The sequence below is a fragment of the Pseudomonas sp. NPDC086251 genome, assembly GCF_044746405.1.
Taxonomy (GTDB): Bacteria; Pseudomonadota; Gammaproteobacteria; order Pseudomonadales; family Pseudomonadaceae; genus Aquipseudomonas.
The window spans coordinates 98,229-155,899 of the sequence record NZ_JBIVBY010000003.1; the positions used below are offsets into that span (position 1 = coordinate 98,229).

At 60.1% G+C, this 57,671-nt stretch carries 49 protein-coding genes and 1 pseudogene (1 of these 50 only partly in view); 25 read left to right on the plus strand and 25 right to left on the minus strand.

Annotation, left to right across the window (positions count from 1 at the left end):
* Positions 1–143: 143 nt before the first annotated feature.
* Entirely contained in the window at positions 144–1,244 is a 1,101-nt protein-coding gene (gbcB, locus tag ACIPL2_RS06210) for a glycine-betaine demethylase subunit GbcB (RefSeq protein ID WP_401353986.1), read from the minus strand.
* A 281-nt stretch (positions 1,245–1,525) separates the two neighbouring features.
* Here gbcB and gbcA point away from each other — a divergent pair, with 281 nt between their 5' ends.
* On the plus strand, positions 1,526–2,821 hold the full coding sequence (gene gbcA, locus ACIPL2_RS06215) for a glycine-betaine demethylase subunit GbcA (protein ID WP_059407455.1): 1,296 nt from the start codon (positions 1,526–1,528) through the stop codon (positions 2,819–2,821).
* Positions 2,822–3,608: 787 nt separating this feature from the next.
* Here the strand turns inward: gbcA and ACIPL2_RS06220 are convergent.
* From ACIPL2_RS06220 to ACIPL2_RS06260, 9 genes and pseudogenes are all read right to left on the minus strand, one after another.
* Positions 3,609–4,770, minus strand: a pseudogene (locus tag ACIPL2_RS06220) (retropepsin-like aspartic protease).
* 146 nt (positions 4,771–4,916) lie between these two features.
* On the minus strand, positions 4,917–5,714 hold the full coding sequence (locus tag ACIPL2_RS06225) for an RHS repeat-associated core domain-containing protein (RefSeq protein WP_401353988.1): 798 nt from the start codon (positions 5,712–5,714) through the stop codon (positions 4,917–4,919).
* Between the two features lie 172 nt (positions 5,715–5,886).
* A complete protein-coding gene (locus ACIPL2_RS06230) occupies positions 5,887–6,453 on the minus strand; it encodes a GNAT family N-acetyltransferase (protein WP_401353991.1) in 567 nt (188 codons plus the stop codon).
* A 122-nt stretch (positions 6,454–6,575) separates the two neighbouring features.
* The gene (locus tag ACIPL2_RS06235) at positions 6,576–7,346 is read right to left on the minus strand and encodes an electron transfer flavoprotein subunit beta (RefSeq protein ID WP_305503579.1); all 771 of its coding nucleotides are present in this window, start codon (positions 7,344–7,346) and stop codon (positions 6,576–6,578) included.
* A gap of 15 nt (positions 7,347–7,361) precedes the next feature.
* On the minus strand, positions 7,362–8,582 hold the full coding sequence (locus ACIPL2_RS06240; RefSeq protein WP_401353994.1) for an electron transfer flavoprotein subunit alpha/FixB family protein: 1,221 nt from the start codon (positions 8,580–8,582) through the stop codon (positions 7,362–7,364).
* Complete coding sequence (gene dgcB, locus ACIPL2_RS06245; protein ID WP_401353996.1) at positions 8,582–10,531, minus strand: dimethylglycine demethylation protein DgcB; 1,950 nt, start codon at positions 10,529–10,531, stop codon at positions 8,582–8,584. The genes ACIPL2_RS06240 and dgcB overlap by 1 nt, the downstream gene beginning before the upstream one ends.
* Before the next feature lie 172 nt (positions 10,532–10,703).
* The gene (gene dgcA / locus ACIPL2_RS06250) at positions 10,704–12,764 is read right to left on the minus strand and encodes a dimethylglycine demethylation protein DgcA (protein ID WP_401353998.1); all 2,061 of its coding nucleotides are present in this window, start codon (positions 12,762–12,764) and stop codon (positions 10,704–10,706) included.
* A gap of 15 nt (positions 12,765–12,779) precedes the next feature.
* Positions 12,780–13,310 carry a DUF5943 domain-containing protein gene (locus tag ACIPL2_RS06255; RefSeq protein WP_008033249.1) on the minus strand — a complete coding sequence of 177 codons (531 nt, stop codon included), beginning with the start codon at positions 13,308–13,310 and terminating at the stop codon, positions 12,780–12,782.
* 79 nt (positions 13,311–13,389) lie between these two features.
* Positions 13,390–14,367 (minus strand): dipeptidase, encoded by a 978-nt coding sequence (locus ACIPL2_RS06260; protein WP_008033250.1) that lies wholly within the window; start codon positions 14,365–14,367, stop codon positions 13,390–13,392.
* A gap of 235 nt (positions 14,368–14,602) precedes the next feature.
* Between ACIPL2_RS06260 and ACIPL2_RS06265 the strand changes: the two genes are divergently transcribed.
* The 4 genes from ACIPL2_RS06265 (at position 14,603) to ACIPL2_RS06280 (ending at position 16,228) form a co-directional block, all read left to right on the plus strand.
* On the plus strand, positions 14,603–15,004 hold the full coding sequence (locus ACIPL2_RS06265) for a lysozyme inhibitor LprI family protein (protein ID WP_401354001.1): 402 nt from the start codon (positions 14,603–14,605) through the stop codon (positions 15,002–15,004).
* 213 nt (positions 15,005–15,217) lie between these two features.
* Positions 15,218–15,472 carry a type II toxin-antitoxin system RelE/ParE family toxin gene (locus tag ACIPL2_RS06270; RefSeq protein ID WP_401354003.1) on the plus strand — a complete coding sequence of 85 codons (255 nt, stop codon included), beginning with the start codon at positions 15,218–15,220 and terminating at the stop codon, positions 15,470–15,472.
* Positions 15,456–15,779, plus strand: a complete 324-nt coding sequence (locus ACIPL2_RS06275; protein ID WP_401354005.1) for a helix-turn-helix domain-containing protein — start codon at positions 15,456–15,458, stop codon at positions 15,777–15,779. Before ACIPL2_RS06270 ends, ACIPL2_RS06275 begins: the two co-directional genes overlap by 17 nt.
* 32 nt (positions 15,780–15,811) lie before the next feature.
* Positions 15,812–16,228, plus strand: a complete 417-nt coding sequence (locus ACIPL2_RS06280; protein ID WP_401354008.1) for a DUF3010 family protein — start codon at positions 15,812–15,814, stop codon at positions 16,226–16,228.
* Between the two features lie 109 nt (positions 16,229–16,337).
* Here the strand turns inward: ACIPL2_RS06280 and ACIPL2_RS06285 are convergent, their stop codons facing one another.
* Positions 16,338–17,285 carry a GlxA family transcriptional regulator gene (locus ACIPL2_RS06285; RefSeq protein WP_401354010.1) on the minus strand — a complete coding sequence of 316 codons (948 nt, stop codon included), beginning with the start codon at positions 17,283–17,285 and terminating at the stop codon, positions 16,338–16,340.
* A 211-nt stretch (positions 17,286–17,496) separates the two neighbouring features.
* Between ACIPL2_RS06285 and ACIPL2_RS06290 the strand changes: the two genes are divergently transcribed.
* From ACIPL2_RS06290 to ACIPL2_RS06315, 6 genes are all read left to right on the plus strand, one after another.
* Positions 17,497–18,441, plus strand: coding sequence for a choline ABC transporter substrate-binding protein (locus tag ACIPL2_RS06290; protein WP_401354012.1), 945 nt, complete (start codon positions 17,497–17,499; stop codon positions 18,439–18,441).
* Positions 18,442–18,515: 74 nt separating this feature from the next.
* Entirely contained in the window at positions 18,516–19,403 is an 888-nt protein-coding gene (locus ACIPL2_RS06295) for a 3-keto-5-aminohexanoate cleavage protein (RefSeq protein WP_401354014.1), read from the plus strand.
* Between the two features lie 143 nt (positions 19,404–19,546).
* Positions 19,547–20,512, plus strand: coding sequence for an L-carnitine dehydrogenase (locus ACIPL2_RS06300; RefSeq protein WP_401354017.1), 966 nt, complete (start codon positions 19,547–19,549; stop codon positions 20,510–20,512).
* Positions 20,513–20,635: 123 nt separating this feature from the next.
* A complete protein-coding gene (locus tag ACIPL2_RS06305) occupies positions 20,636–21,112 on the plus strand; it encodes a thioesterase family protein (protein ID WP_401354019.1) in 477 nt (158 codons plus the stop codon).
* A 24-nt stretch (positions 21,113–21,136) separates the two neighbouring features.
* Positions 21,137–22,300 (plus strand): gamma-butyrobetaine dioxygenase, encoded by a 1,164-nt coding sequence (locus tag ACIPL2_RS06310; RefSeq protein WP_401354022.1) that lies wholly within the window; start codon positions 21,137–21,139, stop codon positions 22,298–22,300.
* 388 nt (positions 22,301–22,688) lie between these two features.
* Positions 22,689–22,952: a hypothetical protein gene (locus ACIPL2_RS06315; RefSeq protein WP_401354025.1), complete on the plus strand. Its 264-nt coding sequence runs from the start codon at positions 22,689–22,691 to the stop codon at positions 22,950–22,952.
* A 105-nt stretch (positions 22,953–23,057) separates the two neighbouring features.
* Here the strand turns inward: ACIPL2_RS06315 and ACIPL2_RS06320 are convergent, their stop codons facing one another.
* Together ACIPL2_RS06320 and ACIPL2_RS06325 are read right to left on the minus strand one after the other, a co-directional pair.
* Positions 23,058–24,161, minus strand: a complete 1,104-nt coding sequence (locus tag ACIPL2_RS06320; RefSeq protein ID WP_059407471.1) for a GlxA family transcriptional regulator — start codon at positions 24,159–24,161, stop codon at positions 23,058–23,060.
* A 547-nt stretch (positions 24,162–24,708) separates the two neighbouring features.
* Positions 24,709–26,085: an L-serine ammonia-lyase gene (locus ACIPL2_RS06325; protein ID WP_401354028.1), complete on the minus strand. Its 1,377-nt coding sequence runs from the start codon at positions 26,083–26,085 to the stop codon at positions 24,709–24,711.
* A 435-nt stretch (positions 26,086–26,520) separates the two neighbouring features.
* Here ACIPL2_RS06325 and ACIPL2_RS06330 point away from each other — a divergent pair, with 435 nt between their 5' ends.
* From ACIPL2_RS06330 to choV, 3 genes are all read left to right on the plus strand, one after another.
* Entirely contained in the window at positions 26,521–27,468 is a 948-nt protein-coding gene (locus ACIPL2_RS06330; RefSeq protein WP_059407473.1) for a choline ABC transporter substrate-binding protein, read from the plus strand.
* 66 nt (positions 27,469–27,534) lie between these two features.
* Entirely contained in the window at positions 27,535–28,380 is an 846-nt protein-coding gene (choW, locus tag ACIPL2_RS06335) for a choline ABC transporter permease subunit (RefSeq protein WP_401354031.1), read from the plus strand.
* Positions 28,377–29,555 (plus strand): choline ABC transporter ATP-binding protein, encoded by a 1,179-nt coding sequence (gene choV, locus ACIPL2_RS06340; RefSeq protein ID WP_401354033.1) that lies wholly within the window; start codon positions 28,377–28,379, stop codon positions 29,553–29,555. Before choW ends, choV begins: the two co-directional genes overlap by 4 nt.
* A gap of 198 nt (positions 29,556–29,753) precedes the next feature.
* Here the strand turns inward: choV and ACIPL2_RS06345 are convergent, their stop codons facing one another.
* Positions 29,754–31,703 (minus strand): BCCT family transporter, encoded by a 1,950-nt coding sequence (locus tag ACIPL2_RS06345; protein ID WP_401354292.1) that lies wholly within the window; start codon positions 31,701–31,703, stop codon positions 29,754–29,756.
* Between the two features lie 379 nt (positions 31,704–32,082).
* Here ACIPL2_RS06345 and betI point away from each other — a divergent pair, with 379 nt between their 5' ends.
* From betI to yccS, 9 genes are all read left to right on the plus strand, one after another.
* Complete coding sequence (betI, locus tag ACIPL2_RS06350) at positions 32,083–32,676, plus strand: transcriptional regulator BetI (protein WP_010466984.1); 594 nt, start codon at positions 32,083–32,085, stop codon at positions 32,674–32,676.
* Positions 32,677–32,785: 109 nt separating this feature from the next.
* Positions 32,786–34,258: a betaine-aldehyde dehydrogenase gene (gene betB, locus ACIPL2_RS06355; protein WP_401354035.1), complete on the plus strand. Its 1,473-nt coding sequence runs from the start codon at positions 32,786–32,788 to the stop codon at positions 34,256–34,258.
* Between the two features lie 152 nt (positions 34,259–34,410).
* Positions 34,411–36,114 carry a choline dehydrogenase gene (gene betA / locus ACIPL2_RS06360; RefSeq protein WP_401354037.1) on the plus strand — a complete coding sequence of 568 codons (1,704 nt, stop codon included), beginning with the start codon at positions 34,411–34,413 and terminating at the stop codon, positions 36,112–36,114.
* A gap of 255 nt (positions 36,115–36,369) precedes the next feature.
* Complete coding sequence (locus tag ACIPL2_RS06365) at positions 36,370–37,812, plus strand: TldD/PmbA family protein (RefSeq protein ID WP_401354039.1); 1,443 nt, start codon at positions 36,370–36,372, stop codon at positions 37,810–37,812.
* Positions 37,812–39,161, plus strand: coding sequence for a TldD/PmbA family protein (locus tag ACIPL2_RS06370; protein WP_401354042.1), 1,350 nt, complete (start codon positions 37,812–37,814; stop codon positions 39,159–39,161). The genes ACIPL2_RS06365 and ACIPL2_RS06370 overlap by 1 nt, the downstream gene beginning before the upstream one ends.
* A 112-nt stretch (positions 39,162–39,273) precedes the next feature.
* Positions 39,274–40,701 carry a multidrug transporter subunit MdtD gene (gene mdtD / locus ACIPL2_RS06375; protein WP_401354044.1) on the plus strand — a complete coding sequence of 476 codons (1,428 nt, stop codon included), beginning with the start codon at positions 39,274–39,276 and terminating at the stop codon, positions 40,699–40,701.
* 57 nt (positions 40,702–40,758) lie between these two features.
* On the plus strand, positions 40,759–42,144 hold the full coding sequence (gene dbpA, locus ACIPL2_RS06380; RefSeq protein WP_059407482.1) for an ATP-dependent RNA helicase DbpA: 1,386 nt from the start codon (positions 40,759–40,761) through the stop codon (positions 42,142–42,144).
* Positions 42,145–42,278: 134 nt separating this feature from the next.
* Positions 42,279–43,457 (plus strand): NAD(P)/FAD-dependent oxidoreductase, encoded by a 1,179-nt coding sequence (locus ACIPL2_RS06385; protein ID WP_401354047.1) that lies wholly within the window; start codon positions 42,279–42,281, stop codon positions 43,455–43,457.
* A gap of 231 nt (positions 43,458–43,688) precedes the next feature.
* The gene (gene yccS / locus ACIPL2_RS06390) at positions 43,689–45,872 is read left to right on the plus strand and encodes a YccS family putative transporter (RefSeq protein ID WP_401354049.1); all 2,184 of its coding nucleotides are present in this window, start codon (positions 43,689–43,691) and stop codon (positions 45,870–45,872) included.
* Between the two features lie 116 nt (positions 45,873–45,988).
* On the opposite strand, the gene ACIPL2_RS06395 is transcribed toward yccS, so the two are convergent.
* Complete coding sequence (locus tag ACIPL2_RS06395) at positions 45,989–46,726, minus strand: substrate-binding periplasmic protein (RefSeq protein WP_401354051.1); 738 nt, start codon at positions 46,724–46,726, stop codon at positions 45,989–45,991.
* A gap of 257 nt (positions 46,727–46,983) precedes the next feature.
* Between ACIPL2_RS06395 and ACIPL2_RS06400 the strand changes: the two genes are divergently transcribed.
* Complete coding sequence (locus tag ACIPL2_RS06400; protein ID WP_401354053.1) at positions 46,984–47,436, plus strand: GNAT family N-acetyltransferase; 453 nt, start codon at positions 46,984–46,986, stop codon at positions 47,434–47,436.
* Between the two features lie 95 nt (positions 47,437–47,531).
* Here the strand turns inward: ACIPL2_RS06400 and ACIPL2_RS06405 are convergent, their stop codons facing one another.
* From ACIPL2_RS06405 to ACIPL2_RS06415, 3 genes are all read right to left on the minus strand, one after another.
* On the minus strand, positions 47,532–47,828 hold the full coding sequence (locus ACIPL2_RS06405; protein ID WP_008033286.1) for a helix-turn-helix domain-containing protein: 297 nt from the start codon (positions 47,826–47,828) through the stop codon (positions 47,532–47,534).
* Positions 47,829–47,940: 112 nt separating this feature from the next.
* Positions 47,941–48,432 carry a M48 family metallopeptidase gene (locus ACIPL2_RS06410; protein WP_059407487.1) on the minus strand — a complete coding sequence of 164 codons (492 nt, stop codon included), beginning with the start codon at positions 48,430–48,432 and terminating at the stop codon, positions 47,941–47,943.
* Between the two features lie 46 nt (positions 48,433–48,478).
* A complete protein-coding gene (locus ACIPL2_RS06415) occupies positions 48,479–50,602 on the minus strand; it encodes a putative bifunctional diguanylate cyclase/phosphodiesterase (protein WP_401354055.1) in 2,124 nt (707 codons plus the stop codon).
* A 324-nt stretch (positions 50,603–50,926) separates the two neighbouring features.
* Between ACIPL2_RS06415 and ACIPL2_RS06420 the strand changes: the two genes are divergently transcribed.
* On the plus strand, positions 50,927–51,595 hold the full coding sequence (locus ACIPL2_RS06420) for a polysaccharide lyase family 7 protein (protein ID WP_401354057.1): 669 nt from the start codon (positions 50,927–50,929) through the stop codon (positions 51,593–51,595).
* A gap of 59 nt (positions 51,596–51,654) precedes the next feature.
* Here ACIPL2_RS06420 and ACIPL2_RS06425 read toward each other — a convergent pair whose 3' ends face one another.
* From ACIPL2_RS06425 to tkt, 7 genes are all read right to left on the minus strand, one after another.
* Complete coding sequence (locus ACIPL2_RS06425; protein ID WP_401354059.1) at positions 51,655–52,065, minus strand: hypothetical protein; 411 nt, start codon at positions 52,063–52,065, stop codon at positions 51,655–51,657.
* A gap of 390 nt (positions 52,066–52,455) precedes the next feature.
* Positions 52,456–53,520 carry a class II fructose-bisphosphate aldolase gene (fba, locus tag ACIPL2_RS06430; protein ID WP_054044249.1) on the minus strand — a complete coding sequence of 355 codons (1,065 nt, stop codon included), beginning with the start codon at positions 53,518–53,520 and terminating at the stop codon, positions 52,456–52,458.
* A gap of 270 nt (positions 53,521–53,790) precedes the next feature.
* Positions 53,791–54,123 (minus strand): MliC family protein, encoded by a 333-nt coding sequence (locus ACIPL2_RS06435; RefSeq protein ID WP_401354061.1) that lies wholly within the window; start codon positions 54,121–54,123, stop codon positions 53,791–53,793.
* 56 nt (positions 54,124–54,179) lie between these two features.
* Positions 54,180–54,404 carry a hypothetical protein gene (locus ACIPL2_RS06440; protein ID WP_401354063.1) on the minus strand — a complete coding sequence of 75 codons (225 nt, stop codon included), beginning with the start codon at positions 54,402–54,404 and terminating at the stop codon, positions 54,180–54,182.
* Positions 54,405–54,439: 35 nt separating this feature from the next.
* On the minus strand, positions 54,440–55,603 hold the full coding sequence (locus ACIPL2_RS06445) for a phosphoglycerate kinase (protein WP_201148391.1): 1,164 nt from the start codon (positions 55,601–55,603) through the stop codon (positions 54,440–54,442).
* A gap of 12 nt (positions 55,604–55,615) precedes the next feature.
* Positions 55,616–56,668: an erythrose-4-phosphate dehydrogenase gene (epd, locus tag ACIPL2_RS06450; RefSeq protein ID WP_401354064.1), complete on the minus strand. Its 1,053-nt coding sequence runs from the start codon at positions 56,666–56,668 to the stop codon at positions 55,616–55,618.
* 163 nt (positions 56,669–56,831) lie between these two features.
* On the minus strand, positions 56,832–57,671 hold the final stretch of the coding sequence (tkt, locus tag ACIPL2_RS06455) for a transketolase (protein ID WP_401354066.1). It continues 1,158 nt past the right edge of the window; only the last 840 of its 1,998 coding nucleotides appear in the window; its start codon lies beyond the right edge, outside the window — the gene reads right to left on this strand; the stop codon is at positions 56,832–56,834.

Sequence of the window (57,671 nt, forward strand, 5' to 3'; positions counted from 1 at the left end):
TTTCGACTAATAAACGGAGCTTTTTTGTAGCTTTCGATATAAACGAGGCTGCGATCTTTTGACTTTGTTTTTTTAAGATCAAGATCAAAAGATCGCAGCCTCGTTTCTCTCGACAGCTCCTACAGGGGGTTATTTGGCGCGTATCAGAATTCGATCCGCACGTCGCCCTTCGGCACGCTGCAGCACGACAGGATGAACCCTTCCGCTTCGTCTTCTTCGGTGATCCCGCCGTTGTGTTCCATCTCCACTTCGCCGCCCAGCTTCATCACCTTGCACGTCCCGCAAATCCCCATCCCGCAGGCCTTCGGAATCAACAGACCGAGCTTGGCCGCCGCCGCATGCACGGTCTCCCCCGGCGCCACCCGAATGCTCTTGCCGGACGCGGTGAATTCCACCTGATGCAGATCCGCCACGTCGATGTCCGGTGCGTCGGCGGCGATTTCCGCTTGCTCCACCGCATCGGCACGGGCTTCCGGTGGCGTGGCGCCGAAGGATTCCTCGTGATAACGGCTCATGTCGAAACCGGCCGTTTCGAGCATGCGCTTGACCGCGTTCATGTACGGCGTCGGCCCGCAGCAGAACACCTCGCGCTCCATGAAGTCCGGAGCCATCAGCTCCAGCATCTTGTGGTTCAGGTAACCGCGATAACCCGCCCACGGCTCGCCCAGACCATGCTTCTCGCAGATCAGGTGCAGGCTGAAGTTATCGATCCGCGACGCCATGTGTTCCAGCTCGCGGTGGTAAATGATGTCTTTGGGCGAACGGGCGCTGTGGATAAACACCATGTCGACATTGCCGTTGGTGTCGTAGAACCAGCGCGCCATCGACATGACCGGCGTGATCCCCACGCCGCCGCTGAGGTACAGCACTTTCGGCGCGGTGAAGTCCATGGCGTTGAACAGCCCGACCGGCCCGTGCACCGCCAGCTCCTGGCCTTCGTGCAGGGTGTCGTGCAACCAGTTCGAGACCTTGCCGCCCGGCACGCGCTTGATCGTCACCGAGAAGCTGTACGGCACCGACGGCGAGCTGGAAATGGTGTAGGAGCGCATGATCGGCACGCCTTCGATTTCCAGCTCTAGGGTGACAAACTGCCCCGGTTTAAAGAAGAACAGGATCGGCTGGTCCGCCATAAAGCAGAAGGTGCGCACATCCCAGGTTTCCTGGATCACTTTGACGCAACGGACGATGTGACGACCATTGGCCCAGGTCTGGGTCGTTACCGGATTCAGGAAGCTGTTGGACATGCTGTTCTCCACCGCCGATGCTCGGCCTTATGTTGGCGATTCTGCGTATAGCGCGGATCACCCATTTACCTATCTGCGACATTCACATACTTATCGCGACCAGCCCCCAACTACCGGGGGTTGCGCGTCGGGAACAGATTGGGCCATGTCGCCCATGGATAAGGTTCCGGGCAACGCCGGCCCCACACTCGCTCCATACCAAGACACAATCTTTACACCTTGCGTAGCAAACCTGATCAGCCACTTTCGCGGCCACGCAGATGGCCTTGAGGAAACACACGATGGACGTCACCGCAAAAATCAGCCTGGGCGATCCGCTGGAACCCGCACGCAAGGCCACCGCGCAGATGCTGCAAGAGCGCGAGCGCACTTTCTCGCTGCCGCAGCCGTTTTACTCTGACGAGCGGCTGTTTGATATCGACATGCAGGAAATCTTCCAGAAAGAGTGGTTGATCGCCGGCATGACCTGCGAGATCCCGGCCAAGGGCAACTACCTGACCCTGCAAATCGGCAAGAACCCGATCATCGTGATTCGCGGCGCCGAAGGCGTCGTGCATGCGTTCCACAACGTCTGCCGTCACCGTGGTTCGCGCTTGTGCACCAGTGAAAAAGGCAAGGTCGCCAAGCTGGTCTGCCATTACCACCAGTGGACTTACGAACTGGACGGTCGCCTGCTGTTCGCCGGCACCGAAATGGGCGCCGACTTCGACATGAAGCAGTACGGCCTGAAACCGGTAAACGTGAAGACCGCCGGCGGCTACATCTTTATCAGCCTGGCGGAGAACCCGCCGGCCATCGATGACTTCCTGTCGACGCTGAACCATTACATGGAACCGTACGACATGGAAAACACCAAGGTGGCGATCCAGACCACCTTGTTCGAAAAGGCCAACTGGAAACTGGTGCTGGAAAACAACCGCGAGTGCTACCACTGCAACGCGTCGCACCCGGAACTGCTGAAAACCCTGCTGGAATGGGACGACGTCACCGACCCGCGCGCCGACCAGGCCTTCAAGGACCACGTCGCCGCCTCCGCCGCTGCCTGGGAAGCCGAGAAAATCCCTTACGCCCACGCCAGCTTCGGCCTGCGTAACCGCATCGTGCGCATGCCGCTGCTCAAGGGCACCGTCTCGATGACCCTGGACGGCAAACAAGGCTGCGCCAAACTCATGGGCCGCATCAAGAACCCGGACCTGGGCTCGATGCGCATCCTGCACCTGCCGCATTCGTGGAACCACTGCATGGGCGACCACATCATCGTGTTCACCGTGTGGCCGATCAGCGCGCAGGAAACCATGGTCACCACCAAGTGGATCGTGCACAAGGACGCCGTCGAAGGCGTCGACTACGACGTGGAGCGCATGCGCAAGGTCTGGGACGCCACCAACGACCAGGACCGTCGCCTGGCCGAAGAGAATCAGCGCGGCATCAACTCCACCGCGTACCAGCCTGGGCCTTACTCCAAGACCTATGAGTTTGGCGTGGTGAACTTTGTGGATTGGTACAGCGAGCGTCTGCTGAGCAACCTCGGGGCCGAGCCTGCGCCTTACCTCAAAGGGGTTCCGGTTCAGGGCTAACGTCAAAAGCTTCGCGAGCAAGCCCGCTTCCACATTAGATCGCCGGCGTTCACAAACTTTGTGAACAACCCGGTCAAGTGTGGGAGCGGGCTTGCTCGCGAAGGCGCCCTCCCGACAACGCGTATCTCCCCGAAAACTCACTCTCCGTTATAACTGTACGAAATATGATCTATCTCGTTCTGGCCTATACCGGACGTGGCTCCCAGCCTTCCGCAAACAAGTTATCCACACCTCCACCCACAGCTAATGGGGACAAGTGTGGATTTACGCAAAAAATTCTCCACAGAAACCGAAGAAAATCCGTGACTTATCCAGAAGCAAGGTTTCAAACGCGCATTGATCATTTTTTGATCTAAAGCTTGAAAGCGACGGTTTATATGGCTTGCAGAGGATAGCGAACACCTTATCCACAGAAGCGCCAACAGACTTTGGGGGCAACTTCGACAAATCTGTGGAAAACCTCCGGCAGCCACTATAAATCGGGGTTCTCGAGGGTTTTATCGACGTCAAACCATGATTTGATCGTTTTTTAACCAGAAGCCTGAACAGCCCGGATTGTATAGCCTGTAGCGGTTAGCGAACATCTTATCCACAGAAGCGCCAACAGAGATTGGGGGCAAGTATTCCCCAGTGCCAAATTTTATCCACTGTAAAAAGCCAGTAAAAACCGCAGGTTAGGCTGGTTGTTTTTTGTACGAAGGCTTGCAGGGCCTGATTGGTATGGGGTGTAGCGAAGGGCGAACATGTTATCCACAGAAGCGCTAACAGGGATTGTGGGTAACCACGATCAGAGCCTGTTGAAACACGACCGGCCTGAGTCGATATCCAGATTCAGCTCGTAGTCTTTGAACGCACGCCACCCGAGCAAAAGAGACGGCACGTACTGCCCAAGCAGCATGGAGGGCGGGATCGTATAGTCCGGGTAGTATCGGTAGGTGATCAACCGGGTACGGCCGGACAAGCTCAATTCGCCCCTGTAGGTTCGGTAGCCCAGCTTTTTGGCGACGTGAATGGGTGAGTTGCCCGGCGAGGCCGATGTCAGGTAATCCACATTGCCGGTGTCGATAATCGCCAGCGTCGCCCTTCGATCCAGCCGTGCGGCGATGGTCAGTCGTTGATTGATGTCGATACGCGCATAGGTAATTGGCGAATCACATCGCGGGACGTTCGGCGTTTATCTCCAGGGTCTTTTTCGTGACCTTCAAAGGACCTAACTTACCGAGCAGATCAAGCCCGAGTAAGTTATCCCGGTCACTGACAAACACCAGGACGTTCCTGAACTCGCTTGAGCCTATCTTTAACGACTTGAAAATCCCGAGCTTGGCGGACAGGTCGCGCTCGCCATAAAACGTGCTGTAGCCATAGTGGGAGTCAGTTAACAGCCTGATCCCCATCAGCTTCGCGGTTTCGGTATTGACCCGGGTTTGCGGCGCGCCCGTATCCACAATAAACCGTGACGAGACACCATTGGCCGCTTTGACATCGATGTAGGGCAGCACCTCGTCAGTCACCTGGCTGTCACTGGCGTAGGGATGAATCGCCAGTACTTCACGCCGTTGCGTCCTTGTCACCGAAAAATCGGCGACCGCGCGCAAGGTCGCGATCGATTCGCTGCCGAACATGGAAAACATGGCTTTGAGTTCAGGATCACGCGCTATGGCCTGGGCATGACGACGCTTGATCGCCAGATAGTAGTCGGGAAGCTGATTGGCGGTTTTTGCCTCGAACATTCGGGCGAAAACGGTGACTGAACAATCGAGGTTTTTATCGGCCGCCAGCACTCTATCGCACTGCTGCTTCATCTGCGTCAGAGAGGCTTTTTGTCCCTGTTCGGAGCTCATCCATTGATAGAAGCCCGGATCGGGCTCATTCAGCCTGGTAGCGGCCAGCGATGCCGTCGATACCGCCGTAACCCACCCGAGAAGCAGAGCCAGCTTTAATGGCTGCATAGCCAACCCATTCATAAAAACCAGGTTTTATGATCGAGCGCTGAACCTCTGAAAAACTCCGTGACTGCGTGATTCACTCTTAACAGCGCACAGTGAAAATGTAGCTCAATGAAGCTCTCTCAGCGCGCTGGGCGTCAGGCTGCAATCTAGGAAGTTCTGATCGTTTCGGAAGCATTGGCTGTTTCTTTGACAGGAATTTCTGAAGACACTGCCTGTAATGACGATGAAGCCTTAGCGGGCGTTGCCGAATCACCCCATCCCACTATGTTTTTGACGTTCGCCTTGACTGTGCTCCACAGCACGTTGCTCTGGTAGGCCGTCCTGAGCGCAACAGCGCCACGCGTTGCAGCACCTGCCAACAACGCCGTTGTCCCTACGGCACTGACGATTTGTCCGCTAGGGAGTCCCGCCAACTGCATGGCCGCCCCCACAAGGCTGCCAACAGACCCGGCCAGGCTGAAACGCGTGGCCTGTAACGCAACCCCGGAAACCTTGGGTCCGAAGATCATGGCCACCGGAACCACAGAGTGCAGCGCTACGGTCAAACCTCGCTGAACGATCGGCAAAATAGCCGTCAGGTACTGCCCTGTCGGGTCCGTGAAGTTGAGAGGGTCGCCATTGCAGTAGGCATAGGCATTAATCCCGCCCTTGCCAAAAGGACTCAGCCGATCAGGGCTGTGAAAACGCATCAGCACAGGGTTGTAGACTCGATATCCATTGCCCAGGTGATACCGGCCGGTTGAACGCTCTTTGAGCTGCCCATTGAAACCCACGCAAGTCCGGGCATTCTGCAAACCGCTTTGCAAGCCATAGGAGGAATACGCGAGGAAGTTCGGGCCACTGCGGTCCAGCTCGGCGAGAACGCTTTGCTGCAGGTCCGTAGCCAGCAACAAGGTCCGGGGAAACAGCTGATCCGTATGTCGAGTCGGGTGGGCGATGGGCATCAGAAGCATCCTTGAAGAGACCTGAGCAACCCGCGGTCATACCTGCTTTGGAGCCTGAACCATTGAGCAGCTCTGAAAGCACAAGCGGTGCCTACGGTTCAGTACCCTAACAAACGATCAATAAAACCGACACTAGCAGTTCTGATAGGTTCTCCTGTGATCGGGCTCCGGACTAAGGCCGATACATCAGATAGGCCTCACCCGTGACCCGTATCATCGGGTGCGGCGTGATTTGGCAGGTGTCGACGATACGGAAGCCATGCCGCTCGTAAAACCGCCGGGCGCCGGTGTTGGCGGCGTAGTCGATCAGGCTCAGGCCATTGAGCCCCAACTGATTGGCACGGTCGTAGGCGTAGGCGAGGAATTGCTTGCCCAGGCCCCGGTTGCGCCAGCCCTCGTGCAGCGCCAGGCTGGAGATGTAGAGGGTGTCGGGGATTTCCATTGTGGCGTAGGGCGCCAGGACTGGATCGGTGACGGGCGCTGCCAGTGGATCGTGGCGCATCACGTAGCTGTGCATCATGCCAATGACGCGGCCCTCGGCCTCGGCGATGAGGCAGTTCTGATAAGAAAAATCTACGTCGTCACGGGCGTAACGACTGGCGCCCACGTCCAGTAAATCCTGACCGGGTTGCGCCAGTTGGCTCCAGATGTAATCTGCAGCGCCCTCTGATGAAATCTGGAACAAGCGAGCAATCTCCCGCGCATCCGCGCGCAGGGCCGAACGAAATTCAACGGTCATTAATTTTTCCTTGTGGGAGCGAGCCTGCTCGCGAAGGCGATCTGTCAGTCACATTGATGTTGGATATGACGACCTCTTCGCGAGCAAGCCCGCTCCCACATTAGATCTGTGTGGGGTGTTCGTTAGCGGACGACGCCTTCTTCGATCAATAACTTGAGGATCGCCTCGGCACCGGCTTGCGCGGTCACGCCCTTGAGCACTTGTCCGCCGCCGCCACTGGCTTTGGCCGTCGCGGCTTTCATGCGGTCGGCGCCGCTCTTGGCCTTGATTACTTTCAAGCGTTTAGGCCGTGGCTTGGCCGGTTGCAGGGTGGCGACCGCCAGCAGTTCATCGTCGACGACTTCAACTTCATCCGCCTGCAACACGCCGCGCCGGGCCGGGCCGTAGGCGCTCTGCCGCGGCTTTGGCGCGGCGTTATCCACCGTGGCGAGAAACGGCAGGCGCACTTTCAAGCGACGGCGCTGACCGCGCGGCAAGGCTTGCAGCACCAGCGCCGAGCCGCCGTCGATGGATTCGACCTGAGCCAATCCCACCACCAGCGGCCAGCCCAGGCTCTCCGCCAGCAGGAACGGCAACATGCCCGAACCTTCGCCGGTTTCTGCCTGGCTACCGGTCAGCACGACTTGTGCCCCGGCATCCCGCAAATAGGCGGTCAAGGCCGGTAGCGCGTCGGCGCCTTCCGGTTGTTCCAGCACGTGCAGTTGCTCAAGGCCCATGCCCAGGTAAGCGCGCAGCGCAGGCTCGGCGACGTCGCCGGCATGCAGCACTTGCAAGTTATCCCCAGCCAGTTGCAGACCCAGTTCCACGGCGCGCGCATCCTGCTCGGCGCGACGTGGCCGGCCAGAGGTCGGATGGGCGCCGATGGACACCAGGCTGATGATTTTCGTGCTCATAACCCTTTCCTTCCCTTAAGCCGCATCGCGCTTGGCTTCGTTGCGGTAAGCCTCTACCGCCGCGATCAAGGCTTGAAGAATCTCGGCGCTCTCGCCGATCACCGACAGGTCGGCCCGTTTGATCATGTCGCAGCCAGGGTCGAGGTTGATCGCCACCACCTTGTCGCAGGCACCAATGCCTTGCAGGTGCTGGATCGCCCCGGAAATCCCCACTGCCACGTAGACCCGCGCAGTGACCCAAGTGCCGGAGGCACCGACCTGACGGTCGCGAGCCATAAAGCCATCGTCCACCGCCACCCGCGATGCGCCTTCGGTGGCGCCAAGGGCAGCGGCAGTCTGGTGGAACAACGGCCAATCCTTGACCCCGTTGCCGCCGGAGAAGATGAATTCGGCTTCGGCCATCGGAATCGCTGCCGGGTCCACCGCTACAGCGCCCAAATCCTCGATGCGCGACAGACTGCGCGCCACGGTTGTGGATAACTCCACGGGCAAGGCTTCGTGACGGGTTTCGCTGACCGGTTCGGCGCACTCGACGGCGGCCAGAATCAACCGTGCAACCGGGCGCGCAAGGTCTTGCAGGCCAGCACCGGCGCGGCCGATGCATTCCTGATCCTTGACCTGCCAGACCCGCGTGGCCGGGCGTTCGCCCAGTGCCGCCGCAAAGCGTCGACCCAATTCACCACCGCCGCTGCGGCTGTCCGGCAGCAACCAGTGACGCGGGCTGAACTGATTATCCACAGCCCGCAGGCCCTGGACCCGTTGTTCCGGTGCATAACCGCTGAACTCATCGCCTTCCAGTACCAGCAGACGATCGACGCCAGCGGTCGCAAAGGCGTTTTCCTTGTGTTCACCGAAGACCACGGCCAACACCGCGCCGTCGTTGCCAGCCAATTGATGAGCCAGGCCCAGCAGGTCGCGGTCGTGGCTGCTCAAGCGGCCACCGACCATGTCCGGCACCACGCTGATGTAAAACGCCGGTGCGGGCACTTGATGCAGCGACAACTGCACTTCAACGGCGGCCGAGCGTTTGGTCGCCCCGCCCTGTTGCGCGCCGCTGCGGTCGATGCGCTTGATGCCGTTGGGCCCGATAAAACCGATGCCGTGAAGGTTCTTGCGGATGACGCCGTTAGGCCCCATCCAGCTGTGCTGCGCCGGTTGCATGGCCGCGTGCAGCGGGTGCAGGCGGTTGCGGGCAATCCATTCGGCGCGGGGGTCGCGGCGGATAATGTCGCTCATCAGTGGGCCTCCGCAGGTTCACGTTTGGCCGGTGTGGACGGTTTGCTCGGTGCTTCATCTTCGAGCAATGCGTCGGCCACCAGTTCGGCGATGTCCTTGATCAATGGCCGGGGTTCAACCACGCCTTCGAGCATCGCGGTGCATTGTGGACAACCCACGGCCACCAGTTCGGCGCCGGTTTCGCGGATGTCTTCCATGCGCATGTCGGGGATCCGCTGCTTGCCCGGAATGTCGGTGATCGGCGCGCCGCCACCACCGCCGCAGCAGCGTGAACGGAAACCGGAGCGTTGCATTTCCTTGATCTCGATCCCCAGGGCACGCAGCACCTCACGCGGTGCCTCGTATTCGCCGTTATAGCGACCCAGGTAGCACGGGTCGTGATAGGTCACGCTGGTGCCTTTGTGCTGGCCGAGGTTGAGGGCGCCAGCGCCGATGATTTCGGCCATGTAGGTACTGTGGTGCTGCACGAGGTAGTTGCCGTCGAAGGCGCCGTACTCGTTTTTCAACACATGGAAGCTGTGCGGGTCGCAGGTGACGATGCGGTTGAAGCTGTACTTGGCCAGGGTCTGGATGTTGCGTTTGGCCAACAGCTGGAAGGTCGCTTCGTCGCCCAGGCGTCGGGCGACGTCACCGCTGTCGCGTTCTTCAAGACCGAGCACCGCGAAGTCGACTTTGGCCGCTTTCAGCACTTTGACGAAGGCGCGCAGGGTGCGCTGGTTGCGCATGTCGAAGGCACCGTCGCCGACCCAGAACAGCACGTCGACCGACTTCTTCTCGCTCATCAGCGTGAGGTTCAAGTCCGCCGCCCAGTTCATCCGCCCGCCCGGGGCGAAGCCGCCCGGGTTGTCGGTGGCGATCAGGTTTTCCAGGACTTCGGCACCCTTGTTCGGGGTCGCGCCCTTTTCCAGCGTCAGATGGCGACGCATGTCGACGATGGCATCGACGTGCTCGATCATCATCGGGCATTCCTCGACGCAGGCGCGGCAGGTGGTGCACGACCATAGGGTTTCGGCGTCCACCAGACCGTTGACGATTGGTTGGTGCGGATTGCCTGCGTGCTCGCCGATGGCTTTGCCCGGATAAGGGCTGCCGGCGAACTTGGCATCGGTGCCACCGGCCAGGCCGACGACCATGTCCTGAATCAGTTTTTTCGGGTTCAGCGGCTGGCCAGCGGCAAACGCTGGGCACGCCGCTTCGCACTTACCGCACTGCACACAAGCGTCAAAGCCGAGCAGTTGGTTCCAGGTGAAATCCTTGGGTTTTTCCACGCCCAGCGGCGCGGTCGGGTCGTTCAGGTCCAACTGTTTCAAACCGGTGGAACGACCGCCGTTGAAGCGTTCGACGCGACGGTGCCAGGCCAGGTGCAAGGCGCCGGCAAAGGCGTGCTTCATCGGCCCACCCCAGGTCATGCCGAAGAACAATTCCGATACGCCCCACAACACACCGATCCCCAGGATCACCGCTAGCATCCAGCCGCCGAAGTTTTCCGGAAGGATGCCCGCCACCGGCAGGGTCACCAGGAAGAAGGATGCCGAGAACGCCAGCAAGCTTTTCGGCAAGCGCATCCATGGGCCCTTGGACAAACGGGCCGGTGGATTGCGCCGACGCAGGTAAACAAAAATCGCACCGACGAACATCACGGCCGTCATCAACAGCAGCGCATAACCGAGGAAGCGGTTATGCAGGCCGAAACCGTGCACCAGAATCGCCAGCACGATCGACGCTACCGCACCACCGGCTGTGGCGACGTGGGTGTTGGCGATGTATTTGTCCCGCGCGACGACGTGGTGCAAGTCGACCATGTAGCGCTTGGGCATGGCGAACAGGCCGCCGATCAGGTCGACTTTCGAAGCCCGGCCCCGGCGCCACATAGCCACCCGCCGCAACGCGCCCAGGACACCCAGGCCCAGGGCAGCGAACAACAGGATTGGAAGAAGGGTGTTCAACATGGTGAAGCTCCCAAAGACCGCAGGGTCTTGCAGGCCAAACTACCTGGATGCCTTGCTAGACCCTGTAGGAGCGAGGCTTGCCCGCGAAGGCGATGGATCAGCCGACATCAATGTTGAATGTCAGTACGTCTTCGCGGGCAAGCCTCGCTCCTACAGGGTTATCCACAAGCTCTTAGAAATCCTTGCACAACCGCAGCGCGTCATAGATCGCCGCGTGGGTGTTGCGTTGCGCCACGCAGTCGCCGATGCGGAACAGCAAGTAGCCGTCGCCCGCCTGGCTCAGCGAAGGTTGCGGCTTGATCGCGAACAGGGCCTCGATGTCCATCTGGCCTTTGTTGCGCGAGCCTTCCTTCAGGGCGTAGTAGATTTCTTCGTCCGGACGCACGCCGTTTTCAACGACGACCTGGTCCACCACCCGCTCCTCTTTGGCGCCGGTGTATTCGTTTTCCAGCACCGCCACCAGCTTGTCGCCTTCGCGGTAGACCTTCTCCAGCATCATGTCGCCGGTCATGATCACTTCTTTCGGGTACATGCTGCGGTAGTACGTCGGGAACGAGGTCCCGCCAATTGCCACGCCCGGCTTGATGTCGTCAGTGACGATCTCGACCTGGCTGCCCTTGTCGGCGAGGAAGTCGGCAGCCGACATCCCGGTGAACTCGCAAATGGTGTCGTAGACCAGCACGTTCTTGCCCGGCGCAACCTTGCCGTCGAGGATGTCCCAGCTACTGACCACCAGGCCTTCGGCCGCGCCCCAGTGTTCGTTCTGCTCCAGGAACGGATGGCCGCCGACGGCGAGCACCACCACGTCCGGACGCAGGTCGAGAATGGTCGCCGCATCCGCCGCCACGCCCAGGCGCAGGTCGACTTTCAGACGCGCCAGCTCCAGTTGGAACCAGCGAGTGATCCCGGCGATCTGGTCCCGTTGCGGCGCTTTCGAAGCCGTGGTGATCTGCCCACCGATGAATTCTTTTTTCTCGAACAGGGTCACGTCGTGGCCACGTTCGGCAGAGACGCGAGCCGCTTCCATCCCCGCAGGACCGGCACCGACGACGACAACCTTGCGCTTCACACCGGTCGATTTCTCGATGATGTGCGGCACACCCATGTATTCACGGGAGGTCGCGGCGTTCTGGATGCACAGCACGTCCAGGCCTTGGTACTGACGGTCGATGCAGTAGTTGGCGCCGACGCATTGTTTGATCTGGTCGACCTGGCCCATCTTGATCTTGGCGATCAGGTGCGGGTCGGCGATGTGGGCGCGAGTCATGCCGACCATGTCGACGTAGCCGCCTTCCAGAATACGGGTCGCCTGGTTCGGGTCCTTGATGTTCTGCGCGTGCAGAACCGGGGCCTTCACCACTTCCTTGATACCGGCAGCCAAATGCAGGAACGGCTCCGGTGGATAACTCATGTTGGGGATAACGTTGGCCAGGGTGTTGTGGGTGTCGCAACCCGAGCCGACCACGCCGATGAAGTCGATCATGCCGGTGTCGTCGTAGTACTTGGCGATCTGCTTCATGTCCTCGTGGGACAGGCCATCCGGGTGGAATTCATCACCGCACAGACGGATCCCGACGCAGAAATCCGGGCCGACTTCAGCCCGCACAGCCTTCAATACTTCGAGGCCGAAACGCATGCGGTTTTCGAAGCTGCCGCCCCATTCGTCGGTACGTTTGTTGACGCGCGGGCTCCAGAACTGGTCGATCATGTGCTGGTGCACGGCCGACAGTTCGATGCCGTCCAGGCCGCCGGCCTTGGCGCGGCCCGCCGCAGTGGCGTAGTTACCGATCACCCGCCAGATTTCTTCCGGCTCGATGGTTTTGCAGGTCGCACGGTGCACCGGCTCGCGGATGCCCGACGGTGACAGCAGGGTTGGCCAATGCTCGCCGTCCCAACGCGAGCGTCGGCCCATGTGGGTAATCTGGATCATGATCTTGGCGCCATGCTTGTGCATGGCATCGGCCAGGTTCTGGAAGTGCGGAATGATCCGGTCGTCGGCCAGGTTGACCGACTTCCACCAGCCTTGCGGGCTGTCGATGGCCACGCTGGAGGAACCGCCGCAAATCGCCAGGCCGATCCCGCCCTTGGCTTTCTCTTCGTAATACTTGACGTACCGGTCGGTGGTCATGCCGCCGTCGGTGGCATAGACCTCGGCGTGCGCGGTGCTGAGCACGCGGTTACGGATGGTCAGTTTGCCGATCTGGATCGGCTGGAACATTGCTTCGAAAGCCATGGCGGGTTCCTCGACTTACAACGGCTTGACGGTGAACAAACCGTCGTCGTGGCCTTCTTCGGAGCCACCGTAGACTTGTTCGGCAACGGTGCGAATCTTGCTGCCGCGGGCTTGCAGAATCTGGTCCATGGCACCGGCAAACCAGCCAGTGAACATGTAGTCGACCTTGCGCCCGACCTTGCCGTACACATAGACGAACGCCGAGTGTTCGAGCTTGACGCTGGCGGTGCCTTTGTCGAGGTCGATGTCCTGGATCTTGAACAGGCCCCAGCCGCGCTGCGACAGGCGCTTCATGTAGTGCTCGAACACCGCGACGCCTTCCAGGCCGTGGCATTCGGCTTCTTTCTCACACCAGTGCCAGGCGGATTTGTAGCCGGCCTTGTAGAGGATTTCGGCGTAGGCGTCGGCGCCCAGCACTTCCTCGATGCCCATGTGGTTGTTGACGAAGAAATGGCGCGGCACGTACAGCATCGGCAGGGCGTCGGAGGTCCAGACACCGGTTTCGCTGTCGACTTCGATAGGTAATTGCGGGGCGATCTTGGCCATGGAAACTTAACTCCAGAAAAATTTGGGTGTTGCCCCCGGCGCGGACGGCCGGGGGAAAGGATTCAGAAGTGCGGCGGGCTTATTCGCCCCAGACGTCTTTCAAGACGTTGACCCAGTTCTCGCCCATGATCTTGCGGACCACGCGCTCGGAATGGCCGCGCTTGAGCAGCGTCTCGGTCAGGTTCGGGAACTCGCCGACGGTGCGGATGCCCAGCGGGTTGATGATCTTGCCGAAGCTGGTCAGGCGGCGGGCGTAGCCCTTGTCATGGGTCAGGTATTCAAAGAAGTCCTGGCCATGGCCCTGGGTGAAGTCGGTGCCGATGCCGATGGCGTCTTCGCCGACGATGTTCATGGTGTATTCGATGGCTTCGGCGTAGTCGTCGATGGTCGAATCGATGCCCTTGGCCAGGAACGGCGCAAACATGGTCACGCCGACGAAACCGCCGTGGTCGGCAATGAACTTCAGTTCTTCATCGGATTTGTTGCGCGGGTGAATTTTCAGACCCGACGGCAGGCAATGGGAGTAGCAAACCGGCTTCTTCGATTCGAGGATGACTTCTTCGGATGTCTTGGAACCGACGTGGGACAGGTCGCACATGACGCCAACACGGTTCATCTCGGCAACGATTTCACGACCGAAGCCCGACAGGCCGCCATCGCGCTCGTAACAACCGGTACCGACCAGGTTCTGGGTGTTGTAGCACATCTGCACAATACCGACGCCCAGCTGCTTGAACACCTCGACATAGCCGATCTGGTCTTCGAAGGCATGGGCATTCTGGAAACCGAACAGGATGCCGGTCTTGCCCTGCTCCTTGGCTTTGCGGATGTCGGCGGTGGTGCGCACCGGAATCACCAGGTCGCTGTTCTCGCGGATCAGCTTCTGGCTGGCGGCGATGTTGTTGACGGTGGCCTGGAAGCCCTCCCACACCGACACGGTGCAGTTGGCCGCGGTCAGACCGCCCTTGCGCATGTCTTCAAACAGCTCGCGGTTCCACTTGGCAATAATCAGCCCGTCGATAACGATGCTGTCGGCGTGCAATTCGGCTGGGCTCATCAGGCTGTCCCCTATTAGCGATTCATGCGCCGAATCGTGTGCCGGCGCTTTGGGGCCAGCATATGCCTGAGGGGCGGGGCAGCCGGGTGCAAAAACGACAGGGGGTTTGCCGAAAGCGTCAATACGCGACAAAGGGTCTCGTCCGGGGCTGTTTGCCAACCTGTTCTTTCCCCGGAACTTGGGCCAGAATTCGCCGCATCACTGGATAGGCACTGAAAAAAGGGGCTGCGGCGCAATGAGAACGATCTTCCTGGCTTTGGCACTGATAGCGACCGGCGTACAGGCCGCTGAAGAGTCCGACACCAATCCGTGCGATGCCGTCGAAAACGACGTCCAGACCCTGGAATGCTCGGTCTACAGCAGAACCACCGCCGAAGACCTGCTGAAAGACAACTACCAGGGCCTGACCGAGCGCATGCAAACGGCCTACGGCAAGAACCCGGCGCAACTGACCGACATCACCGCCAAACTCAAGGCCGCCCAGCAGCAGTGGCTGAAGACCCGGGACGCGGATTGCGCGGTGGAAGCGTTTCCGGCGACGAGCGGTAGCAAGGCATTCACCATTGCGCAGAATGATTGCGTGGCGCGGATGAGTGATGAGCGGTCGGAGTTTTTGGAGTCGATTGGGCAGGAGTAGATCCGATCCTTATACCGGGAGCTGGTACTACCGCCAGCTTTCGATCCTCTAGAACCGCCCTTTCCCACACGCTTGGTTGATCAAGACTACAGCGCCCCCGAGTCTTCGAGCAGACCCTACTCATCGGGCAACATCCCGACATGCTTCGTTAATTGGCTGCCGCAAAAATATAAGCAAAGATTGGAAAATCTTATAAAAGACTTATATTCTCCCATGAACAGCATTCACTGGACTCGAAAGGCCGTTAAGCAGCTTCTGAAATTGCACTCCGCTCATCAGGTCCAGGTGCGTGACGCCGTCACAATACTGGCTGGCATGCCTGACGCGGGCAACGTCAAAGCACTCGTTGGCCATGACTACGCCTATCGACTGCGCGTCGGTAATTATCGAGTCATGTTCGATTGGGACGGTGCAATCAAAGTAATCAGTATTCAAGAGGTAAAAAAACGCGATGAACGCACCTACTGACGTTCAAATCATCAATGACGCAGACGGTAACCCCGCGTTCGTGGTCATTCCCTACGCACAATACGTCGCGCAGAAGATAGAGCCCGATCTGATCCCTCACGAGGTGGTCAGTCGCATCGTCGATGGCCAGACGCCTATTCGCGCCTGGCGTGAGCACTTGAACCTTACGCAGGATGAAGTGGCCAAACGCATGGGGATCTCGCAACCGGCCTTCGCCCAGCAAGAGACCGTCGCCAAGCCTCGCAAGGCCACCCGCGAAAGAATCGCTGCCGCTTTTGGCATCAACGCGAATCAGCTTGAGCTGTAAGCTGCACGCCACCCTCAGGGAAATGAATTCAAATGAAAATCTGCGGCATCGAAATCAAAGGCAGCGAAGCGATCATCGCTGTCGCCACCCTCGACGATCAGGCCTTGAGCCACGTCGCCCTCGCGACCAAGAAAATCGCCCTCGACGATGACGACGAAGCCGCCAACGTCAAAGTCTTTGCCGCGCAGGTCGCTTCGTTTGTGCGCGAGAATTCCATCGACCGGATTGCGATCAAGAAGCGCAGCAAGAAGGGTGAGTTTGCCGGTGGGCCGACCACGTTCAAGATCGAGGGCGTGTTCCAGCTGCTGGAGAATTGCGAGGTGACGCTGCTGTCGCCACAGACCATTAATGCGCAGAACAAGAAGTTCGACTTTGAACTGCCGGGTACGCTGAACAAGTATCAGCATGAAGCATTTAAAGCGGCCTGCTCTGCATTGATGAAGAAGTAAACACCCTGTAGGAGCGAGGCTTGCCCGCGAAGGCGGCCTTCCTGCCGCGAGAGCTCCGTCGGATGTACCGGCCTCTTCGCGGGCAAGCCTCGCTCCTACAAGGGTCGGCTCAGGCTTTTTGGCTTTGCCGGCGATCTTCCCGAGGACAGCGCTCAAAACGTGCCCGATAGCTGCGGGTGAAATACGACGGCGATTCAAACCCGCACGCGATGCTCACTTCCAGCACGCTCATGTCTGTCTGCCGCAACAGTTGTTGCGCCTTCTCCAGCCGCAAGCGCAGGTAGAAATTGCTCGGTGTGTCGTTCAGGTGCAAGCGGAACAATCGCTCGAGCTGGCGTCGTGTCACCTTGATCGATTCCGCCAGCGCCAGCGTGCTCAAGGGTGGTTCGCTGTGCTGCTCCATCTCGCCAATCACCTGCACCAGTTTTTTGTTGCTGATGCCGTAGCGACTGGCGACTTCCATGCGCTGGTGGTCTTTGCGCGGGCGGATGCGGCCGAGCACGAATTGTTCGCTGACCTGGATCGCCAGTGCCGGGCCGTGGGCCTGGCCGATGAGGTCGAGCATCAGGTCGATGGACGCCGTGCCGCCGGCGGAGGTGATGCGCCGACGGTCGATTTCGAACAGCTCCTGGGTGACGCTGAGCTGTGGATAAGACTCCTTGAACGCGTCGATGGCTTCCCAGTGCAAAGTCAGCCGATGACCCTCAAGCAGGCCGGCTTCGGCGAGGACAAAGCTGCCGGTGTCGATGGCGCCAAGGGTCACGCCCTCGTTGTCCAGCCGACGCAACCAGTGCTCCAGTGCCGGGGTGGCGAATTTCAGCGGTTCGAAACCCGCGACCACCAACAAGGTTGCACCTTTCTTCAGCGGCTCCAGCGCCGCATCGGCGTTGACCGACATGCCGTTACTGGCCAGGACCGCACCACCGTCAGCGCTCAGCACATGCCAGCGATACAACTCGCCGCGAAAGCGATTGGCGACCCGCAACGGCTCGATGGCCGAGATGAAACCGATGGCCGAGAAACCCGGCATCAACAAGAAGTAGAAATCCTGGGACATGGGGCGCACTCGATAGGCGGGTAACGTGAGGCCGGGTAGCGTGTGGACGTTGATACGCCACTTGCAACAGGCTTTCAAGAGCTCAGGTCGCTGCAGTGCAAGAGCTGGTCGCCGTAGTGCGCTTTCACCGGGGCCTAGCTGCGTAACTTGGGCATCACCGGCGCACGAAGACGACCGGACCCACAATAACGAACTGCCGAGGAAACCTGAGATGAAACGACTGATCAGCAGCTGTGTTCTTGCACTCAGCGGTACCGCTTTGCTGAGCGCCAGTGTCATGGCAGCCGAACCCGCCGCGTGCCAAAACGTGCGCATGGGTGTAGTGAACTGGACCGACGTAATCGCCACCAGTGCCATGACCCAGGTCCTGCTCGACGGCCTCGGCTACAACACCAAACAAACCAGCGCCTCCCAGCAAATCATCTTCGCCGGGATCCGCGACCAGCGCCTGGACCTGTTCCTGGGTTACTGGAACCCGTTGATGACCCAGACCATCACGCCGTTCGTCGATGGCAAGCAAGTCAAAGTGCTTGAGGCACCGAGCCTGAAAGACGCCCGCGCCACCCTCGCGGTACCGACATACCTCGCCGACAAGGGCCTGAAAACCTTCGCCGACATCGCCAAGTTCGAAAAAGAACTGGGTGGCAAGATCTACGGGATCGAGCCGGGTTCAGGCGCCAACACTCAGATCAAAGCAATGATCGCCAAGAATCAGTTCGGCCTCGGCAAGTTCCAACTGGTCGAATCCAGCGAGGCCGGCATGCTCGCGGCAGTGGATCGCGCCGTGCGACGCAATGAGGCCGTGGTGTTCTTCGGCTGGGCGCCGCACCCGATGAACGTCAACGTGAAGATGACGTACCTGACCGGCAGTGAAGACGCCCTCGGCCCGAACGAAGGCATGGCGACCGTGTGGACTGTCACCTCACCGAACTACGCGCAGCAGTGCCCGAACATCGGCCGTCTGCTGAGCAACCTGACCTTCACCGCCGAAGACGAGAGCCGGATGATGCAGCCGCTGCTCGATCACAAGGACGCCTTCGAATCGGCCAAGCAATGGCTGAACGATCACCCGCAAGACAAGCAACGCTGGCTTGAAGGCGTCACCACCTTCGATGGCAAACCAGCCGCTGAAAACCTGAAACTGACCAGTAAATAAACCCTGATCGAACCACCGATTCGCAGCCCGACCGGGCTGCGAACGGGACCATCACGCCTGCAAGGAACTATCAAATGAACCACGACGTCATCATCACCTGCGCACTCACCGGTGCTGGCGACACGACCAGCAAGAGCCCACACGTGCCGGTCACCCCGAAACAAATCGCCGCTGCCGCCGTGGAAGCCGCCAAGGCTGGCGCCACTGTCGTCCATTGCCACGTTCGCAACCCCGAAACCGGCAAATTCAGCCGTGACGTGGCGCTGTACCGTGAAGTCATGGAGCGCATCCGCGAGGCGGACGTCGACATCATCGTCAACCTCACTGCTGGCATGGGCGGCGACCTGGAAATCGGCGCGGGCGAGAACCCGATGGAGTTCGGCCCGAACACTGATCTGGTCGGCCCGCTGACCCGTCTGGCCCACGTCGAAGAACTGTTGCCGGAAATCTGCACGCTCGATTGCGGCACCCTGAACTTCGGCGACGGCGACACCATTTACGTGTCCACGCCGGCCCAGCTACGCGCTGGCGCCAAACGCATTCAAGAGCTGGGCGTGAAAGCCGAGCTGGAAATTTTCGACACCGGTCACCTGTGGTTCGCCAAACAGCTGATCAAGGAAGGCCTGCTCGACGACCCGCTGTTCCAACTGTGCCTGGGCATCCCGTGGGGCGCGCCGGCCGACACCACCACCATGAAAGCCATGGTCGATAACTTGCCGGCCAACGCCGTGTGGGCGGGCTTCGGTATCGGTCGCATGCAGATGCCAATGGCCGCACAAGCGGTGCTGCTCGGCGGCAACGTGAGGGTCGGGCTCGAAGACAACATCTGGCTGGACAAGGGCGTGCTGGCGACCAACGGCCAACTGGTGGAACGCGCCTCGGAAATCCTCAGCCGCCTCGGCTCCCGCGTTCTGACGCCGGCGGAAGGCCGGGCAAAAATGGGCCTGACCAAGCGCGGATAACACCACACCTATCACCCCTGTAGGAGCGAGGCTTGCCCGCGAAGGCGGCCTTCCTGCCGCGAGAGATCCGTCAGATGTACCGGCCTCTTCGCGGGCAAGCCTCGCTCCTACAAGGGATCACCGAATTCCTTTAGGAAGTTGCCATGACCTTCATTACCGAAATCAAAATCTTCGCAGCATTGGGCAGCGGTGTCATCGGCAGCGGCTGGGTGTCCCGCGCCCTCGCCCACGGCCTCGACGTGGTGGCCTGGGACCCGGCGCCGGGTGCCGAAGCGGCCCTGCGCAAACGCGTCGCCAATGCCTGGGGCGCACTGGAGAAACAAGGCCTGGCGCCCGGTGCATCGCAGGATCGGCTGCGCTTTGTCGCGACGATTGAAGAATGCGTTCGCGATGCGGATTTCATTCAGGAAAGTGCCCCTGAACGCTTGGACCTGAAACTGGAACTGCACAGCAAAATCAGCGCCGCGGCCAAACCCAATGCGCTGATCGGTTCCAGCACTTCGGGGCTGTTGCCGAGCGAGTTCTACGAGAGTTCGACCCACCCGGAACGCTGCGTGGTCGGGCACCCGTTCAACCCGGTTTACCTGCTGCCATTAGTCGAAGTGGTTGGTGGCAAGAACACCGCTCCCGAAGCCGTGCAAGCGGCGATGAAAGTCTACGAATCCTTGGGCATGCGTCCGCTGCATGTGCGCAAGGAAGTGCCTGGATTCATCGCCGACCGCTTGCTCGAAGCGCTGTGGCGTGAGGCGCTGCACCTGGTCAACGACGGTGTGGCAACCACCGGTGAGATCGACGATGCCATTCGCTTTGGCGCGGGTCTGCGCTGGTCGTTCATGGGGACTTTCCTGACGTACACCCTCGCGGGTGGCGATGCCGGCATGCGCCACTTCATGGCGCAGTTCGGACCAGCATTGCAGTTGCCGTGGACGTACCTGCCAGCGCCGGAACTGACCGACAAGTTGATCGATGATGTGGTCGATGGCACCAGTGATCAGCTGGGCAAACACAGCATCTCGGCGCTGGAGCGCTATCGTGATGATTGCTTGCTGGCGGTGCTGGAGGCGGTGAAGACCACCAAAGAGAAGCATGGGATGGCGTTCAGCGAGTAATCGACTAGCAGGACCGGCCCCATCGCCAGCAGGCTGGCTCCCACAGGGAATGCATTCCAATGTGGGAGCCAGCCTGCTGGCGAAAGCGGCATTCCAGACACCCTCAATGTTGGAAAAGACATCATGCCCAGCCTCACCACCTACCAGACCAAAATCATCCCCGACTGGGTCGACTACAACGGTCACCTGCGCGATGCGTTCTACCTGCTGATTTTCAGCTACGCCACCGACGCCCTGATGGACCGCCTCGGGATGGACAGCAACAACCGCGAAGCCAGCGGCAACTCGTTGTTCACCCTCGAACTGCACCTCAATTACCTGCACGAAGTGAAGCTCGACGCCGACGTCGAGGTGCGCACCCAGATCATCGGTCACGACAGCAAACGCCTGCACCTCTACCACAGCCTGCACTTGATCGGTGGCGACAAGGAACTGGCGGGCAACGAGCAAATGTTGCTGCACGTCGACCTCGCCGGGCCGCGATCCGCGCCGTTCAGCGATGACACTTTGAACAAACTGCAAGCCATCGTCGCCGAGCAAACCGACCTGCCCGCTCCCGCTTACATCGGCCGGGTGATTGCCCTGCCTCCGGCGAAATAGCCACTACCGCATAAGGAGATCGCCATGAACACCGCCGCCGCTTTTGCCGACTTCCGTACTTATCCGTTGATCAGCGCGCTGACAGGCGTGCAGACCCTGGCGGATCGTGTTCTGGTGAAGTGGGCCGACGACCGCGTCAGCCCCTTTCATCACAGCTGGTTGCGGGACAACTGCCCGTGCCCGCACTGCGTCTACACCGTGACCCGCGAACAAGTGCTGGAAATCGTCGACGTCCCGGAAAACCTGGTACCGGCCGAGACCCGCGTCGATGCTGACGGTTGCCTCTGCGTCCAGTGGCAGGACGGTCACCTCAGCCGCTTTGATCCAGGCTGGTTGCGCGCCCATGCCTACGACGACGAGTCCCGCGCGGAACGTCGTGCCGGCAAACCCAAAGCGCGGCTCTGGAACAGCGATTTGCAGCTGCCGGTGTTCGACTACCAGGCGCTGATGAACGACGCCGATGCCTTGTTGCAATGGCTGCTGGACGTGCGCGATATCGGCTTGACCCAGGTTCGCGGCGTGCCCACCGAACCTGGCTCGTTGAAGCTGATCGCCCAGCGGATTTCCTTCATCCGCGAAAGCAATTTCGGTGTGCTGTTCAACGTGCAATCCAAGGCCGATGCCGACAGCAACGCCTACACCGCTTTCAACCTGCCGCTACACAGCGACTTGCCGACCCGCGAGTTGCAACCGGGGCTGCAGTTTCTGCATTGCCTGGTCAATGATGCCGACGGTGGCGAGAGTATTTTCGTCGACGGTTTTGCCATCGCCGAGGCCTTGCGCCAGGAAGATCCCGAGGCGTTCCAGGCCTTGTGTGAAATCCCCGTGGAGTTCCGCAACAAGGACCGCCACAGCGACTACCGTTGCCTGGCACCGATCATTGCCCTGGATGCGTTTGGGCAGGTGTCGGAAATCCGCATGGCGAACTTCCTGCGCGGCCCGTTCGATGCCTCGGTGGAACAGATGCCCAGGCTGTATCGCGCTTATCGGCGCTTTATTGCCATGACCCGCGAGGCGCGGTTTCGCCTGATGACGCGGCTCAACCCCGGTGAGCTGTGGTGCTTCGACAACCGCCGAACCCTCCACGCCCGCAACGCGTTCGACCCCGCCTCCGGCGCCCGGCATTTCCAGGGTTGCTATGTCGACCGTGATGAATTGTTGTCGCGGATATTGGTGTTGCAACGCTAGACCGCGTCATCGTTCTTCGCGAGCAAGCCCGCTCCCACATTTAACCGAGTTCTCTTTGGGGGAACGCGGTCGAATGTGGGAGCGGGCTTGCTCGCGAAGGCGTCAGCCCAGACACCCCATTCCCCCGGATTCACAGGCAAAAAAAACCCCGATCAAGCCGTGACAGGATCGGAGCTGAGGAGGGTACTGTTGAGGAGCCGTTGCGCGAGGGTGACCAAACCTTCGTGAAGCCAGCTGACGCCAGTGTGCCCACTCGCATCGATCGCAAGTTAGCCGAAAACGACCTGTTCATAGGTATCGCGGCCATTGCGACAAATCGTCCTTGCCGCCACCCCGCACCCCTACGAGAATCGAGCCACGACACCGTTCCCTGAAGAAGGATTGCGTCATGATGTACGCCGATTTGATTGACCAGGAAGACCTGTTGGGCCAGCTTAAGGCGTTAGGATTTGCAGTGCCCCCGGGTGCAACTGCTGAGCAGGCCTGCGAATGCGCGGTACGGGGTTTGAACAACGAACGGGCAATGGAACTGCGGACCATGGTCAAGCAGATGTACACCAGCAGCGCGACCATCCTGCCCGCCGTGCGCCAGGCGATCGACAAGCAATTGCTGCCGGCGTTGGCGGAGTATCAGCAGAGCCGTAGCGCCTGATAGATCGCCTTCGCGAGCAAGCCCGCTCCCACATTTGACCGCATTCCCCAGAGAGAACCCGATTAAATGTGGGAGCGGGCTTGCTCGCGAAGCAGGCGCCTCGGTCTAGAGCCTTACGCTGGCAAACGTCGACTCATTGCGCGCCTGACTCAGCGCCGACAACGGCCCGGACAACGGCGACAGCACCAGCGCCTGTGGCAACGGCATCATGGCGACCTGCTGGGTCGTGTTGGAACCCACACGCTCGTCACGCGGCGGAATGCCGAAGTATTCGCGGTAGCACTTGGAGAAGTGCGGCGTGGACACGAAGCCGCACACCGACGCCACTTCGATGATCGACATCGGCGTTTGCTTGAGCAGCTGCCGGGCGCGAATCAAGCGCAGTTTCAGGTAGTAACGCGACGGCGAACAATGCAGGTATTTCTGGAACAGTCGCTCGAGCTGACGACGGGACACGGCGACGTACACCGCCAGTTCATCGAGGTCGATCGGCTCCTCCAGGTTGGCTTCCATCAGCGCGACGATTTCCTGCAACTTCGGCTGGTTGGTGCCGAGCATGTGCTTGAGCGGCACGCGCTGGTGATCCTGCTCGTTGCGGATGCGTTCGTAGACGAACATTTCCGAAATCGCGGCCGACAGTTCACGACCGTGATCGCGGCTGATCAGGTGCAACATCATGTCCAGCGGCGCGGTGCCGCCGGAGCTGGTGAAACGGTTACGGTCGAGGGTAAACAGGCGAGTACTCATGGCCACACGCGGGAAAGCTTCCTGCATCGCGGCCAGGCATTCCCAGTGCACGCTGCAATCGAAGCCGTCCAGCAGGCCGGCGCACGCCAGGGCCCAACTGCCGGTGCAGACTGCACCGAGACGGCGCGATTGACGGGCCTGGCTTTGCAGCCATGAGACATGTTCGCGGGTGACGGTGCGCTGGATACCGATACCGCCGCAGACAATCACGGTGTCCAGGGGCGGTGCTTTGTGCATGGAGCAGTCGGGCGTGATCTGCAAGCCGTCACTGGCCCAGACCTGACCGCCATCGACGGTCAGCGTGGACCAGCGATACAGCTCGCGACCGGACAATTGGTTGGCCATGCGCAGGGGTTCTACGGCGGAGGCCAGAGAAATAAGCGTGAAATTGTCCAGCAGCAGAAAGCCGATGGATTGAGGCGCACGGTTCTGGGGTTGGGCCCCGGAGTTGAACGTCGTCATCGCGGTATCTCCTCACACAAAGCGGGTGATGGCCTCAGGCGGAGGCTCTTGTTATTGCCATCGTTCTCGCGTGGGAGACGGGCTTTGTTATGACAGAGCAATTGCCATGCCTAAAATTGAATGGCCGTTCAATAACTCCTGAAAACGACGTCGCGATGTGTCTGGATATGACGCGCAGGGAGGGTGGAATATAAGTGCCATCAATGGCCGCAATCGCTCTGCCCCGTTGGGTGTGAGCAATTCGGTAGCACTTGTGGGAACAGGGCTGCGGCGACCTGCTGGAGAGTGTCACCGCAAGCACAGGTGATGGACGGTCAGGGTCGGTTTCGATCCCTGACCTTGAGGTCATGATTTACCTGTTTGCGACGCGCCAAAAGGTGGCGCGTGTTGTTTCGGGTGTTCACTTTGCGCGCAGTTTTGACTGGTCTGGCGCCTTCGCGGGCAAGCCTCGCTCCTACAGGAATGATGTCGATCACAAAACACCGGTTCGACTCAACCCTGTAGGAGCGAGGCTTGCCCGCGAAGCAGACGACTCGGTATTACTGAATCAACACTCCACAGCGCTAACCGCCAACCCGCCCCGCGATGTCTCTTTGTACTTGTCATGCATGTCGGCACCGGTGTCACGCATGGTGCGGATCACCCGATCCAGCGAGATAAAGTGCTGGCCATCACCGCGCAATGCCATCTGCGCCGCGTTGATCGCCTTTACCGCGGCAATCGCATTGCGTTCGATGCACGGCACTTGCACCAGCCCGCCCACCGGGTCGCAGGTCAAGCCGAGGTTGTGTTCCAGGCCGATTTCCGCGGCGTTGCACAGCTGCTCCGGCGTCGCGCCGAGAATCTCCGCCAGTCCGGCGGCAGCCATGGCGCAGGCCGAACCGACTTCACCCTGGCAACCGACTTCCGCGCCGGAGATCGAAGCGTTTTTCTTGCACAGAATCCCTACCGCCGCAGCACTCAGGAAATAGTCGACCACGTTGGCGTCAGTCACTGCCTCGCTGAATTTCATGAAGTAATGCAACACCGCCGGAATGATCCCCGCCGCACCGTTGGTGGGCGCCGTCACCATGCGCCCGCCCGCGGCGTTTTCTTCGTTGACCGCCAGGGCGAACAGGTTGACCCATTCCATCGCGCTCAGGGTCGAGCCGATCACGTTCGGTTTGCCCAATTCCTGCAGGCTGCGATGCAGCTTGGCCGCACGTCGGCGCACATTCAGCCCGCCGGGCAAAATACCTTCGTGCTTGAGGCCCTGATCGACGCAATCCTGCATCGCCCGCCAGAGTTTCATCAGGCCGGCGCGGATTTCCTCTTCGGTGCGCCAGACCTTCTCGTTGGCCATCATCAATTCGGCCACGCGCAGGTTGTGCGTCTGGCACAGGCTGAGCAGTTCGACGGCGCTGGAAAAGTCGTACGGCAAAACGGTGCGATCCAGGTCCACCACACCACTGGAGGCCTGCGCCTCATCCACGACAAACCCGCCGCCGATGGAATAGTAGGTGTCGCGATGCAGCTCGCCGTCATCGCCTTCGACAATCAGGGTCATGGCGTTGGGGTGGAACGGCAGGTTTTCGTCGATCAGGCGCATGTCCCGGGCCCAGATAAACGGCACCGACAGACGACCATCGAGCAACAACGTGTTGGTTTCGCGAAGGGTTTCGATGCGGATGCCGATTTGCGACGGGTCGATCGCGTCCGGCCACTCGCTCATCAGGCCCATGATCACGGCGTTGTCGCTTCCGTGACCAATGCCGGTGGCCGACAGCGAACCGTAAAGCTGCACTTCGACGCGCCGCACGTGTTCCAGAAGTCCCTGCTCACGCAAACCTTGCACGAACAGCGCCGCGGCCCGCATAGGCCCCACGGTGTGCGAACTGGAAGGGCCGATGCCGATTTTGAACAGGTCGAAAACGCTGATAGCCATTACTGCCGAACTCCTGGATGTGCCAACTCTGGACGCAAAAGCGCCCAGTGACGGAGCTGCTACGCTCAAGCTGCAATCCGCCGGTATGGCTGCATCATCAGGCTTTTGCCGTGTCGTTCGACGTCTCACACCGACGCACTCTTGTCCACGAACGCCGCGCGCGTTCCACGCTGCGTTTTCGCCGTTTTTTTGCGGTTCAGCGGGACAAAGGGGGCTGAAAAAAGCTGTAAACGACGTCACCGACACTGGATGCGACCATCCCTGTACTGGATACGACGCCCCCTGTAGGCGTCAGATTTTCACTGGTACATGATCGTATCGACTCGATTGCAAGGCGCCGTGGTAGAGCTGTCTAAAAAACGCCATCCAACCGCAACCTATAAGTGCGGTGGTCCAGTCGGAACACTGCCAAAAAAAACACCAAGGAGTCCATCCATGAAAGGTTCCCCGTCGTTGTTGTTGGCCGCCATGCTAAGTCTGCCGTTTCTGGCGCAAGCCGCAGAACCGGCACAATGCAGTACCGTAAACTTCTCCGATGTCGGCTGGACCGACATCACCGCAACAACCGCCACCACCAGCGTGGTCCTCCAGGCCCTGGGCTACAAGACCAAAACCACGATGATTTCCGTGCCGGTGACCTACAAATCCCTGGCCGACGGCAAGAACATGGACATCTTCCTGGGCAACTGGATGCCGACCATGGAAAACGACATCAAGGCGTATCGTGATGCCGGCACCGTGGACGTAGTGCGCACCAACCTCACCGGCGCCAAGTACACCCTCGCCGTACCGCAGGCGCTGTATGACAAAGGGCTGCATGACTTCGCCGATATTCCGAAATTCAAGAAAGAACTCGACGGCAAGATCTACGGCATCGAACCGGGTAACGATGGCAATCGTCTGATTCAGAGTATGATCGACAAGAACGCCTTCGGCTTGAAAGACGCCGGTTTCAAGATGGTCGAGTCCAGTGAAGCGGGCATGCTGTCGCAAGTCGACCGCGCCCAGAAACGCGACACCGCCGTGGTGTTCCTCGGCTGGGCACCGCATCCGATGAACAAGCGTTTCAAGATCCAATACCTCACCGGTGGTGACGACTTCTTCGGCCCCGACTTTGGTGCCGCCACCGTGGCGACCAACACTCGCAAAGGGTATGTCCAGGAATGCAGCAACGTGGGTCAGTTGCTGAAAAACCTGGAATTCACCGTCGACATGGAAAGCTCGCTGATGGGCAACATCCTGGACGACAAAATGAAGCCTGACGCGGCCGCCAAGGCCTGGCTGAAAAAGAACCCACAGGTCCTCGATACCTGGCTCGCTGGCGTGACCACCATTGACGGTAAACCAGGCCTGGAGGCCGTGAAAGCCAAGCTCGCGCAGTAATCGCTTACGCCGGGCGGGTTCGCTCGCCCGGGCTGTTTATTTCCTTGCATGCGGACGTTCACTACCATGCTGATTGATCAGAAAATACCTTTAGGCCAGTACATCGCGGGCTTCGTTGAATGGTTGACGCAACACGGCGCCAGCACCTTCGACGCAATCGCCGTGTCACTGGAAACGATGATCCACGGCGTGACTTTTGCGCTGACCTGGTTCAACCCGCTGGCATTGATCGGCCTCATCGCGCTACTGGCACACTTTATCCAACGCAAATGGGGCCTGACCGTTTTCGTCATTGCCTCCTTCCTGCTCATCCTCAATCTGGGGTACTGGCAGGAAACCATGGAAACCCTCGCCCAGGTGCTCTTCGCTACCCTGGTCTGCGTGGTCATCGGCGTGCCGTTGGGCATCGTCGCCGCGCACAAACCGATTTTCTACACACTGATGCGTCCGGTGCTCGATCTGATGCAGACCGTGCCGACCTTCGTGTACCTCATTCCTACCCTGACCCTCTTCGGTCTCGGTGTGGTCCCGGGCCTGATCTCAACGGTAGTGTTCGCGATTGCCGCGCCTATCCGCCTGACTTACCTGGGTATTCGCGATGTTCCCGCAGAACTGATGGACGCCGGCAAAGCCTTCGGCTGTTCGCGCCGTCAACTGCTTTCACGGATTGAACTGCCCCACGCCATGCCAAGCATCGCGGCCGGCATCACCCAGTGCATCATGCTGTCGCTGTCGATGGTGGTGATTGCGGCACTGGTGGGCGCCGATGGCCTGGGCAAACCCGTGGTCAACGCACTGAACACTGCTGATATCGCCCTGGGCTTCGAAGCCGGCCTGGCGATCGTACTGCTGGCGATCATGCTCGACCGTATCTGCAAACAACCCGACGCTAAAGTAGGGGGTGACGCATGAGCATTATCCGGTTCGAAGACGTCGACGTAATCTTCTCCAAAGACCCGCGCGAGGCGCTCAAACTCCTCGACCAGGGCATGACCCGCGACCAGATCCTGAAAAAGACCGGGCAGATTGTCGGCGTTGAAAAAGCCAGCCTGGACGTCGAGAAAGGCGAAATCTGCGTGCTGATGGGCCTGTCCGGCTCCGGCAAATCCAGCCTGCTGCGTTGCATCAACGGCCTCAACACCGTCAGCCGTGGCAAGTTGTTCGTCGAGCACGAAGGCAAGCAGATCGACATCGCGTCCTGCACCCCGGCCGAACTGAAAATGATGCGTACCAAGCGCATCGCGATGGTGTTCCAGAAGTTCGCCCTGATGCCTTGGCTGACGGTGCGCGAGAACATCAGTTTCGGTCTGGAAATGCAGGGTCGCCCAGAGAAAGAACGGAAAAAACTGGTCGATGAAAAGCTTGAGCTGGTGGGCCTTACCCAGTGGCGCAACAAGAAGCCCGACGAGCTCTCCGGCGGCATGCAACAACGTGTGGGCCTGGCCCGCGCGCTGGCGATGGACGCCGACATTCTGCTGATGGACGAACCGTTCTCGGCCCTCGACCCATTGATCCGCCAAGGCCTGCAAGACGAGCTGCTGGAACTGCAAAACAAGCTGAGCAAAACCATCGTCTTCGTGAGTCACGACCTCGATGAAGCGCTGAAGCTCGGCAGCCGCATCGCGATCATGAAAGACGGTCGGATCATCCAGTACAGCAAGCCTGAAGAAATCGTGCTGAACCCGGCGGACGACTACGTGCGGACCTTCGTCGCCCACACCAACCCGCTGAATGTTCTCTGCGGTCGCAGCCTGATGCGCACCCTGGACAACTGCAAACGCATCAACGGTTCGGTATGCCTCGATCCGGGCGGCGATTCGTGGCTGGACCTGGCCGAAGGCAACACCATCAAAGGCGCACGCCAGAACGGCGCGAGCCTGGACCTGCAGAACTGGATTCCAGGGCAGGCGGTTGAAGGCCTGGGCCGCCGGCCAACGCTGGTGGACTCGAACATCGGCATGCGCGATGCGCTGCAGATTCGTTATCAGACCGGCAACAAGCTAGTGCTGCACGACAACAACAAAGTGGTCGGGATTCTGGGCGACAGCGAGCTGTACCACGCACTGCTCGGCAAGAACCTGGGGTAAGGCAACAGACACAAAAACGCCGCGAGAGGATCGCGGCGTTTTTGTTTGTAGGGATATCAGATCAAGCAGCGTTGGAGTTAAAGGCCCCATCGCCAGCAGGCTGGCTCCCACATTGGAATGCATTCTCTTGTGGGAGCCAGCCTGCTGGCGATGAAGCCGACGCGGTGCTTCAGACCGAAACACCGCACCCTCGATGACTCAGCTATAGACACGGCCAAGGAGCTGCCGATGGCTTTCAAACTGATCGAGCACGTCACGGGTGATCTGATCCTGGGTGAAACCCATCAAGTCGTAATCCTGACTGCCGTTGTGCAGGTACACCTCGGCGCGGTAGTAGCGTGCGCGGGGTTCATCAGCACTTTCGGCCGACACCGTGTCACTCGCCGCCGCCAGGTAACCGTCCAGGCTGACTTCGTAGACAAACGGGTTGCCCTCTTCCATCTCGATCCGCACGCCCATGCAGCGCTTCGACTTGCCCAGCAACGTCTGCACGTCCAGGCCTTGAGCGCGCAATTGCACCGTTGCATCTTCCAGCGCCGGGCTGACTTGCTTGTCCATGAAACGCTGCACGATCGACTGATTCGGCTGCAAGTCCAACTGAGTCAGACGCTCGCTGAAACCGCGACGACCGCGTGCAGCCAACTCCGCTTGCTCCTGTTCGATCTGCACGTCCTGACGCATCGCCTTGTGCAAGCCGAACATGAAGAACACCAACACCACCGAGAACGGCAGACCGGCCAGCACCACCATGGTTTGCATGGCTTCGAAGTTACCGGCGAACAGCAGGCCGATAGTCACCAGGGTGATCACCGCCGACCAGAAGATCCGCAGCCAGTGCGGCGCATCTTCATCGACGTTGCCGCCCTTGCACGAGAGGTTAGCCATCATCACTGCGCCGGAATCCGCCGGGGTCAGGAACAGCACAAAACCCACGAAAATCGACACGCCGATCACAATCTTCGATGCCGGGTAATGCTCCAGCAACTGGTAGATCGCCATGGACGGCTGTTCCAGCGCGGTCTTCCCGAGCTCCACCGCGCCGTGGTTCATCACCAGGTCGAGGGCCGAGTTACCGAAGATCGACAGCCACGCCAGGGTGAAGCCCAGCGGAATCAGCAGCACGCCGGCCACCAGTTCACGCACGGTACGACCACGGGAAATACGCGCGATGAACATGCCTACGAATGGCGCCCAGGAAATCCACCAGGCCCAGTAGAACAGGGTCCACAGGCCCAACCAGCGGTCAGACTTCTCACTGTCGCCTTCGTACACATAGAGGTCGAAGGTCTTCAGCACCACGCCGTTCAGGTAGTCACCGATGTTTTGCACAAAGCCGTTGAGCAGGTGCAAAGTCGGGCCAAACAGCAGGACGAAAATCAACAGACCGCTGAACAGCACGATGTTCAGGTTGGACAGACGACGGATGCCGTTTTCCACGCCGGACACAGCGGCGATGGTCGCCACAGTGCTCATGACGATGATCACGATCAGCAGGTTGGTGTTGCTGTGCTCCATGCCAAACAGGTTTTCCAGCCCGGAAGACACTTGCAGCGAACCAATCCCCAGGTTCGTCACCAGACCCAGCAGGGTCACGAACATGCCAAAGCCGTCCACCGCATGACCGGCCGCGCCCTTGACCCAACGCTCGCCCACCAGCGGATACAGCGCCGAACGCAACGCCAGCGGCTGGTTATGACGGTAAGCAAAGTACGCCACGGCCAGGCCGACCAAGGCGTAGATCGCCCAGCCGTGCAGGCCCCAGTGCAGGAACGTCAACTGAACCGCCTGACGCGCAGCCATGTTGCTGGCGGCGACGCCTTCGGGCGGGTTGAAGTAGTGGTCCAGCGGCTCGGAGGCACCGAAGTACAGCAGCGAGATGCCGATACCCGACGAGAACAGCATCCCTGCCCAGGCGCCGTAGCTGAAGTCCGGGGTATCGTCCTTGCTCCCCAGTTTGAGTTTGCCGTAGGAGGAAAACGCCAGGCCGACCACGAACACCAGATAAGCGGCGATCACCACCATGTAGTACCAGCCGAAGCTGCGGGACAACCAGGCCTGGGCAATACCGAGCAATCTGCCGGCCTCTTGCGGGGCGATGATCAGAATGGCGGTCAACAACAGAATCAACGCGGTAGAGGTGTAGAACACCCAACCGTTGACCGTCACCTTCTCGGGCGGGGTCTTTATAAGAGAGGCAGAACTCATGGCACAGATGCTCCGGGCAGTGCGGGAGAAGAACACAAGGCAACGCGATACCCGACCAATCGGTTAGTTGGCAGCCGACCAGCGGGTGATATAAAGACACCCCGAAAAAAGCCCGAAGCCCGGGAGCGCCAGTGCGCAAGGGTTTCGAGCGTTTTCGGATGTCGTTTTTCCGCTAACTACGTGTAGGAAAAACCTGTAGGCAGCGACGAATTGTCGCAGATCTTATTCTTTGTTGATTGAACGTTCAATCAAAACAAAATAGACTGGCCTTCAATCCGATAGACGTTTTACGTCCGCCGGAAGGCCTAAGGAGATGTGCAAGATGCCCAAGGTCGGTATGCAACCCATCCGCCGCCAGCAATTGATCGAAGCCACCTTGCAGGCGGTCGATCAGGTCGGAATGGGGGACGCCAGCATTGCGCTGATCGCCCGTTTGGCCGGTGTCTCGAATGGCATCATCAGTCACTATTTTCAGGACAAGAACGGCCTGATCGCGGCCACGGCGCAGTACCTGATGAGTGTCCTCAGCGAGAACGTCACCGCGCGTCGTCAGGCGCTGGAGGACAGCAGCCCACGGGCGCACCTTCAGGTGATTATCGAAGGCAACTTCGACGCCAGCCAGGTCAATGGCCCGGCAATGAAAACCTGGCTGGCCTTCTGGGCCACCAGCATGCACCACCCGTCTTTGCACAGGTTGCAGCGGATCAACGATCACCGTCTGTATTCCAACCTGTGCTGCCAGTTCCGCCGTGTATTGCCGCTCGATGACGCGCGCAGTGCAGCTCGAGGCCTGGCAGCCCTCATCGACGGTTTGTGGTTGCGCGGCGCGCTGTCGGGCGATGCTTTCGACACCGAGCAAGCGCACCGCATCGCTTACGAATACATGGATTTCCAATTGGCCAAGCAGGTGAGCTAGAGCACACATAAAACGCTCAGCACCTGAACCGCCACTGACCCGCGCCGCCCGAGCTACACGGCACGCCCAGTGGTTACCGCCAACCCACTTATGCTCTTGCGAGGACAATATGGCCCGTTTCGAACTGCAAAAACTCTACATCGATGGCGGCTACAGTGACGCCAGCAGCGACGCCACTTTCGAAGCCATCAACCCGGCTAACGGTGAAGTCCTCGCAAAAGTACAACGTGCGACCTTCGACGACGTCGAGCGCGCTGTCGTCAGCGCCGAAAAGGGCCAGAAAATCTGGGCTGCCATGACCGCCATGGAGCGTTCGCGCATCCTGCGTCGTGCCGTCGACATCCTGCGCGAGCGCAACGATGAACTGGCCGCCCTGGAAACCCTGGACACCGGCAAGTCGTTCTCCGAAACCAAGTACGTCGACATCGTCACCGGCGCTGACGTGCTGGAGTACTACGCAGGCCTGGTGCCGGCCATCGAAGGCGAGCAGATCCCGCTGCGCACTACTTCGTTCGTCTACACCCGTCGCGAGCCGCTGGGCGTCGTGGCCGGTATCGGCGCGTGGAACTACCCGATCCAGATCGCCCTGTGGAAATCCGCACCCGCCCTGGCGGCCGGTAACGCGATGATCTTCAAGCCAAGCGAAGTCACGTCCCTGACCACGCTGAAACTGGCCGAGATCTACACCGAAGCCGGCGTTCCGGCTGGCGTGTTCAACGTGCTGACCGGCAGCGGCCGTGAAGTCGGCACCTGGCTGACCGAGCACCCACGCATCGAAAAAATCTCCTTCACCGGCGGCACCGACACCGGCAAGAAGGTCATGGCCAGCGCTTCCGCCTCATCGCTGAAAGACGTGACCATGGAACTGGGCGGCAAATCCCCGCTGATCATTTTCGACGACGCCGACCTCGATCGCGCCGCCGACACCGCGATGATGGCCAACTTCTACAGCTCCGGCCAGGTCTGCACCAACGGCACTCGCGTGTTCGTACCAAGCCACCTGAAAGCCGCGTTCGAAACCAAGATCGTTGAGCGTGTTGCGCGCATCCGCGTCGGCAACCCGGAAGACGAAAACACCAACTTCGGCCCGCTGGTCAGCTTCGCCCACATGGAAAGCGTGCTGGGTTACATCGCCAAAGGTAAGGAAGAAGGCGCTCGCGTGCTGTGCGGTGGCGGTCGTCTGACCGAAGGCGAATTCGCCAAAGGCGCGTTCGTGGCCCCGACTGTGTTCACCGACTGCACCGACGAGATGACCATCGTTCGCGAAGAAATCTTCGGCCCGGTAATGAGCATCCTGACTTACGAAACCGAAGAAGAAGTGATCCGTCGTGCCAACGACACCGACTTCGGCCTGGCCGCTGGCGTTGTCACCAAAGACTTGAACCGCGCTCACCGCGTGATTCATCAACTGGAAGCCGGTATCTGCTGGATCAACGCCTGGGGCGAGTCCGACGCGAAGATGCCGGTCGGTGGCTACAAGCAATCGGGTGTTGGCCGTGAGAACGGCATCAGCTCGCTGAACAACTTCACACGCATCAAATCGGTACAGGTCGAACTGGGCGATTACGCCTCGGTGTTCTAAGGCGACATTTCGCTTCGCCTGCGAGGCCGTCATCGCCAGCAGGCTGGCTCCCACAGGAATCCTCATTCCAATGTGGGAGCCAGCCTGCTGGCGATCGAGTGCGCAGCACTCGCCATGGCCAGACCTGACCACTTTCAAAGAGGGTGCATTCAATGTCCCAAGAATTCGATTACATCATCATCGGTGCCGGCTCGGCCGGTAACACCCTGGCGACCCGTCTGACTGAAGACGAAGGCGTCACCGTCCTGCTGCTCGAAGCTGGCGGCCCGGATTATCGCATGGACTTCCGCACGCAAATGCCGGCCGCCCTGGCGTTCCCGCTGCAAGGCCGTCGCTACAACTGGGCCTACGAAACCGATCCAGAGCCACACATGGACGGTCGCCGGATGGAATGCGGTCGCGGCAAAGGCCTCGGCGGCTCTTCGCTGATCAACGGCATGTGCTACATCCGTGGCAACGCCATGGACTACGACAACTGGGCCAGACTGCCAGGTCTGGAAGACTGGGATTACCTGAACTGCCTGCCGTATTTCCGCAAAGCCGAAACCCGCGACATCGGCCCGAACGACTACCACGGTGGCGACGGTCCGGTCAGCGTGACCACGCCCAAAGCCGGCAACAACCCGCTGTTCCACGCCATGGTTGAAGCAGGCGTACAGGCCGGTTACCCGCGCACCGAAGACTTGAACGGTTACCAGCAAGAAGGCTTCGGCCCGATGGACCGCACCGTCACGCCGAACGGCCGTCGCGCCAGCACCGCTCGCGGTTACCTGGACGTCGCCAAGAAACGTTCGACCCTGACCATCGTCACTCACGCCCTGACCGACAAGATTTTGTTCGAAGGCAAGCGTGCCGTCGGCGTGCGTTACCTGATCGGTGCCGCTGAAGAGCGCGTTGAAGTCCGCGCCCGTAAAGAAGTGCTGCTGTGCTCCGGCGCGATCGCTTCGCCGCAGATCCTGCAACGCTCCGGTGTCGGCCCGGCCGACCTGCTGAAAAAGCTCGACATCCCGGTGGTCCATGACCTGCCAGGTGTTGGCGAAAACCTGCAGGATCACCTTGAGTTGTACCTGCAATACGCCTGCACCCAACCGGTCTCGCTGTACCCGTCGCTGCTCTGGTACAACCAGCCAGCCATCGGTGCCGAATGGCTGTTCAACGGCACCGGCATCGGCGCCAGCAACCAGTTCGAAGCCGGCGGTTTCATCCGCACCCGCCCGGAATTCGATTGGCCGAACATCCAGTACCACTTCCTGCCGGTCGCGATTAACTACAACGGCAGCAACGGTGTGAAAGAGCACGGCTTCCAGGCGCACATGGGTTCCATGCGTTCGCCGAGCCGCGGTCGTGTCCAGGCCAAGTCGAAGGATCCGCGCGAGTACCCGAGCATCCTGTTCAACTACATGGCCACCGAGCAGGACTGGCAGGAATTCCGCGACGGCATTCGCCTGACCCGTGAAATCATGCAACAGCCAGCACTGGACGCTTTCCGTGGCCGCGAAATCAGCCCCGGCATCGACGTGCAAACCGATGAACAGCTCGACAAGTTCATCCGCGAACACGCCGAAACCGCGTTCCACCCATCCTGCTCGTGCAAGATGGGCACCGACGAAATGGCCGTGGTTGACGCGGAAGGTCGTGTGCACGGCCTGCAGAGCCTGCGGGTGGTCGATGCCTCGATCATGCCGATCATCACCACCGGCAACCTGAACGCGCCAACGATCATGATCGCCGAGAAAATCGCCGACAAGATCCGTGGCCGCCAGCCATTGCCGCGCAGCAAGGCAGCTTACTTCGTCGCCGGCGATGCGCCGGTGCGTGGCAAGCCGTTGCGGGATGTGAGCCTTACCGCGCAGTAAGACGTTAGACCGAGGCGCGGCCTTCGCGGGCAAGCCTCGCTCCTACAGGGGATCGTGTTTCCTTGTAGGAGCGAGGCTTGCCCGCGAAGAGGCCCTCACGCCCCATACGCAACCTCCTGATACACCCCGCTAATCCTTTCCCACACCGCTCCGCCCTTGATCCTACCCCCGCGCAGGCCTACTCTAGCGCCACGCAATCGATTCACCCCCTCGCCACACCGCTACGCCGCCACTCCATACCAAGGAGGTTCCCGAATGTTCGATTTCCACCCCCAGCTCAAGCAGCGTTTTGCTGCCTTGCGCACGGGCGCTGAATTCTTTTCGCTGCGTTATGTACGCGAGTCCGGTCAGTACCTGTCGGTGCGCAAGAATGTCGCCGAACCTCCAAGCCTGAGCCGTGACGAAGGCGCGATGCTGACCGTTCGGGTCAACGGCGTCGAAGCCTATGCCGCGACCAACGACCTGTCGCAACAAGGCTTGCAAGCCGCTCTCGACCGCGCCGAGCAGCAAGCCCGTCGACTCAAGCCCCACGCCCTGCTGGACCTGAGCGAGCAAGCCGTTTCCAGTGACCGCGCCGACTACTTTTCGCCGAACCACGACCAGCCTTTTCCGTCCCTGAGCGACTGCTACCAACTGCTCGGCGCCGAATCCGCCGCCGTGCCCAAGGACGAGCGCCTGGTGAACTGGCAGGTGAGCATTGGCATCACCCACGTTGAGCAGATCTACCTCAGCAGCGCCGGTGCCGAGTTGCGCCAGGCCCAGCGTTTCGTCTACCCGAGCCTGGAAGTCACCGCCTACGACGGCAGCGACAGCCAGACCCGCACCCTGGGCCGCGAGAACTTCGGCCAGCAAGGTGGCTTCGATGTGATCAGCCGCTGCGGGCTGGTCGGCGCTGGCCCGAAAATCGCCGATCAGGCGCTGCAATTGCTGCTGGCACCGAACACCCCGCAAGGCCCGCGCGACCTGCTGCTGATGCCGGACCAGATGATGCTGCAGATCCACGAATCCATCGGTCACCCGCTGGAACTCGACCGCATCCTCGGCGATGAGCGCAATTACGCCGGCACCAGTTTCGTCAAGGCAGAAGACTTCGGTAGCCTGCAATACGGCTCGAAACTGCTCAACGTCACCTTCGACCCGGACATCCCCGAGCAGCTCGCCAGCTACGGCCATGACGACGACGGCACGGCCGCCAGCAAGCAATTTCTGATCAAAGAAGGCTTGTTGCTGCGCCCACTGGGCGGCGCACTGTCGCAGTTCCGTGCGGGTATGGACGGTGTCGCCAACAGCCGTGCCTGCGGCTGGAACCGTCCGCCGATCGACCGTATGGCCAACCTGAACATCGAGCCCGGCGATCAACCGCTGGAGCAACTGATCGGTGGGATCGAGCACGGCATTTTGATGAGCACCAATCGCTCGTGGTCGATCGATGATGCGCGCAACAAGTTCCAGTTCGGTTGCGAATGGGGCCAGCTGATCGAAAACGGCGAACTCAAGGGCGTGGTGAAAAACCCGAATTACCGGGCGATTTCCGCGCACTTCTGGAAAAGCCTCAGCGCCGTCGGCGACGCCAGCACCTTCAAGGTCCTCGGCACGCCGAACTGCGGCAAGGGCGAACCGAATCAGGTGATCCGCGTCGGCCATGCCTCGCCGGCCTGCGTGTTCAGCCATGTGGATGTGTTTGGGGGAGATGCCTGATGACTACTTTAACGAGCGCCCCAAAAAATCAGGCCGATGCGTTCAAAGCCTTGGTCAATTGGTTGCGCGAAGCGATTCACGAGCCGGAACAGTTCACTCTCAGCTACGCCGCCGAGTCGTCGGCCTTCGTGCGCTTCAATCACGCCAAGGTCCGTCAGGCCGGGCAGGTGCAGCAGGCGAGCATTGGTTTCAAACTGATCGATGAGGGTCGTCATGCCGACCTCGACATAACCCTCTCCGGTGATGCTGAAGTCGATGTTCAGCGTCTGGCTGAAGGGCTGCAACAGTTGCGCGAAACCTTGCCGCTGCTGCCTCAGGATCCGTACCTGCTGTTGAATTACAACGGCTGGCAGAGCAAGAACGTGCAGGAACATCCGCTGCCGGATACCGAGCAGGTCGTTGCAGAAATCACCCAGGCCGCCGAAGGGCTGGACCTGGTGGGGTTCTACGCGGCCGGTCCGATCAGTCGTGGCTTTGCCAGTTCCTCGGGCGCGTTCGGCTGGCATCAGGCCAACAGCTTTAACTTCGATTTCAGCCTGTTCCATGAAAACGGCCAAGCGGTGAAGGCCAGCTACGCCGGGCATGACTGGAACAGCGAAGGCTTTGCCAAGCGCTTCCAGCAGGCTCGCGAGCAATTGGCGTTTCTCGGTCGGCCGTTGCGCACCTTGGCACCGGGTCAGTACCGCGCTTACCTGGCGCCAGCGGCCATGGGCGAAATCATGGACATGCTCGGCTGGGGCGGTTTTTCCGCGCAGTCGATCGCCAGCAAAGGCAGTCCGCTGCAGAAGCTCTACGGCGGCGACAGTTCGTTCAGTGCGCTGGTCTCGGTCGATGAAAAAGTCAGCGGTTCCCTGAGTCCGGCGTTTTCCGGTGAAGGTTATCCACGCAGTGATCTGGGGTTGATCGTCGAAGGCAAGGCCGGTGCGCAAATGGTCAGCTCTCGCAGTGCGGCGGAATACGGCCTGACGGCCAACGGTGCCAGCGGTGGTGAGATGCCCAGCGCCTTGAACATGAAGGCCGGCGTATTGCACGAGGCTGAAATCCTCAAGCAATTGGGCACCGGGCTGTACATCAGCAACCTCTGGTACCTGAACTACTCGGACCAACCGGCGGCGCGCCTGACCGGCATGACGCGGTTTGCAACGTTCTGGGTCGAGAACGGCGAGATTCAGGCACCGGTGAGCACCATGCGCTTTGATGACAGCGCCTACAGTTTGCTCGGTTCCAAGCTGGAAGCGTTGACCGAGGAGCGGGAATTGCTGCTGTCGGCCAGCACGTACAGCCAGCGGGCGACGGCGTCGGCATTGTTGCCGGGAGCGCTGATCAGCCAACTCACTTTGACGCTGTAAAAGCTTCGCGGGCAAGCCTCGTTCCTACAGATTTGCGCTGCCTTTGTAGGAGCGAGGCTTGCCCGCGAAGCAGTCACCACGGACTACCTGACCCACACTGACATGAGGTCCCATGCCCAACCGCCTGCCTCTCGACGCTGTCACCGCCCGCTGGGTGCCGTGGGTCGTCGCCATTGCGTTCTTCATGCAGTCCCTCGACGGGACGATCCTCAACACCGCCCTGCCCGCCATGGCCCGAGACCTGGCGGAAGATCCGTTGCGCATGCAGGGGGTCATCATTGCCTACATGCTCACCGTCGCGCTGCTGATCCCGGCCTCAGGCTGGATCGCCGACCGTTTCGGCACCAAGAAAATCTTCTTCAGCGCGATTCTGTTGTTCAGCGTCGGTTCGTTGTTGTGCGCGCTGTCGAGCACCTTGAGCACATTGATCGGTGCCCGAGTGATCCAGGGCCTCGGCGGTGCCTTGATGCTGCCGGTCGGTAGACTGGTGGTGCTGCGCGCCTACCCGCGTTCGGAACTGGTGCGGATCATGGGCTTCATCACCATTCCCGGCCTGCTCGGCCCGTTGATCGGCCCGACCATGGGCGGCTGGATGGTGGAATACCTGACCTGGCACTGGATCTTCCTGATCAACCTGCCGGTGGGCGCCGTCGGTTGCTACGCCGTGTGGAAATTCATCCCCGACCTGCGCGGCACCGAACGCACCCGTTTCGACAGCCTGGGCTTTTTGCTGTTCGGCGCGGCGATGGTGCTGATCACCATTGCCATGGAAGGCCTCGGCGAATTGCACCTGCCGCACTTGCGCGTGATGTTGCTGCTGTTCGGCGGCATGGCGTGTCTGGCGGCTTATTGGCTGCGGGCCGGGCACATTGATAATCCGCTGTTCGCGCCGTCGCTGTTCAAGACCCGAACCTTCGCCGTGGGCATCCTCGGCAATCTGTTCGCTCGCTTGGGCAGCGGCGCCCTGCCGTTCCTCGTGCCGTTGCTGCTGCAAGTGGCGCTGGGTTATTCGCCGTCGCAGGCCGGGATGAGCATGTTGCCGCTGGCGGCGGCCGCGATGGTTGCCAAGTCGGTGGCGCGACCGCTGATCGAGCGGCTGGGCTATCGCATCGTGCTGACCGGCAATACGCTGGCGCTCGGGCTGATGCTCGCGAGCATGGGCCTGGTCAGCGAGCAGACGCCGTACTGGTTGCTGCTGGTCATGCTGTCGATTCTCGGCGCGATCAACTCCTTGCAGTTCACCGCGATGAACACCGTGACCCTGATCGACCTCGACGACGCCAGCGCCAGCAGCGGCAACAGCTTGCTCTCGGTGGTCGCGCAATTGTCCTTGAGCCTCGGTGTAGCGTGCGCCGGTGCGCTGCTCGGCGGCTTCACGGCAGAAGTCGGAAACGATGGCGTGGACACGGTTCTTGGCGCGTTCCAACTGACCTTTGTCACCGTCGGAATCATGGCGATGTTGGCCGCGACGATCTTCTCGCAGCTGTCGAGAGAAGACGGACGGCGCGTCAAACGTCCGGAACAGCACATAGAGCCTTAGGGCGAATGCCCACGGGACTGATACACTGCGCGACATTTTGTTTTGCAGGCCAGTCCCGTGACCACCATCGCCACCGCTTTTAATACTTTGCCGCTGTCCGCCGCCATGCTGGCTAACCTCGACTCCCTCGGTTATGCCCAGATGACGCCGATCCAGGCGCAAAGCTTGCCGGTGATCCTCAAGGGGATGGACCTGATCGCGCAAGCCAAGACCGGCAGCGGCAAGACCGCCGCCTTCGGTATCGGCCTGCTGAACCCGATCAATCCGCGCTTCTTCGGTTGCCAGGCGCTGGTGATTTGCCCGACTCGCGAGCTGGCTGACCAGGTCGCCAAGGAACTCCGTCGTCTGGCTCGCGCCGAAGACAACATCAAGATCCTGACCTTGTGCGGCGGCGTGTCCTTCGGCCCACAGATCGGCTCCCTGGAGCACGGCGCGCACATCATCGTCGGCACCCCGGGCCGTATTCAGCAGCATTTGCGCAAAGGCTCGCTGGTGCTCCATGGTCTGAACACACTGATCCTCGACGAAGCGGACCGCATGCTCGACATGGGTTTCTACGACTCGATCGAAGAAATCATCGCCCAGACGCCGGAACGTCGCCAGACCCTGCTGTTCTCCGCCACGTACCCGTCGGGCATCAAGCAACTGGCGGCCAAGTTCATGCGCAACCCTCAGATCGTGAAAGCCGAGGCGTTCCATGACGACACGCAGATCGAGCAGCGTTTCTACGAAATCTCCCCGGACGACCGCATGAGCGCTGTGACCAAGGTGCTTGGTCACTTCCGCCCTGCCTCCTGCGTGGCGTTCTGCTTCACCAAGCAGCAGGTTCAGGAAACCGTCGATCACCTGACGTCCAAAGGCATCTCTGCCGTCGGCCTGCATGGCGATCTGGAACAGCGTGATCGCGATCAAGTGCTGGCCATGTTCTCCAACCGCAGCACCTCGGTACTGGTCGCCACCGACGTTGCCGCTCGCGGTCTGGACATCGATGCGCTGGACATGGTGATCAACGTCGAGTTGGCCCGTGACTCGGAAATCCACATTCACCGTGTGGGCCGTACTGGCCGCGCCGGTGAGAAAGGCATCGCGATCAGCCTGGTCGCGCCGTCCGAAGCGCACCGCGCCCAAGCCATCGAGCTCCTGCAGAAGTCGCCGTTGAACTGGGATCTGGTGGACAACCTCACGTCCCAGGGCGGCGCCCCGCTGCTGCCGGCCATGAGCACGTTGTGCATCGGCGCTGGCCGTAAAGACAAGGTGCGTCCGGGCGACATTCTGGGCGCACTGACTGGCGACGCCGGTATTCCGGGTGCCCAGGTCGGCAAGATCGCTATTTTCGACTTCCAGGCGTATGTGGCCGTGGAACGCGGGATCGCCAAGCAAGCCTTGCAGCGCCTGAACGACGGCAAGATCAAAGGCCGTTCGCTGCGCGTACGCATTTTGTAAGAACGCCACCGCCCCCCCCTGTAGGAGCGAGGCTTGCCCGCGAAGGGGACCGCGAGGCCGCCAAGAGCTTCGCGGGCAAGCCTCGCTCCTACAAGGGTGGCGTAAGCTTTGAGATTTTGTGTGAGGACACCGTTTTGCGCTCTACCGAAGTTGTGATCATTGGCGCTGGCGCCGCAGGGTTGATGTGTGCGCTGACCGCCGCCGGGCGCGGGCGCAAGGTGATGTTGCTCGACCACGCCAACAAGGCCGGCAAGAAAATCCTGATGTCGGGCGGTGGCCGCTGCAATTTCACCAACATGTACACCGAACCGGGCAATTTTCTCTCTCAGAACGAACACTTCTGCAAATCCGCACTGGCGCGCTACACCCAGTGGGATTTCATCGGCATGGTCGCCAAACACGGCGTGCCGTACCACGAGAAAAAACTCGGCCAGTTGTTCTGCGATAACAAATCCAGCGACATCCTCCAGATGCTGCTCAACGAGTGCGATCAGGTCGGCGTCAGCCTGCACTTGGACACCTCGATCCAGACCATCGAAAAGCTCGAAAGCGGTTACCTGCTGGACACCACGCTCGGCCAGATCACCTGCGAATCCCTGGTGATCGCCACCGGCGGCCTGTCGATCCCGACCCTGGGCGCGACCGGTTTCGGCTATCAAGTGGCCAAGCAGTTCGGCCACGAGTTGCTGCCGACCCGTGCTGGACTTGTGCCGTTCACCATCACCGATCAGCTCAAGGAGCTTTGCACCGAGCTGTCGGGCACGTCGGTGGATTGCCTGGTGAGCTGCAACGAGCAGAGTTTCCGCGAGAACATCCTGTTCACTCACCGCGGCCTCAGCGGCCCGGCGATTTTGCAGATTTCTTCGTTCTGGGAATCAGGCGACACGGTGGAAATCAACCTGATGCCGGACCACGACGTGCCGAGCTGGCTGCAACAGCAGCAGGCCGAACGCCCCAACAGTGAGCTGAAAACCCTGCTCGGCGAAATCTTCACCAAGAAAATGGCCAGCTTGCTGGCGGATAACTGGTTCGTCTCCAAACCAATGAAGCAGTACACCCACGCGGAACTGGCAGACGTTGCCGACAAACTGGCGAGCTGGAAAGTCGTACCGGCGGGCACCGAAGGCTACCGCACGGCCGAAGTGACCCTGGGTGGCGTTGATACTCACGAGGTGTCGTCCAAGACCATGGAATCCCTGAAAAGCCCTGGCTTGTACTTCATCGGCGAAGTACTCGACGTGACCGGGCATCTGGGCGGCTTCAATTTCCAGTGGGCCTGGGCCTCGGGCTACGCAGCTGCGCAATACGTCTGACCAACGGGTGTACACCAATCAAATGTGGGAGCGGGCTTGCTCGCGAAGAGGGAGTGTCAGTTAGCAATAAGTTGCCTGACACACCGCTTTCGCGAGCAAGCCCGCTCCCACATTGGTTATGTGTTGGTATTTAAAGGAACAGATTTTGCTGTCAGATGTGATCGGCGCCATTGCGTCGACGTCATTACTGGCTCAATTTAGCGGCATTGCCTCGGAAGGCCTTCGCACTTCATGTCATCGACCCCATTCAGTCAGTCTCTGCGCCGCCTCTGGGCGTTGGATAAATTCAGCTACAGCGTGCGGGTGTTCATCGCCCTGACCGGCAGCATGGCGCTGTGTTGGTATCAGGATGAAATGGGGCTGCTGATCCCGCTGTTCCTCGGGATTATCGCCAGCGCCCTGGCCGAGACCGACGACAGTTGGCAAGGCCGCCTCAACGCACTGGCGGTCACGCTGGTGTGCTTCATGGTCGCCGCGCTGTCGGTCGAATTGCTGTTCCCCTACCCTGTTCTGTTCATCATCGCCTTCGCCCTGGCCGCCTTCTGCCTGACCATGCTCGGCGCCCTCGGCGAACGCTATGGCGCAATTGCCTCGGCGACGTTGATTCTGTCGGTCTACACCATGATCGGCGTGGACCAGCGCGGCGGCGCGGTCACCGATTTCTGGCACGAGCCGGTGCTGCTGGTGGCCGGCGCCACCTGGTACGGCCTGCTCTCGGTGTTGTGGCAGGCGCTGTTCTCCAACCAGCCGGTGCAGCAGAGCCTGGCGCGGTTGTTCCGTGAACTGGGGTTTTACCTGAAGCTGAAATCGTCGCTGTTCGAGCCGATCCGGCAGATGGACGTGGAAGCGCGTCGTCTCGAACTGGCCCAGCAGAACGGTCGAGTCGTGGCGGCCCTGAACGTCGCCAAGGAAATCATCTTGCACCGGGTCGGCAACGGTCGGCCAGGTTCGAAAGTCAGCCGTTACCTCAAGCTGTACTTCCTGGCCCAGGACATCCACGAGCGCGCCAGTTCCTCGCACTACCCTTACAACGCCCTGGCCGATGCGTTCTTCCACAGCGACGTGATGTTCCGTTGTCAGCGTCTGTTGCGTCAGCAAGGCAAGGCCTGCCGAGCCCTGGCCGAGTCGATCCAGATGCGTCAGCCGTTCGTCTATGACGCGAGCTTCGCCGAAGCCCTCAGTGATTTGCACGCCTCACTCGAACACCTGCGCATTCAGAGCAACCCGGCCTGGCGCGGCTTGCTGCGTTCGTTGCGGGCATTGGCGGCCAACCTCGGCACGCTCGACCGCTTGCTCAGCGACGCCAGCAACCCCGATGCCCTGGCTGACGCCACCGACAGCAGCCTGCTCGACCGTTCGCCACGCAGCCTCAAGGATGTCTGGGTTCGGTTACGCACGCAGCTGACGCCGACCTCGCTGCTGTTCCGTCACGCCCTGCGTTTGCCCCTGGCGTTGAGCATCGGCTACGCCATGGTGCATTTGATCCACCCGTCCCAAGGTTACTGGATCATTCTCACCACGCTGTTTGTCTGTCAGCCGAACTACGGCGCCACCCGGCGCAAACTCGGTCAGCGGATCATCGGCACCGCCATCGGCCTGACCCTGGCCTGGGCGCTGTTTGACCTGTTCCCCAATCCCCTGGTCCAGTCGTGTTTCGCGATCGCGGCCGGGGTGGTGTTCTTTATCAACCGCACCACCCGCTACACGTTGGCGACTGCCGCGATCACCCTGATGGTGCTGTTCTGTTTCAACCAGGTGGGCGACGGTTATGGACTGTTCCTTCCACGGCTGTTCGATACGCTGCTCGGCAGCCTGATCGCCGGCCTCGCGGTGTTCCTGTTCCTGCCGGACTGGCAGGGCCGACGCCTGAACAAAGTGCTGGCCAACACCCTGACCTGCAACAGCATTTACCTGCGCCAGATCATGCAGCAATACGCCGCCGGCAAAAGCGACGACCTGGCGTATCGCCTGGCCCGGCGCAACGCGCACAACGCCGATGCCGCGCTGTCGACGACGCTGGCCAACATGCTGATGGAGCCGGGGCATTTCCGTAAGGAAGCGGATGTCGGTTTCCGCTTCCTGGTGCTGTCGCACACTTTGCTCAGTTACTTGTCAGGGCTGGGCGCACACCGGGAAACCCAACTACCGCCGGACGTGCGTGAGTCGCTGATCGACGGTGCCGGGGTGAGACTGGCGGCCAGCATCGACGAGATCGCTCAAGGGTTGGCGAGCAAATTGCCGATTGCGATTCAAAGCGATGAGGAAGAGGCGCTGGCCAATGCGCTTGAGCAGATGCCGGATGAAATCGATGAAGGGCAGCGGTTGGTGCAGACGCAGTTGGGGTTGATCTGTCGGCAGTTGGGGCCGTTGCGCACGTTGGCGGCGCATTTGATCAAGGATACGAGTGAGGATTGAGAATTGCGGTGGCTAGGCCGGCCTCTTCGCGGGCAAGCCTCGCTCCTACAGGGTTGGACGTGCCCTTGTAGGAGCGAGGCTTGCCCGCGAAGGGGCCATCAGCTGCACCACAAAGCTCACATCCCATGCTGCCTCATCAACCGGTCATAACTCCCGTCCACCTTCATCGCCGCGATCTCACGGTCGAAACCGGCGACGATCTGTTCATGCTTCGGGTTCTTCAGGCTGACCAGAATGTGCAGGCTGTTTTCGCTCAGCGCCTTGGGCAGGAACTCCACGGCATTGCGCACCGCGGATGACTCCCGGGACAGGTAATAACGCGCAACGTACTCGTCTTCCAGCGTCAGCTTGACCCGATCCGCGGCAACCATGCGTACAGCCATGGCGAAGCTGTGCACCGGGACTTTCTGCAGCGAGACGTCTTCATCGAACTCCGGCGAATAGGCATAACCGCGCACCACCGCGATCGGGTAAGTGTGCAGTTGCTGCAAGTTGTTGTATTCGATCGGTGCGTCTTTGCGCTTGAGAAAGCGCACGCGGTTGAGCAGGTATTCACCGGAGTATTGGCCCAACTTGGTGCGTTCGTCGGTGTACCAGGCGTTGACCAACACGTCGTATCGCCCCTCGCCCACGCCCAGCAAGGCCCGCGCCCAGGGCACTTGTTCAAAATCACTGGCATAGCCGGCCCGGGCCAGCGCCGTGCTGACGATGTCCGTCGCCAACCCGCCATTGACCAGCGTGGCGTCGGTAAAGGGTGGCCAGGCGTCAGCCACCAGCCGCAGCTTTTCAGCTGCCGCGCTTTGAGTCAGCAACAGCAATCCAATCAAAGCACAGGCTCGATGCAATCGCGGCATGCTAGAAAATCCTTAGCGGGCGGGCTGCCCGGCGTGTTTTCAGCCTAAACTCCAAGGCCCCCGAACCGGCGAAACTCCGGTCTAACCTTAGCTCATTGAAGCCACTGCAAAGCGCGTGATCGAAGATTACACAAAGAAGACAACGCCGCGAGAAATGAATGATGGCATTTTGGCCTTTGTCACAGATTTCTTTGCCATAAAGACATCGTTCGGCTGGGCGCTTAGTATCGGAGCGACGTTGTTCAAGGAATCTGAAGATGACAATCGATTGGGTCTGCAAACACCACAGCGATCTGGGCAAAGAACAGCTGTACGCCCTTCTGCAATTACGGGCCGAAGTGTTCGTCGTCGAGCAGAAATGCGTGTATCAGGACATCGATGGCCAGGATCTGGAAGGTGACACCTGCCATCTGATGGCCTGGGACGGGGATCGGCTGGTGGCCTATTTGAGGTTACTCGACCCGGAGCTGCAGGGCGGCGACGTGGTGATCGGCCGGGTGATCATTGCCCCTCCGGCACGCGGCACCGGGTTAGGGCATGAGTTGATGGCGCAGGCGCTGAAACAGGCGGAAAAGCGCTGGCCCGATGTACCGATCTATCTCTCGGCCCAGGCGCATTTGCAGGGGTATTACGGGCGGTATGGATTTGTCGTGGTGGGCGAGGAGTTTCTTGAGGATGACATTCCGCACATCGGGATGCGTCGTCCTTGAGGGCCCTTTCGCGGGCAAGCCTCGCTCCTACAGGTCAACGTGCCTTGTAGGAGCGAGGCTTGCCCGCGAAGGCGTCAGCTCAGTCACCACAGAAATCAGGGATACTCAAGCACCGCTTTGATCTGCCGCAAATTACGCTCGATCCATCCCCGATCAATCGCCCCCCACTCGCGAATCCGATAGCGCCCGGCATGATTGCGCGCGCCTTCTTCCTGCTCGAACTCGCACACAATATCCAGATCCGCCAACGCGGCGATGGTGTCCTGGGCCGTGCGCCGGGGCATGCCAGTGACGTCGGTCAACGCCGGGACGCTGCTGGCCAGCCCGCTGTCGATCAGGTACGCCACGTACAACCGACGGTAGAAGCTGCTCTTGGTCTTGCTCACGTCCATCTATGCCCCCTTTTTTAAGATCGCAGCCTCGTTGCACTCGACAGCTCCTACATTGGTCCGAGTTCTTCTGTAGGAGCTGTCGAGTGCAACGAGGCTGCGATCTTTTGATCTTCTATTGCATATCCCGCCACGTCAGGTACACCCGAAGGTCGAACTCGACCTGGTGATACCCCGGCAACATGTGCTCGCACAGCTTGTAGAACGCTTTGTTGTGATCCGACTCTTTGAAGTGCGCCAGTTCATGCACCACGATCATTTTCAGAAATTCCGACGGTGCTTCCTTGAACAGCGAGGCCACGCGGATTTCTTTCTTGGACTTGAGCTTGCCACCCTGCACACGGGAAATCGTGGTGTGCAGGCCGAGGGCGCGGTGGGTCAGGTCCAGGCGGTTGTCGAACAACACTTTGTCGATGGCCGGGGCATTGCGCAGGTATTCCTGCTTGAGGTCCAGCGCATAGGTGTACAACGCCTTGTCGCTTTGCACGCCGTGTTTTTCCGGGTAACGCTGGCTCAGGTAGTCGCCCAGCCGACCCTCGGCGATCAGCTGGCGCACCTGGTCCTGCAACGTAGCGGGATAAGCCTGGAGGTATTTCAACGCGGTCATTAGTGGCGGCAACACGAGTCACGAAAAGGTCGCCAGTGTAGCGAATTCAGCCGATCAGCGCGCTCCAGTCAAATGGACGCGCGAAGTCGCCAGTGTCCTCGGCCATCATCGGCCGTGACACCAGATATCCCTGCACATACTCACAGCCATTGGCTTGCAGCCACTGGTATTGCGCAACGGTTTCCACCCCTTCGGCAATCACCAGCATCCCGTACTGTTTGCACAGGTCAATCACATTGCGCACCAGCGCCGCATCCCGTGAAGACTCCGGCAGCCGGGCAATCAAGTGCCGATCGAACTTGAGCGTGTCCAGCTCCAGATCCCGCAGATGAGACAGCGAGCACGGCCCGGAACCGAAGTCATCCAGGGCCACGCGCACCCCGAGGTTACGCAGCAGACGCAACTGTTTGCGGGTTTCCTCAGGGTTTTGCATCAAGGCCTCTTCTGTGACCTCGACCTCCAGGTAACGCGCTTGCAAACCATGACGCTCCAGCACCTGGCGCAGCTCGGTGACCAGGTTGGGCATGCCGAATTGTGTACTGCTCAAGCTGACACCCAGCACCAAATCCTCGGCGAACAGGGTTTCCCAGGCTTTGCGCTGTTCGGCGCCGCGATGGTAAATCCAGCTGCCCAGACGACTGATCAACCGCGCCTCTTCCAGCAGTGGCAAAAACAGCCCCGGCGGTACATCGCCAACGCTCGGATGCTGCCAGCGCAACAACGCTTCGAACCCACGAATCTGCCCACCGGCAATCGCCACCTGCGGCTGATACACCAGACTGAAATCACGGTTCTCGATGGCCGTGCGCACACTGTCTTCAAGCATCAGCCGCGAGCGCGCCCGGCCGTTCATTTCGTGATCGTAGAAGCGATATTGCTGACGGCCGGCGCGCTTGGCTTCGTACATGGCGATGTCGGACGCCCGCAACAATCCGTCGAGATTGGAACCGCAATCCGGGTACGTGGCGATGCCGATGCTGGCGCCCAGGGCGATATCCAGCCCATCGATCTGCTGACAGATCGACACCCGCTCAATCAGCTTCTCGGCAATCTTGGCCGCCTGCTCGGGAAACTCCAGGTCCAGTAGCGCCGTGAACTCGTCGCCGCCGATGCGCGCCAGAATGTCGAAGGGCCGCAGGCACGCCTTCAACTGCTCGGACACCCAGCGCAGCACCCGGTCACCGGCATCGTGACCGAGGGAATCATTGACCCGTTTGAAGCCATCGAGGTCGAGGTACAGCAACACCCAGGCGCTGTCAGAGCGATCGCCGCGCAGCAGCAGGTTTTCCGCGGTCTGGTAGAACCCCCGGCGGTTGAGCAGCCCGGTCAACGGATCGGTAACGGCCTGGAACTCCAGTTGCTGGTGCAGATGGCGCACCACCGACATGTCCAGCACCGTCACCACCATCGCATGTTGTTCAGCGGGCAACGGCGCGCACGACAGGGCCACCGGCACCTGCTGGCCAGGTGCCGTCCGCAGCAAGGCGTCGTGCAAACGCAGGGTTTCACCGCGTTTGTAACCGGCTAACAGTTCAGAGTCGGCCCAGACCGGAATATGCGGCTTTTGCAGGAAATCCAGAAACTCCTTGCCTTGCAGGTCTTGCACCGTGGCATTGAGCAGCCGCGACATGGCCGGGTTGGCAAAGCGGATCAGACCGTCCTCATTGACCACCAGAATGCCTTCGGCCGCGTTATCCAGCACCGAGGCATTAAACGCGCGTGCGACCTCCAGATCGCGGCTCAGGCGCTGCAACGCACGGCGATTGCGCTGATGCTCGAGCAACGCCTGCACTTTGGGCTTGAGAATTTGCGGGTCGAACGGTTTGAACAGGTAATCCACCGCGCCACTGGCGTAGCCCTTGATCACGGCGTCCTGGGATTGCTCGTTGGCGGTGAGAAATATGATCGGCGTGAGACGGGTCCGCTGGCTGCCGCGCATCAGGCGCGCGACTTCAAAACCGTCCATGCCCGGCATCTGCACGTCCAGCAGCACCAGGTCGACATCGTGTTCGAGTAACAGGCTAAGCGCTTCGAAACCCGAGCCTGCGGTCAAGACCTGCCAGTCCTGGCGCTGCAACAACGCGCGCATGCTGGTCAGGTTTTCCGGGTAATCGTCGACAATTAACAGGATCGAGCTGCCTTCAGCTGGCGTGGGTTGCGCGCATTCCATGCTGCTTCTCTTGTTCGGGGCGGCAGGCCGGTTTCTCGTGAAAACCGGACAAATACTAACGCTCACTCTAGACCGGGTTCTGTGAAAGCAGAAGGTGTCAGTAAGCCATCATTTAACTAAAGCGTCCATTTGCCGACTAACGGTCGGTCCTACAGCCCTCTAAAACCGGGAAAGATGGCATTTCGACAGGATGTTGACGCCAGCGATCTGCCGGACGGGGATTAACAAAGACGGCTTCTGCGCTTATAAAGACCGCCCTCCAAGGCACGTGCTAGAGCTTCTGGCACGGGCGTGCAGCAAAAAAAATCGTGGAAGCTTTTGACTATGATCGATCTCGCAACCTGGAACCTGAGTGTTCCTGTCGGCAATCCGCCGTACACCGTTGACACTCCAAAACTGGTGAAAGGCTTCAAGGATCAATACTTCCACTCCGACACCGGCACCTTGTTCTTCTGGTCCCCGGTCACCGGCTCGAAAACCGAAAACGCCAAGTACCCCCGCACCGAACTTCGCGAAACCTACAGCAACGGCACCCTGCGCAACTGGCTGTACCCGGAGGCCGATAACTCCCTGCGGGCCACCCTGGCCGTGAACCAGGTCCCGAGCTCGGGCAAGATCGTCATCGGCCAGATCCACGCCTACCAAAGCCAGAAGCCTTTGGTGAAGCTCGAGTATCAATACAAAACCAGCACCTCCTCCGGCAACATCGTCGCCAAGGTGCGCATGCACCCGGATGACGGCGAAGGGCGGGTCATCACCATCGCCACCGGGGTGAAACTGGATCAACAGTTCAACTACCTCATCCACCTCAGCCCTGGCGGTGCGTTGGGGATCAGCGCGGCGGGTTACCAGTGGGACACCGACATCAGCAAGACCTGGCGCGACAAGCCGCTGTACTTCAAGGCCGGGGTGTATGTGCAGGACCACACCGGGTATACGAGCGAAGGAGGGAAAGTAACGTTCAGCAAGCTGGATATTGATCACGATAAGTGATCCCGCTGCGACCATTGCAGTGAGAGGAAAACTTCTCGCTGCAATGGCATCCCACGCGTTTAACTCACGCACATCAACATGAAACTCTTTGACGTGCCCGCCTCCTTGGCGGAATCGCCTATTAACTGAGTGATCACTTTTACGGCATGGCTTGTCGGTGTTCCGGCCAATTTGGCATGCGCAGAAACAATATCGTCGTACGAGTCCAAATCTGTAACCGATACAGAGCAGAAGCCCGGATTACGTTCAAACACCCCCGCGTTGAGCACTATTTCGTAATCAGAAAAATACCCTGCCTGTGGAATGTGTTTTACGTTTTTTATCCATTGGGGGGATTGCACCATTACCTTGCCCTGACTGTCGATCGACGCGGTAAACACTCCGTTTGCCGCATTAGCGGTAAGCGTCACGAAAAAACACATTAAAACAACAGCAGAACTTAAACGCTTAGAATCTTTACGAGAAAACATACAAACCCTCATCCATGAAAGATAAAACCGATGGCAACCTTGCCAACGCCGAATGTATTTAACGTAAAAAAAATAAACCCGTCAAAGACAAACTCTGTGAATGGAAGAATCTCTATTCAATCAGTCATTACTCCTACAGTCAGAAGACATCAACATCACTGACCATCTGCATACCCCGTTATGTCCAGCTCACTCAAACTAAATCAGTTAATAACTTCAACCTGAATGATCGTGCCTTCGGGATGTCGCGACAACTGTCAAACCTGACAGGTTTTTATATCCATTTCCTACAAGTGCGTAACAAAACATGGAGAAACGGAATATCGAACAGTCGCTCACAAAAAAACCCGCCTCTCGGCGGGTTTTTTAATGCAACCAAACACTGAAGGCTTAGTTGACCTTGGCGTTCAACTCACCTTTCAGATAACGCTGGTACATCGCCTCCAGCGAGATCGGCTTGATCTTCGAAGCGTTGCCCGCGGTACCGAAGGCTTCGTAACGTGCGATGCACACGTCGCGCATGGCAGTAACAGTGGCGCCGAAGAATTTACGTGGGTCGAATTCGCTCGGGTTGGTGGCCATCAGGCGACGCATCGCACCGGTGGACGCCAGGCGCAGGTCGGTGTCGATGTTGACCTTGCGCACGCCGTGCTTGATGCCTTCGACGATTTCTTCAACCGGTACGCCGTAGGTTTCTTTGATGTCGCCGCCATACTGGTTGATGATCGCCAGCCAGTCTTGTGGGACCGAAGACGAACCGTGCATCACCAGGTGAGTGTTCGGGATGCGCTTGTGGATTTCTTTGATGCGGTCGATCGCCAGCACGTCGCCGGTAGGCGGCTTGGTGAACTTGTACGCGCCGTGGCTGGTGCCGATGGCGATGGCCAGGGCATCGACCTGAGTGCGTTTGACGAAGTCAGCGGCTTCTTCCGGGTCGGTCAGCATTTGGCTGTGATCCAGAACGCCTTCGGCGCCGATGCCGTCTTCTTCACCGGCCATGCCGGTTTCCAGCGACCCCAGGCAGCCCAGCTCGCCTTCAACCGATACGCCGCAGGCGTGAGCCATGGCTACGGTTTGTTGGGTGACGCGGATGTTGTAGTCGTAGTCGGTCGGCGTCTTGCCGTCTTCGCCCAGGGAACCGTCCATCATGACCGAGCTGAAGCCCAGTTGAATGGAGCGCTGGCAGACGTCAGGGCTGGTGCCGTGGTCCTGGTGCATGCACACCGGGATGTGCGGGAATTCTTCGATTGCCGCCAGGATCAGGTGACGCAGGAACGGTGCACCGGCGTATTTGCGAGCACCGGCCGACGCCTGGACGATCACCGGGGAGTCAGTCTTGTCAGCGGCTTCCATGATGGCGCGCATCTGCTCAAGGTTGTTGACGTTGAAGGCTGGAACGCCGTAGCCGAACTCGGCTGCGTGGTCCAGCATCTGGCGCATGCTGATAAGTGCCATTGTGTGTGTCTCTCCCGGTTTGGGTCGTTAATCGTGCCAGCCTGCCGTAGCGGCGGCGGCTATTCAAGTTATTGCAGATCGAGGGTTGGTCCGGTCCGCTCATTCGGTGTTGCCTAAATCTGATGTACCTACACAGATCCACTGTGGGAGCGGGCTTGCTCGCGAATGCGGTTCAACATTCAGCACTGATGCAAGCTGACCCACCGCTTTCGCGAGCAAGCCCGCTCCCACATTTGGATCTGCTTCCACATTGGATCTGTGGTGTGTCAATTACTGCGCCTTACAACCGCGGCCGATCAAATCATTGGTGGCGACCCAGTACACCAGGCCTTCCTCACCTTTTATGTGAAACGCCAACATGTCGTTGCTGTACAGCGAACCTTCGGCGCCCGGCTCAAGCTTCAAGCGGTAGACCTGATCGGCCCCGCCGAGGCGCACATCGACTTCCTTACGGCTGTCGTCGGTATAGCGCCAGAGCACTTTGGCCTGGCTGTCGCAGGTCCAGGTGGTCCAGTTGTCCGTCGATTCGGCAGGCTTGAACAGGTTGAAATTCGAGCAACCCGCCAGCAGTGCCAGCGCCGTAATGGCGATAAAACCTTTCATCCGTGGTCCTCGGCTGACAGCGTACGCCGCCAGCCCTGAGTAAAGAGTCAGACCCGTCAAGGGCAGCCATGTTCCTTGGCCGGGGTCTGTGTCTCGTATTTGTCCAGGCCATCAGGCCCGGAACGCTTGTTGAGCACCGGGTTGGTTTCGGCTTGCCAGTCCGCCTGGTAGCAGCCTTTATCATCCGGCGCAGACGGCGCGGGGTCCGGCTTGGCTTTCGGGTTGCTCCCGCAAGCCGCCAGCGAAACCGCGACGATCAACAGCGCTAGGGTCCTGACCATATAAACACTCCTTTGCCTGGTCAAATAGGCGGCCCTCAGGCCTTGGCCCGGCTTTCCAGGACTTCGACGGCTGGCAGCACTTTGCCTTCGACGAATTCGAGGAACGCGCCGCCACCGGTAGAAATGTAGGAGATTTGCTCAGCAACGCCATATTTATCGATGGCTGCCAGGGTGTCACCGCCGCCGGCGATCGAGAACGCCGAGCTTTCCGCGATGGCCTGGGCCAGGACTTTGGTGCCGTTACCGAACTGGTCGAATTCGAACACGCCCACCGGGCCGTTCCACAGGATGGTCTTGGACGACTTCAACAGCTCGGCGAAATTCGCCGCGGTCTGAGGGCCGATGTCCAGGATCATGTCGTCGGCAGCCACGTCGGCGATCAGCTTGACGGTCGCGGTCGCGCTTTCAGCGAATTCCTTGGCCACCACCACGTCGACCGGCAGCGGCACGCTGACCTTGGCGGCGATGGCGCGGGCGGTGTCCAGCAGGTCCGGCTCGTACAGGGACTTGCCGACCGGGTGACCGGCAGCGGCGAGGAAGGTGTTGGCAATGCCGCCGCCGACGATCAACTGGTTGCAGATCTGGCTCAGGCTATTAAGCACGTCGAGTTTGGTCGAGACCTTGGAGCCGGCAACGATGGCCGCCATTGGCTGAGCCGGGGCGCCGAGGGCTTTGCCCAGTGCGTCGAGTTCGGCGGCCAGCAGCGGGCCAGCGGCGGCGACTTTGGCGAACTTCGCCACGCCGTGGGTCGAACCCTCGGCGCGGTGAGCGGTGCCGAAGGCGTCCATCACGAACACGTCGCACAGGGCGGCGTATTGCTGGGCCAGTTCGTCAGCGTTCTTTTTCTCGCCTTTATTGAAGCGTACGTTTTCGAACAGCACGATGTCGCCGGCCTTGACGTCAACGCCGCCCAGGTAATCGGCGACCAGCGGCACTTCGCGGCCCAGGGCCTTGCTCAGGTAGTCAGCGACTGGCTTGAGGCTGTTCTCGGCCGAGAACTCGCCTTCGGTCGGACGGCCAAGGTGCGAGCAGACCATCACGGCCGCGCCTTTTTCCAGGGCCAGCTTGATGGTCGGCAGCGAAGCCAGGATACGCGCGTCGCTGGTGACTACACCGTCCTTGACTGGGACGTTGAGGTCTTCGCGGATCAGTACACGCTTACCTTGCAGATCGAGGTCGGTCATCTTCAACACGGTCATGGGTCGCATTTCCTACTGTTTTGGAGAGGTGGCTGTTTGCAGATAGTGTTCTGCAACGTCCAGCATTCGGTTGGCAAAACCCCATTCGTTGTCGAACCAGGCCAGGATGTTCACCAGCCGCGGGCCGGAAACTCGAGTCTGACTGGCATCGACGATGGCCGAATGTGGGTCGTGATTGAAATCACAGCTTGCATGGGGGAGCTCGGTGTAAGCCAGAAGGCCTTTGAGCGGGCCGCTGGTGGCGGCCTCGCGCAGAATCCGGTTGACTTCGGTGGCGTCGGTGTCGCTGACGGTCTGCATCGTAATGTCGAGGCAAGACACGTTAACCGTCGGCACTCGTACGGCTTTGGCCTGAATTCGCCCGGCAAGTTCCGGCAACAGACGCTCGATGCCACGCGCCAGACCAGTGGACACCGGAATCACCGACTGAAACGCCGAACGCGTACGACGCAGGTCTTCGTGGTGATAGGCGTCGATCACCGGTTGGTCGTTCATCGCCGAGTGGATGGTGGTGATCGACACGTATTCCAGACCAATGGCCTGATCGAGCAGGCGCAACAGCGGCACGCCGCAGTTGGTGGTGCAGGACGCGTTGGACACCAGCAGCTCATCGCCGGTCAGGCAATCCTGGTTCACGCCGTAGACGATGGTGGCGTCGACATCCGCCTCGCTGGCCATCGGCTGGGAAAACAGTACGCGTGGCGCGCCGGCGTCGAGGAAACGCTGGCCGTCTTCACGGGTGTGGTAAGCGCCGGAGCACTCCAGCACCAGATCGACGCCCAACGACGCCCAATCGATGCCTTCGGGGGTGGCACTGCGCAGGACCTTCACGCAGTCGCCTTTAATATGCAGACAATCGCCTTCGACCTTCACTTCGCCGGGAAAACGCCCGTGAGTGGAGTCGAAGCGTGTCAGGTATTCGATGCTGGCCATGTCGGCCAGATCGTTGATCGCGACAATTTCAAACCCGGCCTTCTCGCCTCGCTCAAACAACGCACGCAAGACGCAACGACCAATCCGGCCGTAGCCGTTGAGTGCAACTTTGTAAGGACGCGGTTGAGGCATGAGGTTCTCGATTACCGTGGTGAATCCTTCAGCTTTGCGTTGAATGCACCATTGTCTTCGCGGGCAAGCCTCGCTCCTACGGGGTTACGGCGATATACCGTGTTACCTGTAGGAGCGAGGCTTGCCCGCGAAGGCGTCAGTACAAACAACGCAACTTCCGGACTTAGTCTTCCAGCAGCTCTTCAGCCTGACCCAGGATGTTTTCCAGGGTGAAGCCGAACTCTTCGAACAAGGCCGGCGCAGGCGCCGACTCGCCGTAGGTGGTCATGCCGATCACGCGGCCTTCCAGGCCCACGTACTTGTACCAGTAGTCCGCATGAGCCGCTTCGATGGCGATACGGGCACTGACCTGCAACGGCAGAACGGCTTGCTTGTAGCCGGCGTCCTGCGCATCGAACACGCTGGTGCACGGCATCGAAACCACACGCACCTTGCGACCTTGCTCGGTCAGCTTGTCGTACGCCTGAACCGCCAGGCCGACTTCCGAACCGGTGGAGATCAGGATCAGCTCAGGCTCGCCGTCGCAGTCCTTCAACACGTAACCGCCACGGGCGATGTCGGCGATTTGCAGCGCGTTGCGATCCTGGTGCTGCAGGTTCTGACGTGAGAAGATCAGCGCCGAAGGGCCGTCCTTGCGCTCCAGAGCCAGCTTCCAGCACACGGCCGATTCAACGGCATCGGCTGGGCGCCAGGTATCGAGGTTTGGCGTGCTGCGCAGGCTGGTCAGTTGCTCGATCGGCTGGTGAGTCGGGCCGTCTTCGCCCAGACCGATGGAATCGTGGGTGTAGACGAACACCACGCGCTTCTTCATCAGCGAGGCCATGCGCACGGCGTTGCGGGCGTATTCCATGAACATCAGGAAGGTCGCGCCGTAAGGCACCAGGCCGCCATGCAGGGTGACGCCGTTCATGATCGCGCTCATGCCGAACTCGCGAACGCCGTAGTACATGTAGTTGCCGCTGGCGTCTTCCGCGGTCACGCCTTTGCAACCTTTCCACAGGGT

Excerpts from the sequence above, each read along its gene's own strand:
- gbcB (WP_401353986.1), bottom strand. The coding sequence starts at position 1,244 with ATGTCCAACAGCTTCCTGAATCCGGTAACGACCCAGACCTGGGCCAAT.
- gbcA (WP_059407455.1), top strand. The coding sequence starts at position 1,526 with ATGGACGTCACCGCAAAAATCAGCCTGGGCGATCCGCTGGAACCCGCA.
- ACIPL2_RS06225 (WP_401353988.1), bottom strand. The coding sequence starts at position 5,714 with ATGCCCATCGCCCACCCGACTCGACATACGGATCAGCTGTTTCCCCGG.
- ACIPL2_RS06230 (WP_401353991.1), bottom strand. The coding sequence starts at position 6,453 with ATGACCGTTGAATTTCGTTCGGCCCTGCGCGCGGATGCGCGGGAGATT.
- ACIPL2_RS06235 (WP_305503579.1), bottom strand. The coding sequence starts at position 7,346 with ATGAGCACGAAAATCATCAGCCTGGTGTCCATCGGCGCCCATCCGACC.
- ACIPL2_RS06240 (WP_401353994.1), bottom strand. The coding sequence starts at position 8,582 with ATGAGCGACATTATCCGCCGCGACCCCCGCGCCGAATGGATTGCCCGC.
- dgcB (WP_401353996.1), bottom strand. The coding sequence starts at position 10,531 with ATGTTGAACACCCTTCTTCCAATCCTGTTGTTCGCTGCCCTGGGCCTG.
- dgcA (WP_401353998.1), bottom strand. The coding sequence starts at position 12,764 with ATGGCTTTCGAAGCAATGTTCCAGCCGATCCAGATCGGCAAACTGACC.
- ACIPL2_RS06255 (WP_008033249.1), bottom strand. The coding sequence starts at position 13,310 with ATGGCCAAGATCGCCCCGCAATTACCTATCGAAGTCGACAGCGAAACC.
- ACIPL2_RS06260 (WP_008033250.1), bottom strand. The coding sequence starts at position 14,367 with ATGAGCCCAGCCGAATTGCACGCCGACAGCATCGTTATCGACGGGCTG.
- ACIPL2_RS06265 (WP_401354001.1), top strand. The coding sequence starts at position 14,603 with ATGAGAACGATCTTCCTGGCTTTGGCACTGATAGCGACCGGCGTACAG.
- ACIPL2_RS06270 (WP_401354003.1), top strand. The coding sequence starts at position 15,218 with ATGAACAGCATTCACTGGACTCGAAAGGCCGTTAAGCAGCTTCTGAAA.
- ACIPL2_RS06275 (WP_401354005.1), top strand. The coding sequence starts at position 15,456 with ATGAACGCACCTACTGACGTTCAAATCATCAATGACGCAGACGGTAAC.
- ACIPL2_RS06280 (WP_401354008.1), top strand. The coding sequence starts at position 15,812 with ATGAAAATCTGCGGCATCGAAATCAAAGGCAGCGAAGCGATCATCGCT.
- ACIPL2_RS06285 (WP_401354010.1), bottom strand. The coding sequence starts at position 17,285 with ATGTCCCAGGATTTCTACTTCTTGTTGATGCCGGGTTTCTCGGCCATC.
- ACIPL2_RS06290 (WP_401354012.1), top strand. The coding sequence starts at position 17,497 with ATGAAACGACTGATCAGCAGCTGTGTTCTTGCACTCAGCGGTACCGCT.
- ACIPL2_RS06295 (WP_401354014.1), top strand. The coding sequence starts at position 18,516 with ATGAACCACGACGTCATCATCACCTGCGCACTCACCGGTGCTGGCGAC.
- ACIPL2_RS06300 (WP_401354017.1), top strand. The coding sequence starts at position 19,547 with ATGACCTTCATTACCGAAATCAAAATCTTCGCAGCATTGGGCAGCGGT.
- ACIPL2_RS06305 (WP_401354019.1), top strand. The coding sequence starts at position 20,636 with ATGCCCAGCCTCACCACCTACCAGACCAAAATCATCCCCGACTGGGTC.
- ACIPL2_RS06310 (WP_401354022.1), top strand. The coding sequence starts at position 21,137 with ATGAACACCGCCGCCGCTTTTGCCGACTTCCGTACTTATCCGTTGATC.
- ACIPL2_RS06315 (WP_401354025.1), top strand. The coding sequence starts at position 22,689 with ATGATGTACGCCGATTTGATTGACCAGGAAGACCTGTTGGGCCAGCTT.
- ACIPL2_RS06320 (WP_059407471.1), bottom strand. The coding sequence starts at position 24,161 with ATGACGACGTTCAACTCCGGGGCCCAACCCCAGAACCGTGCGCCTCAA.
- ACIPL2_RS06325 (WP_401354028.1), bottom strand. The coding sequence starts at position 26,085 with ATGGCTATCAGCGTTTTCGACCTGTTCAAAATCGGCATCGGCCCTTCC.
- ACIPL2_RS06330 (WP_059407473.1), top strand. The coding sequence starts at position 26,521 with ATGAAAGGTTCCCCGTCGTTGTTGTTGGCCGCCATGCTAAGTCTGCCG.
- choW (WP_401354031.1), top strand. The coding sequence starts at position 27,535 with ATGCTGATTGATCAGAAAATACCTTTAGGCCAGTACATCGCGGGCTTC.
- choV (WP_401354033.1), top strand. The coding sequence starts at position 28,377 with ATGAGCATTATCCGGTTCGAAGACGTCGACGTAATCTTCTCCAAAGAC.
- betI (WP_010466984.1), top strand. The coding sequence starts at position 32,083 with ATGCCCAAGGTCGGTATGCAACCCATCCGCCGCCAGCAATTGATCGAA.
- betB (WP_401354035.1), top strand. The coding sequence starts at position 32,786 with ATGGCCCGTTTCGAACTGCAAAAACTCTACATCGATGGCGGCTACAGT.
- betA (WP_401354037.1), top strand. The coding sequence starts at position 34,411 with ATGTCCCAAGAATTCGATTACATCATCATCGGTGCCGGCTCGGCCGGT.
- ACIPL2_RS06365 (WP_401354039.1), top strand. The coding sequence starts at position 36,370 with ATGTTCGATTTCCACCCCCAGCTCAAGCAGCGTTTTGCTGCCTTGCGC.
- ACIPL2_RS06370 (WP_401354042.1), top strand. The coding sequence starts at position 37,812 with ATGACTACTTTAACGAGCGCCCCAAAAAATCAGGCCGATGCGTTCAAA.
- mdtD (WP_401354044.1), top strand. The coding sequence starts at position 39,274 with ATGCCCAACCGCCTGCCTCTCGACGCTGTCACCGCCCGCTGGGTGCCG.
- yccS (WP_401354049.1), top strand. The coding sequence starts at position 43,689 with ATGTCATCGACCCCATTCAGTCAGTCTCTGCGCCGCCTCTGGGCGTTG.
- ACIPL2_RS06395 (WP_401354051.1), bottom strand. The coding sequence starts at position 46,726 with ATGCCGCGATTGCATCGAGCCTGTGCTTTGATTGGATTGCTGTTGCTG.
- ACIPL2_RS06400 (WP_401354053.1), top strand. The coding sequence starts at position 46,984 with ATGACAATCGATTGGGTCTGCAAACACCACAGCGATCTGGGCAAAGAA.
- ACIPL2_RS06405 (WP_008033286.1), bottom strand. The coding sequence starts at position 47,828 with ATGGACGTGAGCAAGACCAAGAGCAGCTTCTACCGTCGGTTGTACGTG.
- ACIPL2_RS06410 (WP_059407487.1), bottom strand. The coding sequence starts at position 48,432 with ATGACCGCGTTGAAATACCTCCAGGCTTATCCCGCTACGTTGCAGGAC.
- ACIPL2_RS06415 (WP_401354055.1), bottom strand. The coding sequence starts at position 50,602 with ATGGAATGCGCGCAACCCACGCCAGCTGAAGGCAGCTCGATCCTGTTA.
- ACIPL2_RS06420 (WP_401354057.1), top strand. The coding sequence starts at position 50,927 with ATGATCGATCTCGCAACCTGGAACCTGAGTGTTCCTGTCGGCAATCCG.
- ACIPL2_RS06425 (WP_401354059.1), bottom strand. The coding sequence starts at position 52,065 with ATGTTTTCTCGTAAAGATTCTAAGCGTTTAAGTTCTGCTGTTGTTTTA.
- fba (WP_054044249.1), bottom strand. The coding sequence starts at position 53,520 with ATGGCACTTATCAGCATGCGCCAGATGCTGGACCACGCAGCCGAGTTC.
- ACIPL2_RS06435 (WP_401354061.1), bottom strand. The coding sequence starts at position 54,123 with ATGAAAGGTTTTATCGCCATTACGGCGCTGGCACTGCTGGCGGGTTGC.
- ACIPL2_RS06440 (WP_401354063.1), bottom strand. The coding sequence starts at position 54,404 with ATGGTCAGGACCCTAGCGCTGTTGATCGTCGCGGTTTCGCTGGCGGCT.
- ACIPL2_RS06445 (WP_201148391.1), bottom strand. The coding sequence starts at position 55,603 with ATGACCGTGTTGAAGATGACCGACCTCGATCTGCAAGGTAAGCGTGTA.
- epd (WP_401354064.1), bottom strand. The coding sequence starts at position 56,668 with ATGCCTCAACCGCGTCCTTACAAAGTTGCACTCAACGGCTACGGCCGG.